The organism is Coleofasciculaceae cyanobacterium (genome assembly GCA_036703275.1).
GTDB lineage: Bacteria > Cyanobacteriota > Cyanobacteriia > Cyanobacteriales > Xenococcaceae > Waterburya.
Genome location: DATNPK010000076.1, coordinates 57,672 through 115,342 on the forward strand (window position 1 = coordinate 57,672; position 57,671 = coordinate 115,342).

The 57,671-nt window shown below is 40.4% G+C and carries 54 protein-coding genes, 1 pseudogene and 1 CRISPR repeat array (2 of these 56 cut by a window edge); of the genes and pseudogenes, 23 read left to right on the plus strand and 32 right to left on the minus strand.

Annotated elements, in window-relative coordinates; genetic code table 11:
* From pyrC to V6C71_13870, 3 genes are all read left to right on the plus strand, one after another.
* Positions 1-429 carry the final stretch of a dihydroorotase gene (gene pyrC / locus V6C71_13860; protein HEY9769559.1) on the plus strand. Its footprint begins 618 nt before the window's first position, so only the last 429 of its 1,047 coding nucleotides appear in the window; its start codon lies off the left edge, out of view; the stop codon is at positions 427-429.
* Positions 430-654: 225 nt separating this feature from the next.
* On the plus strand, positions 655-804 hold the full coding sequence (locus V6C71_13865) for a hypothetical protein (GenBank protein HEY9769560.1): 150 nt from the start codon (positions 655-657) through the stop codon (positions 802-804).
* A gap of 86 nt (positions 805-890) precedes the next feature.
* Positions 891-1,097 (plus strand): hypothetical protein, encoded by a 207-nt coding sequence (locus V6C71_13870; GenBank protein HEY9769561.1) that lies wholly within the window; start codon positions 891-893, stop codon positions 1,095-1,097.
* Between the two features lie 195 nt (positions 1,098-1,292).
* Here the strand turns inward: V6C71_13870 and V6C71_13875 are convergent, their stop codons facing one another.
* The gene (locus V6C71_13875) at positions 1,293-1,472 is read right to left on the minus strand and encodes a hypothetical protein (GenBank protein ID HEY9769562.1); all 180 of its coding nucleotides are present in this window, start codon (positions 1,470-1,472) and stop codon (positions 1,293-1,295) included.
* A 279-nt stretch (positions 1,473-1,751) separates the two neighbouring features.
* On the opposite strand from V6C71_13875, the gene V6C71_13880 reads away from it, so the two are divergent.
* The 3 genes from V6C71_13880 to V6C71_13890 all read left to right on the plus strand — a co-directional run bounded on the left by V6C71_13880 (position 1,752) and on the right by V6C71_13890 (position 3,328).
* The gene (locus V6C71_13880; protein ID HEY9769563.1) at positions 1,752-1,976 is read left to right on the plus strand and encodes a type II toxin-antitoxin system prevent-host-death family antitoxin; all 225 of its coding nucleotides are present in this window, start codon (positions 1,752-1,754) and stop codon (positions 1,974-1,976) included.
* Positions 1,961-2,365, plus strand: a complete 405-nt coding sequence (locus V6C71_13885) for a type II toxin-antitoxin system VapC family toxin (protein HEY9769564.1) — start codon at positions 1,961-1,963, stop codon at positions 2,363-2,365. The genes V6C71_13880 and V6C71_13885 overlap by 16 nt, the downstream gene beginning before the upstream one ends.
* Before the next feature lie 99 nt (positions 2,366-2,464).
* Positions 2,465-3,328, plus strand: a complete 864-nt coding sequence (locus tag V6C71_13890; protein HEY9769565.1) for a M28 family peptidase — start codon at positions 2,465-2,467, stop codon at positions 3,326-3,328.
* A 53-nt stretch (positions 3,329-3,381) separates the two neighbouring features.
* Here V6C71_13890 and glgA read toward each other — a convergent pair whose 3' ends face one another.
* The 4 genes from glgA to V6C71_13910 form a co-directional block, all read right to left on the minus strand.
* Complete coding sequence (gene glgA, locus V6C71_13895; GenBank protein HEY9769566.1) at positions 3,382-4,857, minus strand: glycogen synthase GlgA; 1,476 nt, start codon at positions 4,855-4,857, stop codon at positions 3,382-3,384.
* Between the two features lie 258 nt (positions 4,858-5,115).
* Positions 5,116-6,153 carry an ATP-binding protein gene (locus V6C71_13900; protein ID HEY9769567.1) on the minus strand — a complete coding sequence of 346 codons (1,038 nt, stop codon included), beginning with the start codon at positions 6,151-6,153 and terminating at the stop codon, positions 5,116-5,118.
* 68 nt (positions 6,154-6,221) lie between these two features.
* A complete protein-coding gene (locus V6C71_13905; protein HEY9769568.1) occupies positions 6,222-7,889 on the minus strand; it encodes a PAS domain-containing protein in 1,668 nt (555 codons plus the stop codon).
* A gap of 799 nt (positions 7,890-8,688) precedes the next feature.
* The gene (locus V6C71_13910) at positions 8,689-9,882 is read right to left on the minus strand and encodes an ABC transporter permease (GenBank protein ID HEY9769569.1); all 1,194 of its coding nucleotides are present in this window, start codon (positions 9,880-9,882) and stop codon (positions 8,689-8,691) included.
* A 182-nt stretch (positions 9,883-10,064) separates the two neighbouring features.
* On the opposite strand from V6C71_13910, the gene V6C71_13915 reads away from it, so the two are divergent.
* Together V6C71_13915 and V6C71_13920 are read left to right on the plus strand one after the other, a co-directional pair.
* Complete coding sequence (locus V6C71_13915; GenBank protein ID HEY9769570.1) at positions 10,065-10,373, plus strand: hypothetical protein; 309 nt, start codon at positions 10,065-10,067, stop codon at positions 10,371-10,373.
* The gene (locus V6C71_13920) at positions 10,355-10,768 is read left to right on the plus strand and encodes a Na/Pi symporter (GenBank protein ID HEY9769571.1); all 414 of its coding nucleotides are present in this window, start codon (positions 10,355-10,357) and stop codon (positions 10,766-10,768) included. Before V6C71_13915 ends, V6C71_13920 begins: the two co-directional genes overlap by 19 nt.
* Before the next feature lie 267 nt (positions 10,769-11,035).
* On the opposite strand, the gene V6C71_13925 is transcribed toward V6C71_13920, so the two are convergent.
* Entirely contained in the window at positions 11,036-12,262 is a 1,227-nt protein-coding gene (locus V6C71_13925; GenBank protein ID HEY9769572.1) for a tetratricopeptide repeat protein, read from the minus strand.
* A 66-nt stretch (positions 12,263-12,328) separates the two neighbouring features.
* Positions 12,329-14,857: a DNA topoisomerase (ATP-hydrolyzing) gene (locus tag V6C71_13930; GenBank protein ID HEY9769573.1), complete on the minus strand. Its 2,529-nt coding sequence runs from the start codon at positions 14,855-14,857 to the stop codon at positions 12,329-12,331.
* Between the two features lie 526 nt (positions 14,858-15,383).
* On the opposite strand from V6C71_13930, the gene V6C71_13935 reads away from it, so the two are divergent.
* Entirely contained in the window at positions 15,384-15,782 is a 399-nt protein-coding gene (locus tag V6C71_13935) for a response regulator (protein HEY9769574.1), read from the plus strand.
* 100 nt (positions 15,783-15,882) lie between these two features.
* Here V6C71_13935 and V6C71_13940 read toward each other — a convergent pair whose 3' ends face one another.
* Positions 15,883-17,049, minus strand: coding sequence for a glycosyltransferase family 1 protein (locus tag V6C71_13940; protein ID HEY9769575.1), 1,167 nt, complete (start codon positions 17,047-17,049; stop codon positions 15,883-15,885).
* A gap of 56 nt (positions 17,050-17,105) precedes the next feature.
* On the opposite strand from V6C71_13940, the gene V6C71_13945 reads away from it, so the two are divergent.
* Together V6C71_13945 and gnd are read left to right on the plus strand one after the other, a co-directional pair.
* Positions 17,106-18,065 carry a DUF362 domain-containing protein gene (locus V6C71_13945; protein ID HEY9769576.1) on the plus strand — a complete coding sequence of 320 codons (960 nt, stop codon included), beginning with the start codon at positions 17,106-17,108 and terminating at the stop codon, positions 18,063-18,065.
* 284 nt (positions 18,066-18,349) lie between these two features.
* The gene (gene gnd / locus V6C71_13950) at positions 18,350-19,804 is read left to right on the plus strand and encodes a decarboxylating NADP(+)-dependent phosphogluconate dehydrogenase (protein HEY9769577.1); all 1,455 of its coding nucleotides are present in this window, start codon (positions 18,350-18,352) and stop codon (positions 19,802-19,804) included.
* A 190-nt stretch (positions 19,805-19,994) separates the two neighbouring features.
* Here the strand turns inward: gnd and V6C71_13955 are convergent.
* Positions 19,995-20,243, minus strand: a pseudogene (locus V6C71_13955) (MSMEG_0570 family nitrogen starvation response protein).
* Positions 20,244-20,430: 187 nt separating this feature from the next.
* On the opposite strand from V6C71_13955, the gene V6C71_13960 reads away from it, so the two are divergent.
* Positions 20,431-21,780: a glutamate-cysteine ligase family protein gene (locus tag V6C71_13960; GenBank protein HEY9769578.1), complete on the plus strand. Its 1,350-nt coding sequence runs from the start codon at positions 20,431-20,433 to the stop codon at positions 21,778-21,780.
* A gap of 128 nt (positions 21,781-21,908) precedes the next feature.
* On the opposite strand, the gene V6C71_13965 is transcribed toward V6C71_13960, so the two are convergent.
* From V6C71_13965 to V6C71_13975, 3 genes are all read right to left on the minus strand, one after another.
* The gene (locus V6C71_13965) at positions 21,909-22,250 is read right to left on the minus strand and encodes a glycosyltransferase (GenBank protein HEY9769579.1); all 342 of its coding nucleotides are present in this window, start codon (positions 22,248-22,250) and stop codon (positions 21,909-21,911) included.
* Between the two features lie 117 nt (positions 22,251-22,367).
* On the minus strand, positions 22,368-22,619 hold the full coding sequence (locus V6C71_13970) for a Uma2 family endonuclease (protein ID HEY9769580.1): 252 nt from the start codon (positions 22,617-22,619) through the stop codon (positions 22,368-22,370).
* Positions 22,620-22,728: 109 nt separating this feature from the next.
* On the minus strand, positions 22,729-22,887 hold the full coding sequence (locus V6C71_13975) for a hypothetical protein (protein ID HEY9769581.1): 159 nt from the start codon (positions 22,885-22,887) through the stop codon (positions 22,729-22,731).
* A gap of 740 nt (positions 22,888-23,627) precedes the next feature.
* Between V6C71_13975 and cas3 the strand changes: the two genes are divergently transcribed.
* From cas3 to cas2, 7 genes are all read left to right on the plus strand, one after another.
* Complete coding sequence (gene cas3, locus V6C71_13980; protein ID HEY9769582.1) at positions 23,628-25,841, plus strand: CRISPR-associated helicase Cas3'; 2,214 nt, start codon at positions 23,628-23,630, stop codon at positions 25,839-25,841.
* 169 nt (positions 25,842-26,010) lie between these two features.
* Positions 26,011-26,691, plus strand: a complete 681-nt coding sequence (gene cas5c, locus V6C71_13985) for a type I-C CRISPR-associated protein Cas5c (GenBank protein HEY9769583.1) — start codon at positions 26,011-26,013, stop codon at positions 26,689-26,691.
* On the plus strand, positions 26,688-28,412 hold the full coding sequence (gene cas8c, locus V6C71_13990) for a type I-C CRISPR-associated protein Cas8c/Csd1 (protein ID HEY9769584.1): 1,725 nt from the start codon (positions 26,688-26,690) through the stop codon (positions 28,410-28,412). The genes cas5c and cas8c overlap by 4 nt, the downstream gene beginning before the upstream one ends.
* A 70-nt stretch (positions 28,413-28,482) precedes the next feature.
* The gene (gene cas7c, locus V6C71_13995; protein HEY9769585.1) at positions 28,483-29,622 is read left to right on the plus strand and encodes a type I-C CRISPR-associated protein Cas7/Csd2; all 1,140 of its coding nucleotides are present in this window, start codon (positions 28,483-28,485) and stop codon (positions 29,620-29,622) included.
* 25 nt (positions 29,623-29,647) lie between these two features.
* The gene (gene cas4 / locus V6C71_14000) at positions 29,648-30,274 is read left to right on the plus strand and encodes a CRISPR-associated protein Cas4 (GenBank protein HEY9769586.1); all 627 of its coding nucleotides are present in this window, start codon (positions 29,648-29,650) and stop codon (positions 30,272-30,274) included.
* A gap of 221 nt (positions 30,275-30,495) precedes the next feature.
* Positions 30,496-31,530 (plus strand): type I-C CRISPR-associated endonuclease Cas1c, encoded by a 1,035-nt coding sequence (gene cas1c, locus V6C71_14005; protein HEY9769587.1) that lies wholly within the window; start codon positions 30,496-30,498, stop codon positions 31,528-31,530.
* Positions 31,531-31,534: 4 nt separating this feature from the next.
* Positions 31,535-31,825, plus strand: coding sequence for a CRISPR-associated endonuclease Cas2 (gene cas2 / locus V6C71_14010; protein ID HEY9769588.1), 291 nt, complete (start codon positions 31,535-31,537; stop codon positions 31,823-31,825).
* A gap of 177 nt (positions 31,826-32,002) precedes the next feature.
* Positions 32,003-33,344: direct repeats of the CRISPR family, unit length 37 nt; unit sequence GTTGCGGTCGTCCTTCGGGGCGATCGAGGATTGAAAC.
* A 769-nt stretch (positions 33,345-34,113) separates the two neighbouring features.
* Here cas2 and V6C71_14015 read toward each other — a convergent pair.
* The gene (locus V6C71_14015; protein ID HEY9769589.1) at positions 34,114-34,482 is read right to left on the minus strand and encodes a hypothetical protein; all 369 of its coding nucleotides are present in this window, start codon (positions 34,480-34,482) and stop codon (positions 34,114-34,116) included.
* 20 nt (positions 34,483-34,502) lie between these two features.
* Positions 34,503-36,293, minus strand: a complete 1,791-nt coding sequence (locus V6C71_14020; GenBank protein ID HEY9769590.1) for a S8 family peptidase — start codon at positions 36,291-36,293, stop codon at positions 34,503-34,505.
* Between the two features lie 499 nt (positions 36,294-36,792).
* Between V6C71_14020 and V6C71_14025 the strand changes: the two genes are divergently transcribed.
* Positions 36,793-37,137 carry a hypothetical protein gene (locus V6C71_14025; GenBank protein HEY9769591.1) on the plus strand — a complete coding sequence of 115 codons (345 nt, stop codon included), beginning with the start codon at positions 36,793-36,795 and terminating at the stop codon, positions 37,135-37,137.
* 125 nt (positions 37,138-37,262) lie between these two features.
* Complete coding sequence (locus V6C71_14030; GenBank protein ID HEY9769592.1) at positions 37,263-37,574, plus strand: hypothetical protein; 312 nt, start codon at positions 37,263-37,265, stop codon at positions 37,572-37,574.
* A 174-nt stretch (positions 37,575-37,748) separates the two neighbouring features.
* Here the strand turns inward: V6C71_14030 and V6C71_14035 are convergent, their stop codons facing one another.
* The 6 genes from V6C71_14035 to V6C71_14060 form a co-directional block, all read right to left on the minus strand.
* Positions 37,749-37,982, minus strand: coding sequence for an isochorismatase family protein (locus tag V6C71_14035; GenBank protein ID HEY9769593.1), 234 nt, complete (start codon positions 37,980-37,982; stop codon positions 37,749-37,751).
* A gap of 611 nt (positions 37,983-38,593) precedes the next feature.
* Entirely contained in the window at positions 38,594-38,965 is a 372-nt protein-coding gene (locus V6C71_14040; GenBank protein ID HEY9769594.1) for an ATP-binding cassette domain-containing protein, read from the minus strand.
* A 167-nt stretch (positions 38,966-39,132) separates the two neighbouring features.
* Complete coding sequence (locus tag V6C71_14045; protein ID HEY9769595.1) at positions 39,133-39,765, minus strand: nucleotidyltransferase family protein; 633 nt, start codon at positions 39,763-39,765, stop codon at positions 39,133-39,135.
* A 92-nt stretch (positions 39,766-39,857) separates the two neighbouring features.
* The gene (locus tag V6C71_14050; protein HEY9769596.1) at positions 39,858-40,946 is read right to left on the minus strand and encodes an XdhC/CoxI family protein; all 1,089 of its coding nucleotides are present in this window, start codon (positions 40,944-40,946) and stop codon (positions 39,858-39,860) included.
* 2 nt (positions 40,947-40,948) lie between these two features.
* Positions 40,949-43,687 carry a molybdopterin cofactor-binding domain-containing protein gene (locus V6C71_14055; protein HEY9769597.1) on the minus strand — a complete coding sequence of 913 codons (2,739 nt, stop codon included), beginning with the start codon at positions 43,685-43,687 and terminating at the stop codon, positions 40,949-40,951.
* 49 nt (positions 43,688-43,736) lie between these two features.
* Positions 43,737-44,579 carry an FAD binding domain-containing protein gene (locus V6C71_14060; GenBank protein ID HEY9769598.1) on the minus strand — a complete coding sequence of 281 codons (843 nt, stop codon included), beginning with the start codon at positions 44,577-44,579 and terminating at the stop codon, positions 43,737-43,739.
* A gap of 420 nt (positions 44,580-44,999) precedes the next feature.
* Between V6C71_14060 and V6C71_14065 the strand changes: the two genes are divergently transcribed.
* Positions 45,000-46,025: an adenosine deaminase gene (locus V6C71_14065; protein HEY9769599.1), complete on the plus strand. Its 1,026-nt coding sequence runs from the start codon at positions 45,000-45,002 to the stop codon at positions 46,023-46,025.
* 53 nt (positions 46,026-46,078) lie between these two features.
* On the opposite strand, the gene rplT is transcribed toward V6C71_14065, so the two are convergent.
* The 7 genes from rplT to V6C71_14100 all read right to left on the minus strand — a co-directional run bounded on the left by rplT (position 46,079) and on the right by V6C71_14100 (position 51,307).
* Entirely contained in the window at positions 46,079-46,432 is a 354-nt protein-coding gene (gene rplT / locus V6C71_14070; protein HEY9769600.1) for a 50S ribosomal protein L20, read from the minus strand.
* Between the two features lie 79 nt (positions 46,433-46,511).
* Positions 46,512-46,715 (minus strand): 50S ribosomal protein L35, encoded by a 204-nt coding sequence (gene rpmI / locus V6C71_14075; protein HEY9769601.1) that lies wholly within the window; start codon positions 46,713-46,715, stop codon positions 46,512-46,514.
* 97 nt (positions 46,716-46,812) lie between these two features.
* The gene (locus V6C71_14080; protein ID HEY9769602.1) at positions 46,813-47,637 is read right to left on the minus strand and encodes an SWIM zinc finger family protein; all 825 of its coding nucleotides are present in this window, start codon (positions 47,635-47,637) and stop codon (positions 46,813-46,815) included.
* 132 nt (positions 47,638-47,769) lie between these two features.
* The gene (locus tag V6C71_14085) at positions 47,770-48,564 is read right to left on the minus strand and encodes a M15 family metallopeptidase (protein HEY9769603.1); all 795 of its coding nucleotides are present in this window, start codon (positions 48,562-48,564) and stop codon (positions 47,770-47,772) included.
* Between the two features lie 30 nt (positions 48,565-48,594).
* On the minus strand, positions 48,595-49,995 hold the full coding sequence (locus V6C71_14090) for an NAD-dependent malic enzyme (GenBank protein ID HEY9769604.1): 1,401 nt from the start codon (positions 49,993-49,995) through the stop codon (positions 48,595-48,597).
* A gap of 97 nt (positions 49,996-50,092) precedes the next feature.
* Complete coding sequence (gene trmB / locus V6C71_14095) at positions 50,093-50,746, minus strand: tRNA (guanosine(46)-N7)-methyltransferase TrmB (GenBank protein HEY9769605.1); 654 nt, start codon at positions 50,744-50,746, stop codon at positions 50,093-50,095.
* Positions 50,747-50,770: 24 nt separating this feature from the next.
* Positions 50,771-51,307 (minus strand): DUF4330 domain-containing protein, encoded by a 537-nt coding sequence (locus V6C71_14100; GenBank protein HEY9769606.1) that lies wholly within the window; start codon positions 51,305-51,307, stop codon positions 50,771-50,773.
* Positions 51,308-51,607: 300 nt separating this feature from the next.
* Between V6C71_14100 and V6C71_14105 the strand changes: the two genes are divergently transcribed.
* Positions 51,608-52,033: a TerB family tellurite resistance protein gene (locus V6C71_14105; protein HEY9769607.1), complete on the plus strand. Its 426-nt coding sequence runs from the start codon at positions 51,608-51,610 to the stop codon at positions 52,031-52,033.
* A gap of 62 nt (positions 52,034-52,095) precedes the next feature.
* Here V6C71_14105 and V6C71_14110 read toward each other — a convergent pair whose 3' ends face one another.
* The 5 genes from V6C71_14110 to infB all read right to left on the minus strand — a co-directional run.
* The gene (locus tag V6C71_14110; GenBank protein ID HEY9769608.1) at positions 52,096-52,980 is read right to left on the minus strand and encodes a sugar ABC transporter permease; all 885 of its coding nucleotides are present in this window, start codon (positions 52,978-52,980) and stop codon (positions 52,096-52,098) included.
* Between the two features lie 122 nt (positions 52,981-53,102).
* Positions 53,103-54,158: a DNA cytosine methyltransferase gene (locus V6C71_14115; protein HEY9769609.1), complete on the minus strand. Its 1,056-nt coding sequence runs from the start codon at positions 54,156-54,158 to the stop codon at positions 53,103-53,105.
* Positions 54,159-54,304: 146 nt separating this feature from the next.
* Complete coding sequence (locus V6C71_14120; GenBank protein HEY9769610.1) at positions 54,305-54,499, minus strand: hypothetical protein; 195 nt, start codon at positions 54,497-54,499, stop codon at positions 54,305-54,307.
* Between the two features lie 94 nt (positions 54,500-54,593).
* The gene (locus V6C71_14125; protein HEY9769611.1) at positions 54,594-55,211 is read right to left on the minus strand and encodes a low-complexity tail membrane protein; all 618 of its coding nucleotides are present in this window, start codon (positions 55,209-55,211) and stop codon (positions 54,594-54,596) included.
* Positions 55,212-55,293: 82 nt separating this feature from the next.
* A protein-coding gene (infB, locus tag V6C71_14130; protein ID HEY9769612.1) for a translation initiation factor IF-2 crosses the window boundary here: on the minus strand, positions 55,294-57,671 show its 3' portion. 580 nt of this gene lie beyond the right edge of the window; 2,378 of the gene's 2,958 nt are visible here — the last part of the coding sequence; the start codon falls outside the window, past its right edge; it ends in the stop codon at positions 55,294-55,296.

The window sequence follows — 57,671 nt, forward strand, 5'->3', positions numbered from 1 at the left end:
ATTATAACTTTAGATGACCTGGCGGGGGGATTGCTTAGACCACACTTATTTTGTAAACCGATCGCTAAACGTCCTGAAGACAGAGAAGCTTTGCTTAATGCAGCCATTAATGCTCATCCTAAATTGATGTTTGGCAGCGATTCTGCACCCCATCCTCTTGATAAAAAAGAGGCTTGTGGCTGTGCTGCGGGTATTTTTACTGCTCCTATTGCTCTCCAGGCTTTAGTCGAGTTGTTCGATAAGCATCAGGCGATCGCCAATTTACAGGCTTTTGTTTCTGATAATGCTCAACGAATCTATCAAATCAGACCACCCCAGAAAGCTATAACCCTAGAGCCTATACCCTATCAAGTACCTGCTATGTATGGCGAAGTCGTGCCGATGTTTGCCAATCAAGAGCTTCCTTGGTCGATTACTCAAGTTAATTGAGTTTAATTTAGATGCGATCGCTTTTTTAACTATGGATACTATAGATATAGTAATCCCAGCATTTGCTATTCGATCGGTTGCTCCTACTCCATATCTGCAATATTTGAATAATTTTGATGTGTATATTGCATTGTTGGTTAACAATTCTCAATTTTAGGTGATTTTTGTTACAAATGATTAGAAATTCCAGTGCCATCCTAGAATAAACTTACAACAATCATACAGATGAAAAACTGGGCATCATTAATACTTCCAGCAGTTTTAGGACTTGTAGCTGGGATTGGTCACGGAATTACTTCTCATCATCAAGATCTTCCCTTTTCTTTGTCCGAACAAGTTGTGGAATCGGTTCAAGTTAATTCTTCTTTTAACTAAATAAGTTTTGTGAAAAGTAGCCGTTGTTACAATTATTTTTGAAATAATGTAAGAATAAATTTCAGAGTAATTGAGGTTATTGCAATATGCGGTTACAAACATCTAACGAAAATGTATCTAATTTAGATAAAGCAATCGGGGTTTCTCTAGCTGCTTTTTCCATGTTTGTGGTTGGTTATACTGCTACTCGCGCTTATCTCAGTCAGCCTCAAAGCCAAAATGTTGCGCCTACTAATTCAAATTTGGTCATACCTCATCAAGCCCAAATGTGGAGCGCTTTTGGGGAGCGATAAACATCTTAGTTTATGGAAAAATTATTATCAATATTACCTCTTAAAAAGAAAGGCGATCGCTTTTGTAAGTTGCGATCGCCTTGGGAAAATAATTTTAAATTGATATTTATTGGTTATTTTTTATAATTAAATTGAGCTAAATATTTTTATTTTAAATAGGTAAATAATTGTTTAACAATATTAAAAATAAAAGTCTTAAAGTTCGTAACAAAACAAACCCATCCAAGGAAGCTCAAAACACCACTCACCAGAATTAATATTAGATTCGCTGTTCTTTGTGCTGCTCAAAGTTTCTTTATTATTTGCTTGAGCAGGGATGGCATTAAGAGTAAAAATACTAACCGCTAATAAGACAGAAGATAATTGTTTTTTCATGATTTAAAATTGCTTGTGATTTAAAATTTTATTGAAGTTTGTTTTACTTATAAAGCCAGTATAGAGATGGTCTCAAAGAGAATCAGTGATTATAATCACCCAAAAAAGACCGATAATATCACGCGACAACATTAATGATTAAAGGCGCAATTAATTATTAATTATCTGGTTCAGAACACAAACAAAAACAAGCATTATTAAACTGAGGCTACGGCTTGGCTAAATTAGCTGCAAATTACGTTAGCATATGACTATGCTCATGACTATGGCTATATAATTATGAATATTTCCAAAAGCAAGCTTAAAAGCAAACTACTAGAAATTTTGAGACTAGTTGAGTCAGACAACCAGGAAATTATTGTCACAGATCGAGGTAGACCTGTCGCCAAAATTTCCAAGTTTAGCGAAGTACCACCCACGGAAGAATTATTTAAAGATATGAGAGGTAGGGTTAAGTATTTTGAGGATTTAACTACAACAACGAAAGAATGGGGGAAAATTTGACTGTTGTGCTTGATACCTGCGCTTTACTATGGTGGAGTCTCGACCCAGATGAGTTATCTTCAGCAGCCTTGAAAGCTTTGTCCAAAATGGAGCAGTCAAAAGACGGTATAACTTCCACAATGGCTATTTGGGAGATTGCAATTAAGGTAAAAAATCAAAAGCTAGATTTAGGTATTCCCTTGAGTAAATATATCAATCGGGTTCAACAGTCAGATGTAGTAAAAATTGTTGCAGTTGAAACAGATCTTTTAGTTGAAAGCGTGAATTTAAAATGGTCGCATCGAGATCCAGTAGATAGAATAATGGTCGCTTTAGCTAGCTTTCATGATGCCTCAATCATTACTAGAGATAAAAAGATTAAAGACTTTTATTCAAATGTTATTTGGTGAATTAAGTATAATCGAATTAACATTTATCGCCTTGATTTAGTTGCTCCGACCTCTGATTCAATAGAAATTAAAGCATCAGATTTGAGAAATTGAGCGAACATGAATAATCAACAGGCAACTACTGAGTTAAAACAACGGCTTCACGATCATTTAACTCAAATTGCGCGAGAGCGAGATCCTTATCTTGCGTCTGGGGGACATTTTTTGGTGCGGGAATATATCCGCGAGTCTCTATCGCAATGGGGACAGGTAGAAAACCATGAGTTTGAATTTAACGGTAAAACTCATCAAAACTTAATTCTTAATCTTGATTCTGACTCCAGATCGGATTTACCGCCGATCCTAGTTGGCGCACATTATGATGCCGTACCGGGAACTCCTGGGGCAGACGACAATGCTTCGGGGGTAGCTGTTTTGCTGGAATTAGCAGCAGTTTTTGCTAGTACTCCTCTAAAATATCCTGTCCGCTTGGTTGCTTTCGATCTTGAAGAATATGGCCTGCTGGGGAGTACTGCCTATGCTCAACAACTCCAACAAGATAAACAGAAATTAAGGTTAATGCTGTCTTTGGAGATGCTGGGCTATTGTGATGATGCCAAAGGTTCTCAAACTTATCCTCAGATTATTAAGCCATTCTATAGCGCGAACGCTAACTTTATTGCTTTAGTCGGTAACTTAGCCTCAATTCCTGATTTAATTCATCTTAGTCGGCAGATGAAACGAAACGGCACGCCGATTCAAGTCTTGCCCGATCCTAGCGGTGGCAAGTTAATTTCAATTACAGGGTTTAGCGATCATTTTCCTTTTTGGCAAAAAAAATACCGCGCAATTATGGTAACTGACACGGCAATGCTGCGAAATCCTCATTATCATAAGGCTAGCGATACGATTAAAACTCTAGACTTAGACTTCTTGACCAACACTTGCCAAAGTTTGTTTGCAGCCTTAAGACTATTAAAATAGTCGCCATAGTCGGCATTGCATCTTTAGAGAACAATGTAGTACCTAACAACTAACTACTGAAACCGAATACGCTCATAAATATTGAGATATTGCGACCCCGCACTCTTCCAAGAATAGTCATATTCCATGCCTTGCTGGATTAATTGCTCATATTCTTTGGGATATTCATAATATAGCCCGATCGCTCTTTCCATGACCGATTCTAAGGCATGATGATCCATTTGATAGAAAACATAGCCATTACGCTTTTCTGGGGCGTGATGTTGATCGTAGTCGCGGTCAAAGACAGTACTGAGTAAACCGCCTACTCCTCTAACTATTGGTATAGTGCCGTATTTTAGACTAATTAACTGAGTTAAGCCACAAGGTTCAAAGTTACTGGGGACAACCATCATGTCTGCCCCTGTATAGATAAGGTGGGCTAATTCTTCATTAAAGCCAATTTCTAGATGTACGTCGGGATTATCGTTAAGAAAATATTTTTCGTGCAGGAATTTGTTATTAACCTCAGGAGAAGTTCCCGAACCCAACAACACAAACTGGGCATTGCGCTCAAGAGCATAATAAATAGCATGATGTACCAGATGTACGCCCTTTTGATCATCTAAACGACCGATGTAGGCAATTATCGGTTTGTCGCAATTGTGCAGCAGCAGTCTTTCACGCAGAGCCTGTTTATTCTTGGCTTTGCCTTCAGGCTTGTCTAAGCTGTACTGGAAAGGAATAAGTTCATCTAGCTTTGGATTCCATAGCTTGTAATCTACACCGTTGAGAATACCGCTAAATTTATCCTGATGAATTGCTAGGGTATGACCCAAACCATAACCTACATCGGTAAAACGAGCTTCCCAGGCATGGTGGGGAGAAACAGTATTGATATAGTTGGAATAAACAATTCCGCCTTTCATGAGGTTAAGGGCAAAAGGGTTAAAGTTATCCTGTAAACGAGAATAATCAAAGTAATATTCTGGTCGGTTTAAACCTGTCGCCTTTAAAATTTCGTTGCCGCAATTGCCTTGATGTCTGAAGTTGTGAATAGTGTAGCAAACTCTTTGACGTTCCATTCCGTAGTACCGGTACATCTCGTACAGCATTACGGGGATTAAGCCCGTTTGCCAATCATGGCAATGAATAATATCAGGACGTTTGTTGCTCTTAAGCAAGAATTCCATGGCGGCTTTACTAAAGAAAGCAAACCGCATCGGATCGTCGCTACCACCATAAACGTAACCTCGATTAAAAAATGCGTCTTGGCTTTTTGGTTGGATAAAAAAACAAAGCCTACCATGTACCCAACCACAAAAAACATCACATTTGATTTCCCCACCATACCAAGGCACACCAAGATCGAGATAGGCATCGTGCAAGCCCCAAATATGGTCATATCTCATGCAGTCATACATGGGCAGAATTAGCTCGACACAGTGTTCGCGATTTTCTAATTCTCTGCTCAATCCGTAGACAACATCCCCTAAACCGCCAGCTTTAATTACAGGAGCGCATTCAGAGGCAATCTGCACGATGTACATAGACTAAAACCCTCTCTTAATAAAACTTTATATTTATCTATATTTATTAAAGATTTTAGACCACAAATTCGATTTACGCGGATTAAATAAGTGAAAAAGATAAAAATGTTATTTAAATTTACGGTTAACAGATCTAGAAAATTCTCACGCTCTATATCTTAAGGTTTATGGAATCGGGTCTAAAAAGCAAATTTAAGTAAATTCCTCAGCTTAATTCATGTAAAACATCAGCGTGTTTTAAAGCTAAAAGCTAAAAGCTTAAAGTGAAAAATAGATCGTTGCCCCGCGATCGCATTCACCCTCAGCCCAAACTTTACCACCATGACGATAGATGATGCGCTGTACGGTAGCTAGTCCGATGCCTGTACCTGGAAACTCGGATTGGCTGTGAAGTCGTTGAAAAGCAGTAAATAATTTATCAGCATATTCGATGTCAAATCCTGCGCCATTATCCCGCAAAAAATAGGTTAATTGGCGTTTATTTTTGGTCAAAAGACCAAACTCAATTTTTGCCTGCGATCGCTTGGAAGTATATTTCCAGGCATTATTTAGTAAATTACTCAAGACAATCCTTAATAGCTGGGGATCTCCCTTGGTTTGCAGATTGGGAGTGACGGTTACCTCTACTTGGCGTTTGGGGTTATCAACCCGTAATTCTTCAACAATATCTAAGGCGATCGCACTTAAATTAACGTTAACCGAATTCATCTGGCTACGAGTTACCCGCGATAACTGCAATAGAGCATCAATTAAATCACTCATGCGCTTGCTGTTTGCCTGGATTCTTTGTAAATAGTGCCTCCCGCGATCGTCTAAATTGGGCTGATAGTTTTCCCATAGCACTTGGCTAAAACCGTTGATCACCCTCAAAGGTGCTTGCAAATCGTGGGATACAGAATAAGAAAAAGATTCCAATTCTCTATTAGCCGCTTCTAACTGTAGGGTACGCTGAGAAAGAGCCTCCTGAGTAGCAGCTAAGTCAGGGATATCGCTATAGGTGTGGAGTATCGCATAAATTTTCCCTCGACGATCGTACAGAGGCGTAATTACCGTATCAAAATAATGAATTCCATCAGGTAGAGTGACCTCTTCTTGGATGTGCAGCACTTGTTTATAGGTAATTGCCTGTTGAATATGCCAAGCAATTTGTTTGGCATATTCTGCTGAAAAACATTCGGCGATCATCTTACCAGTAGCTTCAGAATTTGATAAACAAAGGCTTTGAGCTAATTTAGAATTTATTAAAGAAATATTTTTAGTCTTAACGTCCACTACGAAAAGGTAGTATGGAAGCAAATTAATTACAGTTTCTAGCTTTTCGAGAGATTGCGCTGTGTTTTGCTGAACAAAGAACTTGTCTGCACTTACTGACTCGATCTGATAATTTTTTTTTCTTCTAGTCTTGGTGCGGTAATATCGGTAACTACACCAGTAAGGCGAATTGGTTGCCCTTCAGCGTTATAGTGCAGTTTGCCTTTAGTACGAATCTGGGAAATTTCTTGGTTAGATTTGACAATGCAATATCTTAAATCCAAATCTTGATTAGCTTGAATCGCTCTAGCTGCTTCTAAATCTACGGATTCTTTTTCGTTAAAGTGAATTGTTTGCAAAAAGCTAGCGTAACTGCCATCGAAGTCGCTTAATCCTAAAATAGTACGACCTCGATGACAAATATCGATTTGATTAGTAGCTAGATTCCAACTCCAGTTGCCAGTCTTGGTTGCTTCTAAGACTAACCTCAGTTTGGCTTCTACCTCGGCTAATTTAGTTTCGTAGTGAACAACATCGGTAATATCTTTGGCAATAGAAATAGTTAATTCTGACTCACACTGGTCAAAACTTAATGCTGCTGAATATAATTCCCAAAAAAGCCGTTCGCCACTCCTAGTGGAAATAGTGACTTCGCTACGAATCGTATCAGCAGGTTTATTATCGGCTTTGGTTTTGGATCTGCTGGGAGCGAGATCGATTGAATCGATTAAGGAATTGACAATCTGTTGCAGCGAGGCGGTGGTTTCTATCGCCGTTTGATGTGCTGGAGCAACATATTTTTTCCATAACTTCTCAGAAGTTTCTGCTCGAAGCCTGACAATTTCGCGCTGTTTAACCTGAGCTTTCTGATTCCACTGGCTGATAGTAGATATTTCTGACGCGTCGTAACCTGTTGCTTCCAACCAATTGCGATTGAGATAAATAATTTGCCCTGAGCGGGTGTGAATCATGACTGGGAAGGGCGCGTTTGCTAAACAAGCAGTAAGAGTTTTATGCTGTAGCTGTGGAATAGAAGTCTCAATCGATCGCCGATGATTATTTTTTATTGGGGAAAATAAACTATTCTCTTGCGCTTTGGCTAAGGGAGGAATAGTTTCTGATTGAATTACCGATTTTACCTTGGCTGTAAAAAACTGGGCAAGTTGAATCTCTTCCAATAATAGTGGTCCAAGATGCAGTTGAGAGCGGCGATCCTGTTGATGGGAAATATCTGGATTGCTTAGCAGCCAATGATGACATAGCTTTATATAGCCTAATAAGACGACTAAATAATGATAATAAATCCCTAATAACTTTTTTAATTCGGCAGATAAACTAGTCGTTCGTTTTGGCTTCAAAAAAATTAGGCTAGAGCATCGCAATAAACTTGCTTCAAGTTGAAGATTATTTTGCCAGTCTTTTCCCGGATGCCATTGAAGATCCAGTATTTGAAGATCTGCTGCCACCTGTACTTCCGTCTGTGAATACTCAATCTTCTCAAGCTCTAATATTTCTGCTGCGGATATTCCTAGCGATCGCAGAGTGCAGCTATGACAGATGGTAAAATAGCTAATTCCAAAATAGCGTGAGAGGACTACAAAGAGTTTTTCTTTAAATCGAGCGGGCAAAGGATTATTAATATAGGCAAATAAGGTTTGCTGGGCTAAGCTGCGGTAAATTAGCGATGAGTTAATTGCGGGAATTAAAAAGGCAGGAAAATAGCCTAACTGTTTAATAATTTCTGTTTTTGCCCAACTCGGTTTTGCATGATTCCCGTGCATGGTATATCCGTAAGTGTCTATAGCGGATACACCTTCGGATATATCCGTTCAGGGACACCTTCGGACGATGCGAAGGACGCGCCTCCAGGCGCTAATCCTTTAAGGCGAGTCCGTGCATGATAAGCTTCGAGACCGAAGGGAATCCTTTAGGGCAAATGTGACCGAAGGGCGGAGTGCGGTTTATCCGTGAATCATGCACGGGCTTTAGTATAAGCGCCTGGGGGCGCGTCCCGCACCCAGGCGCCCCACAACGCGCTGAATCGCTTTGTTAGGTAGATAGGTATAAGCAATCAATCCAGCCATCAGATTTACTAAAAAATTCCCCATACTACGCTGGATTGAATGTTCGATTTGAAAGATATTTTTGAGTTGGTCGTTGACAGTCTCGATGTTATCGCTCTTTTACGCCCAAGAATTTGCTCAATCAGTTGAACAAGCTTCTGTTTCATCTTCTTTTGAGATCGAGTGATTAACTGGAGTTGTTGTTCCTCAAGCTGCTCAAAAAGATCTAGACAGATGTAACCACGGTCGCCAAGTAATTTAGCGAAGATACCTAGAAGCAGATCTGGTAATGGTTTTCTCTCATCCACATTTGCACTACGTCAATTTAAAAGCAAGCAACTCACCTCTATCATTAATCATCAGATGAAGCTTAATGGCTTATGCTAAATGTCGATTTGTTTTATATACGTAACTATAACTATAATTAGATTCATACTTGCAACAAATCTTAACAAAGCTCTAAAAGATTAAAAAGATTTAAAATTTATTGCTCAGACTTCTTTCAATAGATTGCGGTCTAGATGCTTCTTAGAGCAACAATCGGGTCTAATTTTGCTGCTGCTTTAGCCGGGAAAACACCAAAAGAAAGACCGATCGCGCCAGAAACTCCTACCGCCAAAATAATCGCTACAGGGGAGATGGTGGGAGCAAGGGGAGAAATAGCCCCAACGATAATAATTCCAGTAACTCCAACCACTGTACCGATCGCGCCACCCGCAGCCGAAAGAATTGTCGCTTCAATTAAAAATTGCCAGAGAATATCCCCAGATTTAGCACCTACCGCTTTACGCAGGCCGATTTCTTTAGTTCTTTCTGTAACCGCCACCAGCATAATATTCATTACGCCGATACCACCGACAAGGAGTGAGATACCAGCGATCGCAGCAAGTAATACCGTCAGGCCACTAGTAACAGTGCTAACAATCTGTAGTACATCTTTTTGAGTACGAACACTAAAGTCATCTTCACCAGTAATTTTGTGACGCAGACGCAGGAGATTTTCAATTTGTAAGCTGGCTGCACGAATACTATTTTCATCCTTAGCAGCAATAGAGATAAAGCCGATTCCTGTACCGTAGGGAGAAGTCTCCCCCACAATTTGATTCGCCATCGTAGTTAGAGGTACATATACGGTTCGATCTTGATTTGTACCTAGAAATGCTCCCTTAGCTTCTAGTACTCCAATGATCTCTAAGTTGGTATTTTTGACTCTAATTTTCTTGCCCAAAGGATTTTGTCGCGGAAAAAACTTCTCGGCTATTTCTGCACCCAACACTGTAACTTTTTGATTGCGTTGCACATCAACATCGCTAAAAAACCTGCCTTGTGCCACCTCAAAACTCCTCACTGTTAAATATTCAGGAGTTGTGCCAACCACCTGTTCATTAGCATTGCTGTTGCGATAGGTAATCAGTTGATTAGCCGTAAGTTCGGGGGCAACTTCTTTAACGCTGGGTACTTGTTCGGCGATCGCGATCGCATCTGACCAAACTAAAGTTTGCGGACGGTTGAAGGTGGTGCGACGTTCTTCTTCTGAACCTGGAACTACAAAAATTACGTTAGGCCCTAAAGATTCAAACTGTTCTGAGGCTAAGTTTTTTGCCCCTTGTCCTACCCCTACCATCGTAATTACCGAAGCATTGCCGATAATAATGCCCAGCATTGTCAGACTGCTGCGCATTTTGTTGGCAACCAAGGTAGAAGTCGCCATTTTAAAACTTTCGATTAGATTCATTTGGTTAGTGTAAATTTAGTTTTCTTCGTTCAGATTTATTGGTTTTTAGCTATTAGCTATTAGCCTGAGATATTTATTTTTAATGTTAATAAATACAATGGTTCGGACAATTTTGAGAAACTGTGAAAAAAGCCATTCATTGTTTTAAGGTAAAAGTGTTGAAAGTAACCCACGCAATGGATAGCGTTAAAATAATTATACAAACCTTATTAGATTCGGTGGGCAATTTAGCACACCCTCAAAAGAAATTTCTTGTAACCCTGTTTTCGAGTCTGCTGATGAGTTGCGAACGAGCAAATTTTACTAATTTGAGTCGTTATGGTCAACTTAATGAACGAACTTATCGTCGACAGTATCAACGCTCATTTAATTTTATCAAGCTCAATCAAAAACTAATCGAGCAAGCAATTGAACCAGGCTCGGAGGTAATTCTAGCAGTAGATTGTTCTTGGCTAGTTCTGGTTTAATCGCGCTGCCTGCGGGAATTGTTATTATGCTGGGTGCGGAAGTTGGCACTTGCGCAGATACTCTACTCTCTACGATTGGTAGAGGCAGTGCAGCTTTGCGAAGAGTTTTTCACCTTTTATTTAACTTAGAAAGTGCCATTCTGGACATTATTCTCGCCCCTCAGTTAGTCAAACTGGCTCAACTTATTTCTGGTCGGGCAGGAGTTGGACGACAAGTCGCCAATGCTCAAATGTTGTTTAATATTTTGGGTGTTGTACTTGTAATTGGTTTCTTACCTGCGATCGCTTATCTTCTAGCACGTCTTGTTCGCGACAATCAAGCTGACTTTGAACGGCAACAGCGAAAACAGAAGCAAGAAGAAGCGGAAAAGTTCGCCTTCAAACAGATGTGTTGAAAAAATATGTTCACAGATCGCGACTTTCCATTGCTAGACCCTGTCCAATCATGAAGGGCTGTTACCTGGGGAAACCCCAGAGAACGCTAATTCAATCATTCAAGTAGGAGATGTTCCCTTACCGAGTATTACTTTACGAGCAGCTAGCGCACGCTTTGACAGAGGCGAAACAGGAACTAAGTTTGCTAGTAAAGGAGCTGTGGTTGATTTGGGAAAAGAAGCTCTTTAGTCGGTCTTCATTAAAGCTCTCCAGATTAAGAGAAGGAATTAAAACCGTCCGAGCTGCTGATTAAAATATGCGACTTTATAATTTAAAGTTTGCGCCAACTTCAAACCCTGCTGGAAATAATATTTAGCTTGTTCTGGCTGTTCTAATTTTAAATATATTTTGCCTAGAGCATCGTAAGTATCGATCAAACTATAATAGTCATAAGATTGCTGCTGTATGTCAAGTAACTTGGTGTAAGCTGCGATCGCCTCATTAACTCGACCACCGTTTTGATATAGTTCTGCTAATTTAGTTAGAGCATCGTTAGCAGTAGCCAATCTTTGAATTCGAGACGCTATGGCAAATGCTCGATTATAAGCTTCAACTGCTCGCTCTTTTTGGTTTAAAGTTTCATAATCTTGAGCGATCGCTATTTCTAATTCGGCGATCTTTTCTGGTTGTTTACTCAAAGCATAATGCTCAATTAAGCGTTGTTTTGTGGCGATCGCTTGGTCGATTTGAACAGTGCGATCGTAAATATCAACCAAAGTTTTAAGATATAGACCGGCTTTATTTTTAGGCTGCAACTTTGCTTGCTCAGTGTCTGTGAAAGACAATAAGGTCTGATAAATTTTGACCGCATTTTGATAGTCAAACTTAGCTAAATAAAGTTCGCCTAAAACTTCCAAGTTTTCCTGTTCTACAGTTAAATTATAATTATCGATTCTGCGACTAATTTTGGTAATTTTTATTTGAACGTTGATCCCTCGATCTAAATATCGTACCTGCTGGTATGCCGTAGCAAACCGATTGAGTAAATCAAGGGATAAAGGGGTTTTAGCTGTTATTTCCGCTTCAAGTTGAATTAAACGCTCGGCAATGTTACGTACATCTGGGCCTCGGTTTTCTTGCCAAGCGATCGCCCCAACCTCTCCTAAAGCCTGTATTTCTGTAGCAGCATTAATAGCGCGAGTCAGTTTTAACTGACGATACCATAGCTCAAAGGCTCGATCTTGGTTTCCTTGCTTTAATTGTGCTTTGGCTGTCTGGTTTAGTTCCGCGATCGTTTTTTCAATTCGATATTTTTCAAACGAAGATAGTTCCCGTTGACCATAAGCAGAGGGAATTACCAGCTCGCTTGGGTCTATTTTTGTCTTTAGAGGATTGGCTAATTGTGACTGAGCTAAGATTTTCTTTTGAACAGAAAAAACCTGGAATACCCCCAAAAATAAAGCGATAAACACAATCTTCCAACTAGGAGATGGAGCAGCATTGCAATGAGTCACGGCTGATTTCTGACTTTTAACTTCTTGATGCAGTCTATTACGGCATATGATGACCGCATACCGCTTCTAACTGCACACAAACGGATACACTCCAGTAATAATCTCATTCGTCTTAAGTTTACCAATTCTCTCACCTTGGCTATTTTTCTCGGTTTGTTTCAGACTGTTGACTGGTAAGACTAACCTGCGATCGATGCTAGTAGTTAAAATAATATTTTCTTCAGTAGTAGAAATAATTCCCGCTAGCATATCTTCCTTAGTCGTAAATTGAATTGCCTGAGTTCCAATATCCCCTCGATTACCTAACCTCAAGGAGTTAACGGGAATACGTTTACCAAATCCCAACCGAGAAATTACGGCGAGAGAATCATCAGAACTGACGTTACAGCAACCGACCAAACTTTCTTTCAATCTCAAACGCATGACTCGATTACCCTGAGCATTTCGTCCCATCAGCGGAATTTGAGTATCGTTGACTGGCAAACGTAAGATACGTCCTCCCGTAGTAGCGATCGCCATCTCGCGATTTTCTTGGGTAAAACAGAAGTACTTGAGGACATCTTGCTCTTTAAGCTTGACTAAAACTAATCCGCGATTACCCAAAGCGTCTAGTTCGGTGGCATCTAAACGTTTAATGATGCCTTTTTCAGTCAGCATTACTAAGTCCAAATCCTGATGATTTTCGCTCAGGAAGAAATGCGCCATCGTAGCGTTAGCGTCTCTTTGTGCTGCTGCTGATAAAAGTTCTACTGCGCGCAGCTCGGTACTCTCCAGACTAGAGGGGACTTCTTCAATGGGAATTGGATAGGCTTTGCCACTATCGGTAACCACAATTAGCTGGTTGCGATCGCCAATAACTGCTTGATGCAGGATAAAATCTTCTCCTGCTTGAGGAACAGAATTATTGGCTTCAGTATCTTTGGCAGAATTTTCCCAATAAATACAGCCAGAGCTAGTAACTTTCAATTTTGCCTGGGACGAACGTTCAAAAGTTAGACTAGAAGATACGGTTAAAGCAGGATCTTTTTTCGGAGACTTTTCCTGCTCAAGGGATTTTTGGGCGGTTGGTGCTGGCTTATCTTCGCTTACTTTTACATTAATAATGCGAGTCCGACGTTCATCACCAAACTTGCGCTTGAGAGAACGTAGTTCTTTTTTAAGCGACTTCATTAATTCTTGGCGATCGCCTAACACCTTATTTAGCTCGGCGATCCGCTCCTGTAGATCCGTCGACTCAGTTTCTAGCTTCTGCTTTTCTAAGCCTGTCAGACGACGCATCGGCATTGCCAAGATAGAATCTCCCTGAGTTGGAGAAAAGTCTAACTCATCTTGAAGACGTAACTTAGCCGTAGTTCCGTCAGGTGCATGACGTAGAATCTCGATCACCGCATCAATTTGATTTAGAGCCAGTAATAGACCTTCAACCAAATGCAGCCTTTGATTTGCCTGTTCTAGTTCGTGGCTATATTGTCTTCTTAAGGTATCTTCACGGAATTTAAGAAATTCTTCTAATATGTTGCGTAAAGGTAGCTGAAGTGGCTTATTATCTACCAATGCCAGCATAATTGTTCCAAAATTACTCTGTAAGGCAGTCTGGCGGTAGAGTTGGTGCAGAACTTTTTGAGCAGTAGCCTCTTTTCTTAATTCAATTACGACTCGCATCCCACTGCGATCGCTCTCATCTCTGATATCAGAAATTCCCTCGATTCTTCCCTGATTGACTAACTCAGCAGTCTTTTCGATCCAGCCAGCTTTATTAACCTGATAGGGTAGCTCGGTAATTACGATCGCTTTCTTTTCTCTACGCCGTTTCTTCCCTGTAGCTATTTTCTCAATTTGGGCAATACCCCGCATTTTGATAATGCCTCTGCCAGTACGGTAGGCATCCTGAATCCCTGTAACTTCAACAATTTCACCTCCTGTAGGAAAATCAGGACCAGGGACTAATTGCCAGAGTTTTTCGTCGGTTATGGTCGGGCGATCGATCAAAGCAATTAAACCATCTACCACCTCACCTAAATTATGAGGCGGAATATTAGTCGCCATCCCTACAGCAATTCCCGAGCAGCCATTGAGCAGTAAAATTGGTAGCTGAACGGGTAAAACAATCGGCTCAGTTTGAGAGTTATCGAAGTTATTACTAAAGTTAACCGTCGCTTCCCCAATTTCTGTCAGCATGGCCTCAAAAGCAACGGGAGCAAGTCGGGTTTCGGTGTAGCGCATTGCTGCGGGGGGGTCATTATCTACCGAACCAAAGTTACCGTGACCATCTAAAAGAGGATAGCGAGTTGAAAAACTCTGCACTAGACGCACCAAAGCATCATAAACTGACTGATCGCCATGAGGATGATATTTACCTAGAACATCTCCGACGACGCGAGCGCATTTACGGTAAGGGCGATCGGGAGTCAAGCCTAATTCATACATAGCATAGAGAATACGCCGATGTACGGGTTTTAATCCGTCTCTTACGTCAGGTAATGCCCTGCCGACTATAACGCTCATTGCATATTCAAGATATGACCTCTCCATTTCTTGGTGAAGAGGAGTAGGAATGATTTGACCATTTCCTAACAAATTAAGCTGCTGTGCCATTCAAAAAATCTCCAAGAGTTTGTAGGGGAAATATGCCAAAAATACAGTTAAGCCTAGGAAAACAAAATAAGCAGGAGCTAAAAATATAGCTTAATCTTTGAGGATAGAAAAAACAGACAGTTCTGTCCAGCAGGACAAAGACACGCAACGCATTGCGCTGCCAGTCGAATATGCGACGGGCGACACAAAATTTTAACAAGATTTTAAACTGAATTCAGAATCCGCGCCCTCATGGGGCATACGAGTGTTGAAGACAAGCTCCGACCATAGCTTCTTACACAATCTAATTAGAAAGGACTTGTCCGCATCTAAGCTTTGGGCAAGTAGGGCTGATGGCAAGGCGGAGTAATCTCTGACCGTTGGTAAGAATATTATTCAACAGCCTTGGCGAGATAATCTAGAACTTTGCGATCTTAATCTTTTAAGCCACAATAAAATAAAGTTATCTTAGCCCAAGTAATTTTTTGTCCTCGTTATTTCTAGCATCAAGTTTTTAAAATCTCATCAAACTTTGTGAGTAGCATCTATGACAACGGTTTTGATTGTAGAAGATGACCCCATTAATTTGCGGGTTTTTTCTAAAATACTAGTAAAAAGAGGCGGTTTGCAAGTCAAAGGTACAGAAATTGTCGAAGAAGTCCTGCAATATGCTCAATCTGGCGAAATAGATGCAATTTTAATGGATGTTGCTCTTGCCAATAGTATTTATCAGGGTAAACCAGTAGATGGGATAAAAATAACCCAGATGCTGAAGGCAGATCCTAAGACCGCAGATTTACCCATAATTTTAGTGACCGCTCACGCTATGGAAGGCGATCGCGAAAACTTTCTTCAGCAAAGTGGCGCAGATGGTTACATCTCTAAACCAGTAGTTGACCATGGGGAATTTATTCAACAGATTGTTTCTTTAATCGATAAAGCATAATTCTCTAATTTGCCCATCTATTATCGTTTTACTTTTGACACAATTTACCATTATCTTAGTACATTAGTTCGTTTTATCTCAAAATATAATTTTAGAGCAACTAACTTTTATCCCTCAATTCTTTTGAGAGGCAGTTGCGAAATATTTGCCTGACATTATCTGCTGTGCGATTCCAACTAAAAAGCTGCGATCGCTCTATTCCTCGATCTCGTAGTTTATTCCTCAATTCAACATTGCTTAAAACCTGATACATCCCCTGGGCAATATCTTCCACACTGTAAGGATCGACATAAAACACACTTTCTCCCCCTACTTCAGGAATAGACGTAGTATTTGAGGCGATTACAGGACAACCACAGGCCATTGCTTCTAATACTGGTAGTCCAAACCCTTCATAAAGCGAAGCAAAGACCAAAGATTGAGCCGACGAATATAAGCCTGGTAGATCGGCGTTGGGTACATAGTCCAAAAAGATAATTCGCTCCTTAGCAGCTAGCTGTGCGGTTTGGCGTTCAATTTCAGGATAAAAAAAGTCGTCTTTTTTACCAGTAATGACAAATTGGTAATCTTTGAGTGGTAAACGGTCAAAGGCTGCTAAACAGCGACTAAGATTTTTATAAAATCGCATATCTCCTACATAAAGCAAATATTTATCCAGGCTATATTTTTGCAGTATGTCTGAATCTGGTTGAGGAAAAAACAAATCGCGATCAAACCCTAAATAAACTACATCGATTGATTCAGGATTAAGCCTATAGTTTCTAACTATGTCTTGCTTGGTATATTCGGAAATACAAATAATATGTTGAGACTGCTTGAGAATAAAGGGCAAAACATAGAGATAATAATATTTCCACTTAGGGCTTAATTCAGGATATTTGAGGGGAATTAAATCGTAAACACAGACTATTTGGGGTACGTTGGGAAACAAAATTCCTTCGGTAACGGGAGAAAAGAAGAGATCGACATTCTGTTTTTTGAGCTGTCGGTTGAGAGCAGTTTGATACCAAATAAGCCGCTTAATGTGTCCAGAAAAACCGCGATCGGGTGAGATATCGGGAGCTACAGAGACAACTTTGGCAGAATACTTATTTTGCCAGAAATCCGCATTGGAATAAAGCGTAAAATCGAACTGGCGATCGTCTTGATGCTGGTTGAGCGAGTATTTCATTAATTCGGAAATTAAATTCTCATTGACTACTCCCAAACCACTGGCTTGTTGTTGAATATAAGTTCCGTTAATAGCGATTTTATCGAGTTTAGACATTGCAATTAATTTTTTTTTGGTACTTTGGAGACAGATATTAAAAATAAACTAAAAAAATGTATACAGTTAGTCTGATTAAAGCCGAGTCTTACGAACTAAGAGAACTGCGATCGCGCCTAGAATATTTACTCGAACCCCTAGGCGGAATGGGATCTATTGTCACACAAGGCGATCGCGTCTTGTTAAAGCCAAATTTATTAACTGGTAGTCGTCCCACCAAAGAATGTATCACCCGTCCTGAGATTGTTTACTGCGTTGCTCAACTGGTACAAGAAGCAGGAGGCAAACCCTTTTTAGGAGATAGTCCCGCTTTTGGTAGCGCCAGAGGAGTCGCTAAAGCTAACGGTTATTTACCTCTATGCGAAGAATTAAACTTACCGATTGTTGAATTTAAAGGTCAGCGTTACGCCACAGAAAATGAGAATTTTCGACATCTAAGGCTATCAAAAGAAGCGATGGATGCCGATGTAGTAATTAATTTACCTAAAGTAAAGTCCCATATGCAGTTAACTATGACTTTAGGAGTTAAAAACTTGTTTGGCTGTGTCCCTGGCAAAATGAAGGCTTGGTGGCACATGGAAGCAGGCAAAGATGCCGCTCGCTTTGGCGAAATGATTGTGTCAACGGCTAAGGCGATCGCCCCTAATTTAACTATTATTGACGGTATTATCGGTCACGAAGGAAATGGCCCTAGCGGTGGTGAACCAAAAAAATTAGGAGTTTTGGGGGCATCTTGCGACGTTTTTGCTTTAGATCGCGCCATGATCGCTCTATTAAACGTCGATCCTTTGACTGTTCCGACTCTGGCTGCGCAGTTTAAACAGGGACACTGTACCGAACTCTCTGAAATTGAGTTTCCCTACTGCAAGCCTGCTGATTTACAGGTATCGGATTGGAAATTGCCTGAAGCTTTGATGCCAATTGATTTTGGTCTTCCCCGCGTGTTGCGATCGACCTTTAAAAACTTTTATATTCGCTTGATTAAAGAGCCGATGAAAACCTATGAGAAAAATTAGCGACTATACTGATTCGTATGATCAAAGGCGAAGCGCGATCGCTCAAATCCAGCAAAAGTTTTTGAAAAACTTTTTCAAGTCATTGCTGCTCAATAGTTTTTTAATCATTAATTGTGTCATCCAACACAGTTTTACAGCTGATTCTCGCTTTTAACATTATTTATCTGGTAAAAAATCAAAGAGTTAATTAAGGAACCAATCGACACCGATAAAACTGCGCTAGCCTTTTTTTAGATCGTTATGTTTCCAATTAAATAAGCAAGAATTAGGGCAAGTTAAATACAATGGCAAAAAGAACTTTTGGTGTAATCGGTTTAGCAGTAATGGGTGAAAATCTCGCCCTCAACGTAGAAAGTCGCGGTTTTCCGATCGCCGTCTACAATCGTACCGCTGCCAAAACCCTGTTATTCATGGACAAAAGAGCAAAAGGCAAAGATATTAAAGCTGCCTATTCCTTAGAGGACTTCGTGCAAACTTTAGAACGTCCCCGCAATATTTTAGTGATGGTCAAAGCAGGTAAACCTGTTGATGCCGTAATCGATCAGTTAAAACCACTCTTAGATGAAGGAGATACCATTATTGACGGTGGGAATTCTTTGTATGATGATACCGAAAGACGTACCAAAGATTTAGAATCCACGGGACTAGGTTTTATGGGTATGGGTGTTAGTGGCGGAGAAGAAGGCGCGCTTAAAGGTCCAAGTCTAATGCCAGGAGGCACAAAAGCAGGTTACCAAGATTTAGAACCAATCCTAACCAAAATTGCCGCCCAGGTAGATGATGGTCCTTGTGTCACCTATATTGGCCCTGGTGGTGCAGGTCACTATGTCAAAATGGTGCATAATGGCATTGAGTATGGGGATATGCAGTTAATTGCTGAAGCCTATGACTTAATGAGAAATACTTTGGATCTGACTGGCGAAGAGTTACAAGAGGTATTCAGCAATTGGAATCATACCGATGAGCTAAATTCTTTTTTAATTGAAATTACTGCCGATATTTTTAGTAATACAGACCCCGAAACCCATAAGCCTTTAGTAGATTCAATTTTAGATGCTGCTGGGCAAAAGGGAACAGGACGTTGGACGGTAGTAAGTTCTTTAGAGTTAGGTGTACCGATACCTACTATTTATGCAGCGGTTAATGCTCGCGTCATGTCGGCATATAAAGAAGAACGGGTAGTAGCTTCCGAACAAATTTCAGCTCCTATCTTTAAATATGAAGGAGATAAGCAAGAATTTATTGATAAAGTTCGAGATGCTCTTTATTGCTCCAAAATGTGTTCCTATGCTCAAGGAATGGCACTTTTAAGCAAGGCATCAGCTGAATTTAACTTTAATCTTGACCTGGCAGAAATAGCGCGCATTTGGAAAGGTGGCTGTATTATTCAGGCTGCTTTTCTCGACAAAATCAAACAAGCATTCAAGGAAAATCCCAGTTTATCAAACCTGTTACTTGCACCTGAATTTAAACAATCAATTGTAGATCGTCAAGCTGCATGGCGTGAAGTTTTGGCAACTGCTAAGCAGTTGGGTATTGCTGTTCCAGCATTTAGTTCTTCATTGGACTATTTTGATAGTTATCGTCGGGCTACTCTACCTCAAAACTTGACTCAGGCTCAAAGAGATTACTTTGGCGCACATACCTATGAAAGAGTCGATCGCCCCAGAGGTGAATTTTCTCACACCGAATGGACTAAAGTTGCCAAAGAATCTTTGCAAACAGGTACAACGGACTAATTGTGGTTTGAATAGTCAAATTTAAAGTTAGATTTTTAGGATATGGCAAGAGTCATGTCCTATATTTTTGTCGCTAATTTGTCGGTAATTATACTAAATCTTGTCTAGATAAAACACTTTAAGGTTAGGTAAGTCAGAAGAGTTATAGCTACTTTAAGTCAAGAGTACTTTATCAATCGCGGATTTAGTATTAGAGATCGCTAAAATCGATAACTCGCACTTTAGGTTCGGATAGCTGTTGATATTCAGCTGTTTTTGATTCTATTTGTGGCAATTGTCCCAAGGCTCTACTACAGGCAAAACCATAGGCTGCCTTAAGGCGATCGCTGGCAATATTTAAAGCCGTACGGGATTTTTCGACAAAGCTAGCCAACTCGTATTCTTCCCTTGGAGTAAAGTATTGTTTTACTACCAAAGAAGGGGAGTAACAATTTTGTCGTGTGCCATCTGGCTATTCTATTTTAAAGTTATTTTCAGGCATAATTTTTACGGGATGAAAGATAAGTTTTGAAAAAATGAAGTGAATAAAAGTCGTCGCTTAAAATACTGCCACCTTATTCAGCTTATTCAGTAAAATTGAAGCAATTGCTACAAATTTAGATAAGCTGAATAATTATGCTGATAATATGAAGCTTAACAACTCTCGCCTTGGACTCGAACAAGAATTTTTTATTGTAGATCTCGAAGGGTTTCTATCCCATCGCGCAGACGAATTTTTATCAGGCTGTCGGAATATAGCTAAAGCACGCGATCGCTCTGCTGATTGTTTTGCCCCTGAGTTTGTCAAAAGCATTGTGGAAATTAATACTGTTCCAGTTAATAATTTTGCTGAACTAACTGCCGAATATCTTGACTTACTCAAGATTTTATTAGAAGTTGCCCAAAGCCTAGATTTACGAATATATCCTTTATCTACTTATCCTCTTTATACTACTCCTATAATACGGAATAAGCCCAACTATCATTTGCAGGTACGTACTGTGGGGGAAGGAAGTTTTGATAACGCAGCCAAATGTACGGGTACGCATATTCATTTAGATTTACCTGACGACGTAGTAGATCGTCGAGTCGGTATTGCTTATAATTCTTCTTTTGAAGCTAGAGAGAGAGTTTTAAATATTTACAATTTGGCAACTGCTTTCGATGCAGCAATAATTACTTTATCTCGCGCCTGTCCTTTTTATGATGGCACAGTGGCTGGGAAGGCGATGCGGACAATCCACTATCGTGGAAGCAAACAATTTGCCTGGCAAGGAGTTTATACCGATCTTCAATCTGTAGGTGGCTTGATGCCTTATGCTGAAACTGTAGAAGATTTAACTCAACAGTTATTCAATCGTTACCATAGCTGGCTGCAAGCAATGGATCTGGCAGGAGTAGACAGACAAATGTTTTTAGACTCTGGTGGTGAATTATTAACTGCGGGGTGGAATCCGATCAGACTTAATTCTATCGGTACAGTAGAACTTAGAGGTTCAGACAGCAACTATCCCAGCGTAATATTGGCACTTGTCGCCTTAATTTCTGAAGCTGCTAATCGAGTACGACGCGAAGATATCAGGGTTAGACCGAAACCAGGGGCTAAAACCTTTGAACTGCAAGGACAAAATTTAACAGTACCCGAATTTGACTATTTAAACAATGAGCTACTATATGCTGCGGTAACGGAAGGAATAAATCATGCAGCGGTTAAAAATTATCTTGATTCAATTTTAGAATTTAGTTGCCAAAACCAAGGTGAAGCCAGCGAATATTTAGCTCAATTCAAAACAACATTAGGACAATACACTACTACCGAAGCCAAGTTATTAGACAAGTTTCCTACTACTACAGGAACAATATCTCAAGAGGATGGTTTAGCTTTAGTTCGTTACTGCTGCGATCGCCTGGAAGAAGAGGTAAGCGATCTTAGTTCTCAGCAGCTAGATAAACAGGCTTTAATTACCGATCTAGACGATTGTAAAGTTGTTATGTAGCCTTTGATAAAGGTCAAGGTGTATTTGAGCAGGTTTTTGCCAAATATATTCAGCAGGAATAGCTGCGCTGTTATTAACTAATTTTTGGCTGAGGTTTTTATTTAGGATATCGAGCATGGCAAAGGCGATTACATCAATGAAATGAGGATCGAAAGTAAAGCTGTTTCATGGTCGAGAAATTCGGTAAATGGCGCAATATTAGCAGTAACCATAGGTAGTCCCGAAGCGATCGCTTCTAATAATACTAGTCTCCAACCTTCTTTGACCGATGGAAAAACCAAGGCATCGCCGCAACGATACAAAACAGGCAGATCTCGATCGGATATTACTCCAGGTAAGATTAAAGACTTGCCAATTTCAATTTCATTATGCTGGACTAAATTAAAAAATTCCTGCCGATATGGCTTGTAGTCAAACAGAGTATCACCACCAACAATAATTAACTGTGCTTGAGGATAAGTTTTTAGCACCTAATTAAAAGCTTGTAGTAATTTGAGAGAATTCTTGCGGAGTTCAATTCCGCCGATGGATAAATAAGGTATACGATCCATATTTGGTCGAACTTAGACAAAGCAAATTGAACACTCTCAGGTAATTGACGACGTTTGCTTTTGTTCCAAGATAATTTTAGATTCGGTAGCAGAACGAAGTTCGATTATAAAGTCAGGAACGACAGGAATAAAGCCTGTAATATTGATTCCTTCCAAGCGAGACTTTTCAATCCAAGAGACATCGGGAGACATCTTGCCGCCACCAATGGGGATAAAGTCATAGCCAGTGGAAGAGTCAAATACTTCACCTAATTTTGTTTGTTTATTCCAAGCAATAACTTGAAAAATTAATTCTGAGTTTTTTTTCCACTTTCACCGCCGCGCGATGCAATAGCATCGCCAGTCGTCGAAGACGACAATCTGAACGTACGTTCTGCAAAGACATAACAATCAATTCTTAATCTTTAGTAAGTTCGAGTCGTAAATCGGGGTTATTCAGGCAGAGAGAATCAAACTCCGAAGCAGTGACATGAAGCACTGTGTTACTAACATTGAGCAACAAAAGTTCAGCTTGAGTATCGGTAGAAATATTCTTGGCAATCATTTTCTTAGACAAGTTCCACTAACCTCTTTAGTTTAATATTTTATTTTCTGAGTGCGATCGCAATGATTGGTAATATTCCACAAAGAGCGATGCCTTCAGCTAACTTCGCGACCTAAGGAGGACGCGATATGCCCTAAAGGACTAACTTCGTGTCGCGGAGCGGTATGCTAAAGCACTAGCTTCGCGTCGTCCTTTAGGACGTAAGGAGGACGCGATATGCGGAGCGGTATCCTTTAGGACGTAAGGAGCTAATCCTTTAGGGCTAATCCTTTAGGGCTAATGCTTTAGGATACGAAGTTAAGGCGCGTTTTATGTAAGAAGCTTCCTACACAAAAGCCGCCGTTAGTCCTTTAGGGCACTCGCGCTGTTGAGCTTTTCAAGAGGAGTCCTGTTATTGAGCTTTAAATATATTTCAATTTGTTGTCAGAGCAAGGCTAATTTCTGAAAAAAGAGGGGCTAAAATATATAGCAATTTTTGTCCTAGACGACGCGCAGCTAGTCTATTACGGATACCGCTCCGCGACGCGAAGCTAGTCCTTTAGGGCATATAAACGTATAATGCGTGAGGGGTTAATGCTGAATATTGAAGCAGAGCCAGGAATGAGGCTGAAAAAAACTAGAGCGATGAAAACAGAGAAACAAATGCTTCAATCAAGTGTTATTAACCGCCAACGCAGAGGGAACGCAAGAAGAGGAAAGTTTTAATTTGTTTTGACGGTTTATTTATACGTGCAGTATTCTGTGTTGAAGTTATGCCTTTTTGCGCCCATACTCCTCCTAAAGATAGTAAAAATTGGCATTCTCTCAAATGTCACTTATCGAAAGTAGCTAAAATAGCCGAGATTTTTGGTGATAAATTTAATGCAGGAAAGTTAGCTTATCATGCTGGACTATGGCATGATCTGGGTAAGTATAATTCAGAGTTTCAGAAATATTTAGAACAGTGTCATCAAGCTTCAGAAACTAATAATTCCGAACCTAAAATTCGTATTCCTCATGCTATTTATGGTGCAAAACTCGCTGCGGAAAAATTTCAACCGATTGCACCATTAATCTATGGGCATCATGGTGGTTTACCAGAAATGCAGTATATGCGCGATCGCCTAGCTGAAATTAAAATTGAAACATACCAGCAGATTCTAGCTAATGCGAGATCGCAATCATTAAATTTAGATATCTCACCAGAAATAAATCAGCAATTGATGAGTCTGGTAGAAGATCCTCTTGGTTATGAATTATTGTTGAGAATTTTATTTTCTTGTTTAGTCGATGCCGACTATCTTGATACAGAGAGTCATTTCGATCCAGAAAATACAGCCATCAGAGAAACAAACAAAAATCGAGAAGATCTAAAAATTTCTTGCTTGTGGCAAACATTAAAGAAATCCCAAGAGGAATTATTAGCTAGTACTGTAAATACGAAAGTCAATCAAGTGCGATCACAAGTCTATCAAGCTTGTCTCGATGCTGGACAATTAGAACCAGGAATATTCCGTCTAGCCGTACCTACAGGTGGAGGTAAAACCCGCAGTGGACTATCATTTGCTCTAGCCCATGCAAAAAAATATAATCTTGAACGCGTAATTGTAACCGTACCTTACACCAGTATTATCGAGCAAACAGTAGAAGTATATCGCAATATTTTTGGGCAAGATGCAGTTTTAGAACATCATAGTGCAGTACAACCCGAAAAAAGTAATGAATCAGATGCACGACCTCGCCAAGCTATAGCAAGACTGGCAACTCAAAACTGGGATGCACCTTTAATTGTGACTACTACAGTTCAGTTATTGGAAAGCTTATTTGCCAATCGTACTAGTCGATGCCGTAAGTTACATAACATCGTTAATAGCATTATTATTCTCGATGAAGTCCAGACTCTACCCGTCTTCTTACTCGAGCCAATTTTAAGTGTCTTGAAAGAATTGTGCGATCGCTATCGTGTCAGTATTGTTTTGTGTACGGCAACTCAACCAGCATTTGAAGGCAATAGTCCATATTTAAAAGGATTTCCATCTGGAAGCGTCAGAGATATTATTCCGGATGAATTAGCTAAACAGCATTTTTCAACTTTAAGTCGTGTTAATTATCAAATTCCTGAGATAGCTTGGAGTTGGCAAGATTTAGTACAAGACTTAGAAAAGCGTGAAGCATCGCAAGCACTAATTGTTTTGAATACTCGCAAAAATGCTTTAGATGTTTTAGATGCGATCAAGTCTACAGAAGAAGATAGTCTATATCACCTGTCTACTTTACTATGCGGTCAACATCGAAGAGAAGTTTTACAACCTGTACGAGAACGCTTGAAAAATAATCAGCCTTGTATTCTAGTTTCTACTCAGGTAGTTGAAGCGGGAGTAGATTTAGATTTCCCCTTAGTTTATCGTGCGATCGCGCCGTTAGATCGAATTGTACAAGCAGCAGGAAGATGTAATCGGGAAGGGAAATTAGAGAAGGGAAATGTTATTGTGTTTCAGCCAGAAGAAGGCAAAGTTCCCCCAGGAGAATATCGTAAAGCAGTAGATGAAACTATACGATTACTGAAACGAGAGAATTTAAATTGGGACGATCCGAGTATTTTTGCTGAATATTTTCAAAGTCTTTATCAAGGTTTAGAAACTGATTCTAAGGAAATTCAGAAATATCGCACATCTTTTGATTATCCAGAAGTAGCAGCCAAATTTAAGTTAATTCCAGACGATACCAATCCCGTTGCGATCGCTTATGACGATCTCGCTAATGAAATTATTCAACGTATCAAAAAACGAGGATTGAAATCTGGAGATTTAAAAGCACTACAGCCTTATTTAGTAAATCTTCGCAGCAGAGAGTTTAAACAAACAGAAGAATTAAGAGAACAAATTGCTGCGGGTATTTGGGTGTGGAATGGAAACTATGACTTTATAAGGGGAATCGCGATTGGTGACCAAGCAATCGCTTACGATCCAGCCGATTTAATCTTTTAGATTTTTATTGGTCTCAAAATCAGTCTTAACTTGGGCTTTTTTTGACAAGATTATGGAAGAAAAAGATTTGGAATGGGAACTATAACTTTAAAGGGAATTCCAATCGGCGACAAAGCTATTGTCTACGATCCAGCCGATTGAATTTTCTGAACAAAGGAGTAAATAAATAATGACAACAAATCCACCTTTAGCAGTTAAAGTCTGGAGTGATTTTGCTTGCTTTACGCGTCCAGAATTCTGTGCTGAAAGGGTTAGCTATGAAGTAATAACGCCAAGTGCTGCCCGTGGTGTTTTAGAGGCAATTTTTTGGAAACCTGAATTTGCTTGGAAAATACGAGAAATACAAGTACTTAAGCCAATTCATCACTTTTCTATCTTTCGTAATGAAATAAATAATTGGCAAAGCGATCGCTCGGCTAAAGATGCAGAATACCGCTATTTCGCCGATGACGATCGCGCCCAACGGCATACTTTAGGATTGAGGGATATAGCTTACATCATCAAAGCAGATATCCAGCTTAAACCTCATGCTAATGCCAATCCTGCCAAATATCGCGACCAATTTCGTCGTCGAGTCAAGAAAGGGCAATGCCATCATCAACCCTATTTAGGAACTCGTGAATTTAGTGCCTTTTTTGGTGTACCAGAGTCGGAAGATAAACCGATCGATTGCAGTGATGAATTGGGTTTAATGCTTTTAGATGTAGATTTTATAACCGATACAGTAGGGTCAACTATAGAGTATTTTACTCATGATGAAATGGGTGGAAAAGTTACCAAAGGAAAAGCACAGCCGAAGTTTTTTCGGGCGCGTTTGGAAAATGGCGTTTTACGAGTACCCGAATCATGATTCTTACTAGATTATACGAATATGCCGAGAATCGCATGAGTTTACCACCTGCGATGTACGGCGAAACTAAGGTAGCATGGCACATTATTTTATCTTCTGATGGTGTATTTGAAGGATTTGTTTGCTTGAAATCCAAAGAAGCTAAACGAGGAACACCAATGACAGCACCACATATCGGTCGTTCATCTGGTGTAAAACCCAAATTACTCGCAGATACAGGAGAATATGTTCTCGGTATTGCCAAAGAAACATCGAAACCAGAAAGAGTTAAAGAGTGTCACGAACAATTCAAAACTCTTGTTCAACAATGCGCCGACGAAACACAAGAATCTACAGTAACAGCGATCGCACTTTTTCTTAATTCACCAGAACTAGATAAAGCCAAATCTCAACTACCAAAAGATTTCGATCCTAGTGAAATAGTAACTTTTCGAGTTGATAGCGTGATTCCAGCAGACGCTAAATATAAATTCCATCGCGTTGAAGAATTTTGGGCAAAATATACTTCTGGAGAAACTACTGAAAGTACAGATAACAGTAATCCAGTAATGACTTGTCTGATTACAGGTAAAGTTACTTCTGTAGAAAAACGATTGCCTTTTCTAATTAAAGGCATATTCGGCGGACAACCATCAGGTACAGCGTTGGTTTCTGCTAATTCTTCTTCATTTATGTCTTATGGATTGCAAAACTCTCTGACTTCACCAATTTCCAGAGATGCTGCTGAGAAATTTGCTAAAGCGTTGAATTGTCTAATTTCCAATAAACAAGATCGATCGTGTATTTATATAGGTTCGACTGTCTATGTATTTTGGACGAGGAAAGAAACAGAATCTAATTTTATTCAATTTCTAGATAAACCCGCTCCACAAGCGGTTGCCAACCTATTACAATCTCCATTGACTGCCAAACAAGCATCAAGCTTGGATGAAAACAAATTTTACGGATTGTCTTTAACTGCTAATAATGCCCGTGCAGTTGTCAGGGATTGGTTAGAAACCACCGTTTCTAATGTCGAAGATAATCTCAAACTCTGGTTTCAAAAACAAAGAATAGTTGATGCCTATGGCGGAGAACATCGGCCTCTCGGTGCTTACACTCTAGCAGCCAGTGTATATCGAGATGCAGCTAAAGAAATGCAGCCAAAAATACCAACTGCTTTAATTCGGAGTGCTTTGCATGGCGATCTCTTGCCTTATGACTTACTCAATAAGCTGGTGCGACGCAATCGGGTAGAGATGGAAATTACTTACCCTCGCGCCATTTTAACTAAATTAATTTTCTCTAGCGACGTAAAAACCCAAACCATGATGACCGATATGGAACAGTTAAATCTCAATCCCAATCTAGAAGGTGGCGATCGCGCTGCTTACTATTGTGGACGCTTATTAGCCGTTTTAGAAGCGATTCAAAGAAAAGCCATTGGTTCAGTTAATACTTCTCTAACCGATCGCTATTATGGCGCAGCATCTAGTACACCCGCCAATGCCTTTCCTTCTTTAATGCGTGGTGCGCGATCGCATTTAGCCAAGCTACGAAAACAAACACCTGGTACTTGTAACGCTCTAGAAGAAAGATTAGAAGAGATTACTGTCAATCTGTCCACCTTTCCTAAAACTCTTAATTTGCAACAACAAGGCTTGTTTGCTTTGGGTTACTACCATCAAAGGGGAAGCGCTCGGGCTGCTGCAAAAGCTAGTCAGAACAGTCAACTCACCTAAGTAAGGGCAAACGGCGGTTTGCCCTTACAGAAAATATGTTTCCTACAAATATAAACTTAAGGAATTAATTATGACTCATCATCTTAACCCTAACTACCGTCACGATTTTGTTTTATTGTTTGATGTTATTGATGGTAATCCTAATGGCGATCCAGATGGCGGAAATATGCCCCGCACCGATGCCGAAACTTCTCATGGATTAGTTACAGATGTCTGTTTAAAGCGTAAAATCCGTAATTACATTGCTACTTATGCCGAATATGAAGCCACAGAAGCAGAAAAGGAACGATTAAAGATTTTTATCGAACATCATGGCGTACTTAACGATCAAATTCGTCGCGCCTATGTTGCAGAAGGTATTCCTATCGGTAAATCTGCCAAAGAGGTTGTTAAAGAAGATAAAATCATTCCAGCTTTACGGGAACTCAAAGTCTTTCTACCAACCGCGTTTAGTTTCGTTGATAATGATGAAGAATCTGGTGAAGTAGATGCCACTTTAGAATATAGTGGCGAATTATCTGAAGATGAATTGAAAGATTTTTATGCCCTAGATACAGTTACAGAAGTATTTAACCAAAATAAAGCACTGAGTAAATTTGTCAAAGATTTAGTCAAAAAAGCGAAAAAACCAGATAAAAATCGTGCTAATGCTGAAAAAGCACAGAAATGGATGTGCGCTAACTTCTATGATATTCGGATGTTTGGCGCAGTTCTTAGTACAGGTTTAAATGCAGGGCAAGTAAGAGGGGCAATGCAACTTACCTTCGGGCGATCGCTCGATCCAGTTCAACCTCAAGATCTTGCTATTACTAGAGTTGCGGTAACTGATGCCAAAGATCGTGAAAAATTACAAACCATCGGGCGTAAAACTTTAATTCCTTATGGCTTATATCAATCCCATGGTTTTTATTCTCCTTGTTTTGCTGCCAAAACAGGCGTTACCGAAGCAGATTTAGCCTTATTTTGGGAATCTTTAATAAAAATGTGGGATATGGATCGCTCTGCCAGTCGAGGCATGATGGCACCACAAGGATTGTGTGTATTTAGTCATGAATCTAAACTAGGGAACGCACCAGCACATAAGCTATTTGAACGAGTACAAGTAAATCTACAATCAGAGGGAACAGTTCCGCGTCAATTTAGTGATTACCAAGTCACAGTAAATGAAGCAGAGTTGCCAGCAGGAGTGCATCTGACAAAATTAATTTAGCTGTTAGCTTAAACTAAAAAGATTTATGTTTACTAATGATGAATATGTAATGCTGAGTGCATTGCAACATTTTGCTTTTTGCCCCAGGCAGTGCGCCCTGATTCATATCGAACAAGGTTGGACAGAAAATATCTATACTCTCCGAGGTTTGCGGGTACACGAAACAGTAAACAAACCAGGGGATGAACTCATTGAAGAGGGAATTAGAGTTGAACGATCACTACCTTTATCTTGTCATAAACTCGGACTTAAAGGAATTGCCGATGTAATCGAGTTTCTACCTGACGGTACACCTTATCCAGTCGAGTATAAATCTGGTTCGCGTAAAGTTCGCCCTGCTGATAATATCCAGCTTTGCGCCCAAGCATTGTGTTTGGAAGAAATGCTTGATCGCCCTGTCTTAAAAGGGGCAATTTTTCATCACCAATCCCGCCGCCGACGAGAAGTATTGCTAAATGATCAGTTGCGATCGCTAACAATCCAAACAATTCAACAAACGCGATCGCTCTTGGCTACAGCCAAATTACCGCCCCCAGTCAGAGATAAACGTTGTGATGATTGCTCTTTGATTGAAACCTGTATGCCTGATGCAGTAAATTACTTCACCGAATCAGCGCACAAGAATAATCCTTTTAGATTAGATCCTCCCTAGCGATCCTAGGGCTGTTTCCTGTTCGCGTAGAACAGATAGAGAGATAGGGGATTAGGGAAATATAAGGGTAAATATCCTGAATTAATTCAAAATTTATCAAATATATAGTTTTGGTTGTTCAACGATTTTCCCTACTTCCCCATCCCCCTAAGCTCCAAAATCGTTAACCTATGGAACTTTGGAACAGCCCTACCCTACCTTACTAAAGGGGAAATTGAATTATGAAACAAATTCTTAATACGCTCTACGTCCAAACTCAAGGTTCTTATTTACGTTTAGATCATGAAACCCTCAAACTAGAAATAGAAAAACAACTCAAATTTCAAATTCCCTTACATCATCTTGGTGGTATCGTCGCTTTTGGTAATGTATTGCTGAGTCCATTTTTGATTCACAAGTGTGCTGAAGATGGCAGAAGTTTGATTTGGTTAACTGAATATGGACGATTTAAAGCGCGACTGACAGGTTCGACTACAGGAAATGTTTTGCTGAGAAGATGCCAACATCAAGGAATCGATTCTGCCGAACAAACTTTAGCGATCGCCCGATACATAGTAGCAGGAAAGTTACAAAATGCACGCTCGGTAGTCATGCGGGCAGCAAGAGAAGCAAAAAACTCGAAAGATAAAGAAATTCTGCTAAAAACTGTTCAAATTCAGGCCGATTCAATTATAAATACAGAAACAGTTTCAGATTTAGACAAACTTAGGGGAATTGAAGGTTATGCAGCTAAAGCTTATTTTGGCAGTTTTACCTCAATGATTCGTCAAAATAGAGAAGCATTCGCCCTGACAGAAAGAAGCAAAAATCCACCTCGCGATCCAATTAATGCTTTATTATCTTTTGTTTACACATTACTTACTAATGAATGTGTTTCCGCCTGCGAAAGCGTTGGACTCGATCCGCAAATGGGCTTTTTGCACGCCCTACGCCCAGGTAAACCATCTCTAGCACTAGATTTAATGGAAGAATTGCGATCGCCTCTGGCAGATCGTCTGGTTTTAACCTTAATCAATCGGGGACAAATTAAACCAGACGATTTCACTGAACGTCCGGGGGGTACAATTTATCTTTCTGAAGACGCTAGAAAAGCAATTCTCACAGAATATCAAAAACGAAAACAAGAAGAAGTAACTCATTCGTTTATTGGTTCTAAAATTCCTCTGGGTTTAGTTTCTCATGTACAGGCGCGGTTGCTGGCAAGGCATTTACGAGGAGATGTACCGAGTTATCAACCTTTTATTTTGCGAGGTTAATTTTATGGATATTCTAGTAACTTATGATGTGAATACGGAAACCACGGAAGGACGCAAACGCTTGCGTCAAGTGGCTACTGTTTGTAAAAATTACGGTCAGCGCGTTCAATATTCTGTGTTTGAATGTCGTGTAAATGAGATGCAGTATGAGATTTTTCAAGCTCAATTGATCAAAATTATTGATAAGCAGACGGATAGTATTCGGTTTTATCGTTTGTTTTCCCCGCGAGAAAAGTATGTAGAATCTTTTGGCGTTGATAAGTATACTGATTTTGACAAGCCTTTGATTCTGTGATTTTCTCGCGAACCTATAGCGGAGGATATTTTCCGCTATAGGTTCGCAATCGCTTTCTGAATAATGGTTTGGGTGTAGTTTTAACTTTTTGGATTTGACTTCTATGGGTATCTAGATCGGGGGTTCGCGCAATAGTAACGGCAAAGGCTTATCTAGATTGGGGTTAGAATAAACACTGTTGCGGTCGTCCTTCGGGGCGATCGAGGATTGAAACATCATAATTATGATCGATAATTTGTGTTGCTGTCAGTTGCGGTCGTCCTTCGGGGCGATCGAGGATTGAAACATGCCAACTATTTGAAATGCACCGATCGAAAAGGTTGCGGTCGTCCTTCGGGGCGATCGAGGATTGAAACGTTAGATAATTTAATCCAACTATATTCGTCAGTTAAGTTGCGGTCGTCCTTCGGGGCGATCGAGGATTGAAACTAAAATTTCTTTAACATCTGAAAATACACTCATTTGGTTGCGGTCGTCCTTCGGGGCGATCGAGGATTGAAACTAATCCAAAATCATGTGGATCATACCGTTCATAAGTTGCGGTCGTCCTTCGGGGCGATCGAGGATTGAAACTAGGTTTACAAGAATATTTAGATTGAGAGTATAGGTTGCGGTCGTCCTTCGGGGCGATCGAGGATTGAAACAGTTATAGAAATACAAGGCAATATTGAATTTTGAGTTGCGGTCGTCCTTCGGGGCGATCGAGGATTGAAACATATTGACAAAATTAAACTGACTTAAAGTAAAGATTTTAGTTGCGGTCGTCCTTCGGGGCGATCGAGGATTGAAACACTTTCAAAGGTGTAGCAAAGCATAGAATTGCTCAAGTTGCGGTCGTCCTTCGGGGCGATCGAGGATTGAAACACTTTCAAAGGTGTAGCAAAGCATAGAATTGCTCAAGTTGCGGTCGTCCTTCGGGGCGATCGAGGATTGAAACAAAAATTACCGCATTTGAAGGAGTTTGAATGGATAAGTTGCGGTCGTCCTTCGGGGCGATCGAGGATTGAAACTAAATTACCTTTTTCGTCTCTACTATCAAAAACTTTATGTTGCGGTCGTCCTTCGGGGCGATCGAGGATTGAAACTAATATTGGCTGTGCCATACTATCAATATTATCTTGAGTAGTTGCGGTCGTCCTTCGGGGCGATCGAGGATTGAAACTTAAATGGAGAAACTTGGGCATTTGCAGCTAATGGTTGCGGTCGTCCTTCGGGGCGATCGAGGATTGAAACTTTTGCTCCTTGGTAGACTGAGAAGAGCTTTGGTTGCGGTCGTCCTTCAGGGCGATCGAGGATTGAAACAGGCTCTCCTGGTCGTCGGGGTAAATAATGTTCAGTTGCGGTCGTCCTTCGGGGCGATCGAGGATTGAAACAGGCAGATAGTTTAAAGAGAAGATCTACAGTGGCGCAGGTTGCGGTCGTCCTTCGGGGCGATCGAGGATTGAAACTTAAATGGAGAAACTTGGGCATTTGCAGCTAATGGTTGCGGTCGTCCTTCAGGGCGATCGCCAATCAAGCAGCAACAGAAGACGAACAATTCAGTTTCACTTTCTCCGAAAATACCTTTAATAATGTAAACGATAAGGGTGAAGTCATCGGTTATAAAGACTGGCTATTTCAAACATAAATACAGTTTTTCTCTGCATGTTTGCCTCTGGAGACTAACCAATCGAAATAGAAAGTTTTATAAGGTTTATTCATTAAATCGCGTTCGCCATGAATTTCCTCGTTACCAATATGAATATAAGTAACTCCAGTATCTAAAATCTCGTCTTCATCTGGTGCCTAACTATGTCCTGCATCAACTCCTCCTGGGTCTTCGGTTCTAAGAGTCATCCAAGCAGTAATTAACGCGAGTTCGGGATAAGAAAAAGAGCAGATAGTAAGCTAGAACTGTCTAAAAGTCGTTTCATCGCCTAAGTTTGTAGTAAATAAGTTCTTCTACTCTGGCTCAATTAATTAAATCTGGGTGCGATTTAATATCGATAGGATGTACCATATCCTTTAATTCGCTTCATCACAGTTACCAAATATTAATCAGAACTTACGCACAAGTTTTTGGTTGTGGTTGGGTAAAGGTTAAAGGTCTACGCAAGTAGTTAATTAATCCTTTTCCCATTTCCCTTTTCCCATGCCAAACCTTTGATTTTTGTTGACTGAGTAAGTCCTAATGGTTATCTGTCATCTGTCATAGTCTATTGGGTTAGGATTTGGTGCGCTCCGAAGGCTACACGAAGTGTAATCGCGTAGCGTACCCGAAGGGTAAGTTGATTTTATTAACCAGCCTTTTAGTACGATCTCAACTTATAAACTGGTTCAATCGCTACAACAGCAGGATCTTGCTCTAGTTGTGCTAATACCTCATAGGGGATATTGGCGGTAAAGATTAATGGACTGATTCTGGTACGAACTTCGACACTAGAAGGCACGTATCCTTCCTGAGAAACCTTAACTGTTGCCACAAAAGGCTCTTCTTGATTCAGCCCTCTTTGAGCTTCTCCACTTAACCTCAGCTTTGAATGTTGAGGAGTGACGTACTCAACCCTGTACTTTGAACTGTTATCTTGTTTGTCTGAAGACATGGTGTATTTAGATAGAGGTACAACTAATATCAATATTGAACCTAACAAAATTATAACTTTGTACCATGCATTCATGAGCTAACTCCTACTACAGATCACCCGCGTACTTGCTGTACCGATGCGCTTGCATCCACTCGTCCATTACCGTAGCGGTCATCCCACGCCATACTAGGTGGATTTGAGCGCGCATTCTTAGCTAAAATGTCACGAATTTGTTCAACCGTAAGCTCTTTATTTAGACTACGGGCTTCGGCCAGCACAAGGGCTACAACTCCAGTGACGGCAGGAGCAGCCATACTGGTTCCTGACATACGGGTAATCCCTACCCGTGTTGATGAATTAGCAGCCCAGACATTATGTCCAGGTGCGCTGATTTCTGGTTTTTGTCTTCCATCTCTGGTCGGTCCAGCACTAGAGAACCAAGATAGGGGTTGTCCAGCCGTGTGAGCATCGTACGAACCCACGACTATGTTGTGCTGTCCGCAGGAAATTGAGCCGAGAGTATGAGAATTATCATGGGGAGGAGCAAAACTAGACTGTCCAGGATCGTCTCGTTCGATCCAGGCATGAAATTGACCGTTATTGATCGCAACACCATGCAGACGAAGCTTAAGCTCTGTCGGTAGACTCGAAGACATAGCCCTAGTATTCATGAAAATCCCAATGGTATTGTCGCCATTGTTAGGATCTCCTTGGCGATGGGCAGCGAAAAAGAGTAGCTCGTTTGCCTCGTTGAAAATCTCCGCCGAAGCACCTAAGTCTACTGTGCCAATACTTTGCTCATCTTGATCGATCAACTCTAGCTGTAGCTGGTCATCTTTGCTGTACCAGATTTCAAGTTCGTTATGAGTAAAATCAAATTGACCGATTTGCCAGATAAGATCGACGAAGCTTCCTTCCGTAACCTGACCACTGGCATGAATTCCGTCATTGTAAGAGTTACTAGCTGCAATAACTACAGCGCGGTTAGGTTGGGCAGTGACAACCGCATCAATTCCCTGTTCGACCAGGTTGGTGCCGTCATGAGGACCACCATTAGTTCCCAGACTAATATTAATTACACAAGGTTGGTTTCCAGCTTGCTCAAAAATAAATTGGATTGCCTCTAGGAGTTGTACCGAACCTCCAAAATTAGAGTCAATCACCTCAGTCCCTTCCCAAGCTATGTCACTGGCACTGATTTGGACAAAAATTATATCTGCATTGGGAGCAACACCTGGGACACGGCTACCGTTGCCATTACCACAAGCAATATCCATCACATGAGTTCCATGACTTGCCCTGCCAGGATCGTAGCCCAAGCTAAGATAGGGTTCTGATGAGCGTAGTGCAGCATTAATGTCAGTTTGAGTGTAAACTTTACCGTATCCAAAAGGACTGGAGCCTTCAGATAAGGCGGTCTGATCCCAAAGTGCTAGAATGCGAGTACTGCCATCAGGATTACGAAAGTTATTATGGAGAAAATCACATCCGTAATCAATGATACCAACAACAACACCTTTTCCCTGTTGTCCTTGAGCAGAAGGAGGTAGCAAATCTACCCGCGCTTTGATTTCTTCAATTGTGGACTTTAGTGTTGGTTTGAGGAGTTGAGTTGCTTTTAGACTTTGGACGTAGGGAAGTTGTCGTAGTATTTGCACTCGGTCGAGCGGTATTCTGGCGGTCACAATATTAGCATCATCAGGTGTAGTTCCAAGATTAGCTCCTGGAAAAACTTCGCTTCGATTTAGCCAGCTTGTTAGATTGGAAACCTTAGCAATAACCGCAATTTCTCCTTTTGCTGTTGAGGATGTGACAGGAGGCACTATTCCTCTAGCTCTGCGAGCCAAATCCACTTGTATTCTTGGATCAATTTCAGTAAAAACTTCTTGCAATTGTATCCGCATATTGCTACCTCATTCTTTGACTTTTCTATGGGGTCAGAATTACTTCCCTAAAATTTTTTCTTATGCACCTCTTCTAAGATATTTTTTGATGCAGTGGTAGTTTTTTACAACGGCGCGTCTGAATTATTTAGACAAAATAATTCTGTATATTTACCCTATGTAATTGGTTATGTTATCTAAAATTATTCCGTATATTTTTCTGTATTAATCCGTTGCACAGCATTTCTTAATCTTTAATTGAATGGTTAATTAAACGGTTTAGGCTGAACCACCTTTATCTCCACTGTTCCCACCGCATATTGATCTTAAGAAATGCGATCGCACTCCTCGGTAAGAATCCGGGGGCAATGTTACTAGATACGGTGATTCATCAGAAACAGGCGTCGCTGATACTTCGGGACAATCGGCTACAGTATGGGACATATTAGGAAGACCTGCTAGTAAGTCGGCATCGGAATACGAACGAAGAACTGTTTAAAGAAATGCTCAAACAACTGCCATGACCAAAAGACAGCGAAAATACCTAGATGACTCTCTAGCTAGTGAATTTGTATTTGGTGACAACAAACCAGAGGCAGAAGCAGCAACACCAGAAGAAGTAACTACCGTCGAGTCAGAAACAACACCTATTGCACCTATGTCAGACAAGCCAGTTGAGAACAAAAGTAAAGAATTAAGCCTGATGGAAAAGTTACAGGTAGAAGCCAAAAAAGGAACTAAGCGTTTTACTATTGACTTGAGAAAGTCAGTATACCGTAAGTTATCGATTTTGTCTGCCAGGACTGGTAGAAGTAAGGCGGATATTATCCGTATGGTTTTGGATGATGTAAGGTGCGGATGTTGAGGAGTAAGGGGCATTACATAATTGTCCTATCATTCAAACCAGTCAAATAAAGTTAAAGACTTGCAACCAATCAAAAAAATCTCTCTTTAGGATCGTGTTTATTTTTCTTTTAACTGTGAAACTAAATGATAAATACAATCATAGAGAGTATGGAAAAGACGTTATTCGATAAATTCTTCCGTGACAGCAATGGTAATATTGTTATTGCTCAACCACCAAACTTACCTATTATTGTCTGGGGTGTAGCTAGCTTGCTGAAACTATTTTTTACAAGTGGCTTAACCAATGTGGGCTTAGACCTAATAGCTTTTGGCTCTTTGTTTACTTGGGCGTGGCTTGAATTATTTCAAGGCGTTAATTATTTTCGCAGGATGCTAGGTTTCGTTGTGTTAGTTGGATTTGTTGGGTTAAGAATTTTCGGTAATAACACAATTTAAACTTTAATTGCTGCTGCTCCCCAAGTTGCCTTACTATCAGGAAAATTGCCTGTGAAAACCAAAGCGATCGCCAATATTTCCACCGGCGATCGCTCTAGTTTGTAATCATTTCTTCCTCAAAACTTTTAATATTTCTCTAACAGATACTTTCTCGGTGTTGGGTAGTGTACTAACTTATGTACAGTTTTGTAATTTGACATAATCTTCATTGAAAGACAAAGCTTTTAAAAGATTTTCACTCGTCGTAGTCCAACCCACAATTCCTCCTTGAGCGCGAATCATCTCTAAGGTAGATTTTTTAAATTCAGGAAAATAGCTGGCGGTGGCATCTTCAACTAACAAACATTCATAACCGCGATCATTAGCTTCGCCCATGGTTGTCTGTACGCAAACCTCAGTAGTAATCATATGGTTGGGCTGGAATTAAGACCATTGCTTAATTTATTACTTATTACTTCATTGCGATCGAGATTGATCTCATTTCCCTGCTTAAAACTAATATCCCGCCATGCGTTGACCAATAGTATTGATATCTGCAAGTGCGATCGCATAGCTTGAGAAGTTCGTCTAAGTCTTCACAAAAATGGCGGCGTGGAAGCGCCCCTTCTTTATAATCCGGGGAGGAAACGTCGCCACGCCGCCGCTAATTGTGAATAAAGTTTATTGCCAGCTCGCTATTAACTAAAGTGCCATCCTTGGCCAAATCCCACGCACTTTAGTCGTGGGATGAGCTTAAGAGTTGCCTGATAGATTGCACCGTTTACTAAAATTTCTCCACAGATAGCCGAACGCTGACCTAATAGTATTTCTACCAGTTCTTTTTGCCCATTCCTTGATATTCCTGCAATCCCAACAATTTCACCGCTATTTACTGTTAGATTTACGCCTTTAACTGCTGGAAGTCTATCATCTCGATCAGCGAAACATTTTTCATTTCTAAAACAGTTTTACTAACAGAAATTACTGTTTTTTCGATCTGTTGCAACTCGCCCTTTTCACCCATCATCATTTCGGCTAAGTCAGCAATATTTTAAATCTTTGACTAAGCCATTTCCGGCTAACTTGCCTTTACGCAATACGCTGACTTCATCGCAGAAAGCCATTACTTCTAAAATTAAAATGCGACACTTATGAGCATCACGGGTACTATTAATTTGACACGATCGCCGGTCAATAACTACTTCACCCTCAGTAGGCTGATAAAAACCCATAATGCACTTGACCAAAGTGCATTTACCTGCTCCGTTTTCTCCTAATAAAGCCCGAACAGTTCCTGGCTTGATTTTCATGGTTACGCGATCGAGAGCCACAAAACTACCAAACCTCTTGGACATATTAACCGTCTCTAATGCTGGAAGCATCTTGGTATGGTTCTGGTTGCTTGCAGTCATAGCCCTCATAAATCACCTCGATCAATGGCTGTAATCTGATGGGTTTTAGATTGACAGAATTAAGCTGAAAATTATGTATTTAAGATTACAAGACTACTTTTTAGGATTTATCTTAAAGAAACAATACACAAAATAATTTGAGAATATTGTTTAAGCTCAATTAAGATTTATTGGCTATTATTTTTAATTAATATTGTTTTCTGCAATTCCAATTGGTATTTACTTTGGTTATTAAGATCGCTCAACACTTGTGAAGTTGCAAATTCAATTTTTTCAATATCAGAATAAAACTGGCTAATAATTTTGCGTAACCCTAAAGTTGCCTCGCGAATATTTTGCAGAGCTGGTAATAGTTGCTTAGAAAACAATAACGGATGCCCTAATTTGCCTTGATAAAAAGGTGCTGTAATTAAAGCTGATTTTTGATAATAAGCCTGTAATAAAGTTTGATAAATATCAGCCGACCGAGGCTGATCGACAGCCGAAATAATAATAGTAGAAAAATCCCCTGGAAGAACTTGTAATCCAGTTAAAATTGAGCTGGTTTTACCGCGATCGCACCGATGATTAATCACAACCCAACTACCATCGGGACAATCAGATTGCCGATGAGCATTATGAGAACCCAAGACAATAATTGGCGTAATCCCAGCTAGTAAAAATTGTTCTGCTTGGTAGCGTAGTAAAGTTTGATGATTGTGCCAGAGTAAAGTAGTTTTGCAAGTTCCCATACGAGTAGATAAACCTGCTGCCAAGATTAAAGCAAAGTTTCGCTTATCAGGACTAGTAGACGTAGGCATAAATAAATCCACCATTAGTAAATCTTAGAAGCCGCGCAATTAAGTATTCTGACTTCCGCGTAGCGATACTAGCCTCTGTTGACGAGACGCGATTACCCTTTGGGTACACTTCGTCGGGCATACAGCAATTCTCCTACATGAACTGTAGACCTTGTTTTTGAGTGTTGCATTCGTTCGCAAAGAGGCAAACCCGTACCGCCACGACGTACTTTAATTAATTCACCACAGATACTAACGGCAATTTCTTCAGGAGTTAGCGCACCAATATCTAACCCTATAGGTGCATAAAAATTTGGCAATCTTTCTAGCGATATTCCTTGCTGCTGTAGCGCTTGATGAATCATGCGGATACGCTTCTGACTGCCGATCGCACCGATATACTGATAAGCCAAAGAACGTTGTAAAATAGCCTGTAATGCTTCAAGATCTTGTTGGTAGCCTCGGGTTACTAGAGCTATATAGAGTCGGGCATGATTGGCTAGAGTAGCTAAAGTTTCAGTAATAGATTGAGATAAAAGTACTGCTTGAGGAAATCTTTGGGGAGTCACAAATTCAGGGCGATCGTCCTGTACGGCGATTTGAAACCCAGCCAAATTAGCAATTTGTGCCAAAGCTACAGCTACATGACCACCACCGATAATTAATAAAATAGGTGGCGGTTGGATTGTTTCGACAAAAGAGGTTGAGGTGTACGGAAGTTTTGGGCAACGCCCATACGGAAGTAGAGAATTTTTAATTTCCTTAGACAAATCTCGATCGCTAATTAAATAAGGTTGAGTATTATTAGTCAAAGGCGTAATTAATTCAGCAGATTGACCAGTTTTAAATAATTCCAGAATTTTGGTTACTAGGGCGATCGCCTTTTCCCCCGACCATTTTTCCAACCATACCTGTACTTTTCCCCCACAGACTCCTTGAATATCTTGACCAGGCGTACCAGTAAGATCGATTTCAACTAGCTGTTTTGCTTCTGTCTCTAGGATCGATAATGCCCGTTTAATTACCTTACTTTCGCCCGCACCACCGCCGATAGTACCAATAATGCTGCTATCAGCACAAACAGCCATCTTTGCCCCGACTTCTCTGGGCGCAGAACCAATAACCTTAACAATAGTCGCTAATACTACTGATTCTAATTCTAATCGGTGTTTTAACTGTCGATAAAAAGTGCGCTCGTTCATTATCAATGATCCATTGTCAATTGTTCATTACTCATTGCTTGCCAGACTCGTTCGGGAATCATCGGTAATTGACGTAACCTAACTCCTGTAGCCTGTGCCACGGCATTAGCGATCGCTGGGGCAGCACAGTTAGTCCCAATTTCACCAATACCTTTAGCCCCAAAAGGGCCATAAGGATCGGCCTGTTCGATTAAAAATACTTCCGTTGGCGGAACATCCGTAGCAGCAGGAATACGATAGGTGCGTAAGCTGGGGTTGAGTATCTTACCTTGTCCATCAAAGCGTAGTTCTTCAGCCAGGGCGTATCCCAAGCCCATAACCAAACCTCCGATAGCCTGTCCGTGACAAATGCGAGGATTAATTGCCTTACCAATATCGATCGCCTCGGCGCAGCGCAATACTGTTATCCTTCCTGTTTCGGTGTCTACCTCCACTTCTACGCCTAAAAAGGCAAAGGTTAAAGAAGAGCGATCGCTGGTATGTTCTAATTCTACTTCTAATAATTCTCCTCTTGCTGCTGTTTGGGCTAATTTCTCCAGAGTTATTTTGGCAGATGGACTAAATATTTTATTTTCGTCTAACTCCAATTGGGCCAAATCAGCTTCAATAATTTCGGCTGCGGTTTTAAGAAGGTGCGATCGCAATTTTTGGGCAGCTAAATTTACCGCTTGTCCAGAAATAAAGGCAGTAGCCGAGGCATAAGAACCCGCATCAAAGGGCGTATGATGAGTATCTGCGCTAATTAGCTTAATTTTTTCTACCGTTGTTCCTAATACCTGGGCTGCTATTTGTCGCAAAGATGTATCCGAACCAGTACCGACATCTACCGAACCCGTTCGCAGTTCGTATAGTCCATCTGGCATTAAAGATAGTTTGACGCTGGCTAAATGAATTTTGGCTAAACCACTAGCTTGCATAGTCGCCGCAAAACCAACGCCGCGCTTTAGATGTCCTGACTCTGGCTGTTTGACTGGATCGTAATCTAACGCCTGGGTAACTTTTTCAATACATTCATCAAGGGCGTAGCTGCCAATAATATGAAAATGTTCTTCTCGACCAATTAGAATTTCATCTTTGGCGGTAATTAGATTATGCTGACGCAGCTTGATCGGATCAATATTTAATTTACTAGCAATTTCATCGAGTTGAGATTCCATCGCAAACGTGCCTTGAGTCGCCCCGTAGCCCCGAAACGCACCTGCGGGCATAGTATTGGTATAAGCCACCGTTCCTTTATAAGACTGATTGGCACAGCGATATAAGCCGAGAGGAAAACAACCAGTCAAGAAAACTACTGTTTCTGCATGATTCCCATAAGCCCCCGTGTTAGAAATCGCCTCCATCTCTTGTGCCACCAGCGTACCATCGTTTTTTACACCCGTTTTCAGTCGGATATTCATTGCGTGACGGCTATTAGTAGCGGTAAATTCTTCTTCTCTAGTAAATCGCCACTGAACAGGCTTGCCCGTTTTTAAGGTTGCTAATACACATAAGTCTTCGGTCAATATTTCCTGCTTGTTCCCAAAACCACCGCCTAACTGAGGTTTATAAACCCGAATCTTTTCTTTGGGTAAGTCAAACAGTTCCGATAGCAATCTTTGGCAGTGAAATGGTACTTGGGTACTAGAACGAACAACTACAGTACCGTTTTCATTTTGCCAGCTAATACTAGCGTGGGGTTCTAAATGGACGTGCTGTACGGCGGGTAAAATATAGGTATTTTCAATAATTAAATCGGCTTGGGCAAATCCTGCTGTCAAATCGCCTTTATCTAAAACTACTTGACCAGCAATATTATGAACTGCATCTTGTATTTGACTTGATTCTGGTTCGTCATGAATTACCACTTCTCCCTCGATCGCTTTTAGGGGATTAATTACATGAGGCAAAATTTCATAATCAACCTTAATTAATTCGCAAGCCCTAGCGGCGATCGCTTCTGTATCAGCTACTACTGCTGCCACGCGATCGCCGATAAACCGTACTTTGTTATCTAATAAGTAATGGTCTAAAGGATCGGGTACTGGTGCGCCATGTCCTGCGGTACTATAAGCTCGTCGGGTAACATCTTTATGGGTGAAAACTGCCTCAACCCCTGCCAATGCTTGGGCTTTTGACGTATCTATCTCGCGAATATGGGCATGAGGATGGGGCGATCGCAATACTTTAAGATGTAATAAGCCAGTCGGCGACCAGTCTGTGGTATATACTGGTTTGCCCGTAACTAAATCAGGACCATCTTGTTTGGGAACGTCTTTTCCTACCTGCCCTTCTTGGGCAGTTATGGGTTTGAGTAAATTATCATTACCGCATTCGAGAACGCTATCAATAATCGCCTGATAACCAGTACAGCGACAAAGATTACCTTCTAATTCTGCCCTCAACTCCGCTTCCGATTCATACTCCAGCTTACTTGCCGTCATAATCATCCCTGGAGTACAGTAACCACACTGAAAACCTTGCTTAACTAAAAAAGCTTGCTGCATCGGAGATAGCCTGCCATTTTCTAAACCCTCAATAGTAGTTATCTGATGACTATCTGCCCGCATCGCGGGATAGATACAGCTATGAATAGGTCGATCATCTAGCCACACCGTACAGCTACCGCAGTCTCCTGACTCACAAACGCGATGCACTCCTGCGTATCCTAAGCTGCGGAGTAAAGTTAATAAACTTGTTCCTGGGTTACAGTTGGTGCTATAGGCTTGGTTGTTTACCTGAAAATTTAATAAATCTGGCATGGTTTTTGATAATTTTATGTCGGGGCAATGAGAGAATTGGCCCGACGATTTAATATCGGCGTTTTCCATTTATCCCTGTGGTTAGTTCAGTAATTCCTCGCTGCATCAACACCTGAGTGACCTGACGACGATATGTTGCACCACTTCGTTCATCATCGATGTAGATGTGTAAGGGCATTTTGTGAATCGCCCCGACGATTTGTTCGGGGGTTGGTACGCTATCAAATTCAATTAAACACGGCGATTTTACACTACCGCCAATGCCGAACCTGACTTGCTGGGTTTGGGGATGATAAGCTGTTACCACGATCGCGATCGCATATCCTGCCGTACAGACCGCCATCCGTTTAAAGCTAGTCTGCCACTGCGATAGATTCGAGATGGGAATTTTAATTCTGCGTAATACTTCCCCTGGCTGCAAAACTGTCTGTTGTGGTGCGGTTTGAAAATTAACTGCATCTACAAAATAAGGTTCGTGGTTGTTAGGTCGCCAAATTTCATAGCTGGCATTCAAGACAATCATCGCCGGGATAAAAGTACTGGCACTTAATGCCAAACAAATGTTCCCTCCCACCGTAGCAGTATGGGATAACTTAAAAGAAGCTAGTTCTCTCACTGCATCTTTTAGGGCTTTTGTTGCCGACCAGGGTATGGGAAAAGAGAAGTCTAGCAAATCGTTTTGAATGCAGGTTGCCCCGATCAATAAGCCTTGGGGGGTAACTTCTATTTCTGACCAGTTAAACTGCTGCATATCCACCAGGGTTTTGACCTGGGGTTGGACTTCGTTAAAAATCCAGGTACCGCCAGCCAGCCAATTCCAGTCAGGTTGCCAATCTGATACTTCTGTTAATGATTTCGGTCGCAGATAGGTTTCAACGCTATACAAATCCATGGCAAGCGACTTTTATTTTGTATGATTATCTATCTTGCTGCGAAACTAATGTGCATACTGTATGCAATGTGTCAGAACTGAAATTTTATTAAAGTTAATTTGAATTAAATAATCAATAATCTATCTCTTCTACTCAAAGCTGTCTAAAAGGATATCTATTTTAGCAGCAGTATCTCAGCTCAGATTTGTTCTCCTCGCTTGATAAATGGGCGAAATTGGCACGTAATCAGAATAAATACTAGGTTTCACAACCCCGCGCCGATGCAAGGCGTTTCTCTTCAGTTTTTGAGGACAAAGGAATGCTGAAATCATAGTAGCAAGTAGTAACTAACTACTAAATCCGTATAGAAATAAATAAACTATGAAAGTAACCCGTAAAAATAAAAGTTAGTATAAATATACTAACTGCTAAAAGCAACCATGAAAGAATTCATCCGAGACTTACCTAAAGCAGAACTACATCTACATATTGAAGGTACACTTGAGCCAGAAATGATGTTTGAATTGGCTCAACGTAACAATATAGATATACCCTATAAATCGGTGTCAGAAGTAAAAGAAGCCTATAATTTTGAGGATCTACAATCTTTTCTTAACATCTATTATCAGGGGTCGGAAGTATTACAGCAAGAACAAGACTTTTACGATTTAACCTGGGCATATCTGGAAAAAGCTGCCAGTCAAAATGTGCGACATACGGAAATATTTTTCGATCCGCAATCTCATACAGATCGAGGTATTGCCTTTGAAACCATCTATCAAGGAATTTATCGAGCCTTACAGGCTGGTAAAGATCGACTTGGCATCTCCAGTCAGTTGATTCTCTCTTTTCTGCGCCATCTTAGTGCCGAACAGGCATTTGCCACCTTAGAACAGGCACTACCTTATAAAGATAATATTCTCGCAGTTGGTTTAGATTCTGCCGAACAAGGTAATCCTCCTGCTAAATTTAAAGCAGTTTTTGATCGCGCTCAAGCAGAAGGGTTTTTAACCGTTGCTCATGCAGGAGAAGAAGGGCCACCCGAATATATCTGGGAAGCGATCGATTTACTAAATGTATCGCGGATCGATCATGGTGTTCGCTCGATGGAAGACTTGAAATTAGTCGATTATTTGGCAAATAAGCAAATTCCTTTAACCGTCTGTCCCCTCTCTAATGTTGAGCTTAAAGTGTTTGACTCGATGGCAAAACATAATCTAAAAAAACTTTTAGATTTGGGGATCTGCGTCACGGTAAATTCTGATGATCCTTCCTATTTTGGCGGTTATATTGCTGAGAATTATCAAGCAGCACAGTCAGCTTTGAATTTAACTAAACAAGAGCTTTATCAGTTGGCCAAAAATTCTTTTCAAGCTTCTTTCTTGACACCAGAATCTAAGCATAAGCTAATTGCTGAGTTGGATGATTATTATCAGAGATCTTCAACCCAAATAGCTAAAAGCTAATAACTAAAAGCTAAAAGCTAATAGCTTTTGGATAACTAAAATCTATTTCCAATTTAGTCTGCCGATTTAGCTACTTCGGCTACTTTTTCAAAGGCTTGAGGATCTACCATAGCTAGCTGGGCTAACATTTTACGATTTAAACCTACTTCAGCTTTTTTTAGTTGGTGAGTTAACTTGCTGTAGCTTAAACCGTTCATTCTGGCTGCTGCATTGATGCGAGTAATCCAGAGACGGCGAAAATCACGTTTGCGCTTACGGCGATCGCGATAGGCATTACGCAATGCCTTCATTACCTGCTGATTAGCAGTACGAAATAGTTTGGAATGAGAACCACGGAAGCCTTTAGCCAGCTTCAGGATTTTTTTACGACGTTTGCGGGCAACATTACCCCGTTTGACTCTACTCATAGTTAAATATTTATGGATCTTGTTTTATGGAAGTTACAACTAAATTTAAGACTAAGTTTTAGTTGAAATAAAGTCTTGTTTAGCTGTAGGGCATCATGATGCGTACTGCTTTTTCGTCAGTCTCGTGTACTACAGCCATGTTAGATAATCGACGACGAGTACGCTCTTTGCTTTTACGTTCTAGTAGGTGATTCTTAAACGCCTTGCGACGCATGATTTTTTTGCCACTGCCAGTAATGCGAAAACGCTTGGCAGCAGACTTTTTAGTTTTGAGCTTAGGCATGAACTACAGATAATTAGACACAATTTACAATTATACTCTGGGTCTAATGTCAATTACAAATCAATTTGATATTTAGCAAAAATTATTGAAAAAAAGCTTAAAGCTTATTCAATGCCGACATAAGAGCCTGTTGTCCTGTAGTTTGATATATCTGAGTTAGATATTGCTGAACTGCTGCGGCATCAGCAGGAGGTAGAGGCATTGCTCCTAAAAGATCTAAAATTGTTTTCTGCTCCATTGGTGGCACGATCGCAACTAAGCTAGATTCCAAAGATTCGTTATATTGCCAAAAGCCCTTAGTTTTGACTCCCGCGTCATTGGCTGTAGCTGTAGCCGAATTGATGGTTGTAACTATTGTTGGTTGGGTAGTTGTTTTAGTAGCCTTGGCTTTTTGACTACGAATTTGGCGTAAACGTTCAATAATTTGATTTTTAGTCCGCCCTCTTAACTGAAAAATAATAAAAGGATCTTCACTAAAGCGATCGCCTAATTGATAGTAAACCGCTGCAATATGCTTACAAGGATTAGCTTTATCGGGGCAGCTACACCGAGAGCGTACTTCGTTGAGGGTAAAAGGAAATAAGCTCAAACCGCTGGCGGTAAATACAGCCTCGATAGTTTCGGGCATTTCCCCTGCTAGGAGTTGCGCCGAGAAAACCGCCTTCTCCGACATTTTGGTAATGACAAAATCCCAGTCTTCGTTACTAAAAGAGTCTAAGGACAAAGATACTCGATAGGGTTCAGCATCACTTCCTTGCACTACTGCTTTAGCTCTAGAATCAGTAAACTCCATGTTGAGAACATTGCCTTCTCTAGCATAGCTTCGCCCTCTTTCCAAACGCTTTTTAAATCGATAGGAGTTGAGCAAATCTAACCATCGCTCTACCCACCATTCCTGCTTTTCTACTTCAAAGTTAATCATTTTTTTTAGCTGTTAGCTATTAGCTATTAGCCGTTAGCTTTTTTTAGTAAACAAATAATCCAGTAGAATAATCATAATTAAAGCAACTATCAACTGGCTGATTTCCTGTTATCAATACCCAAAGAGCGATCGCTATTGTCTCACCTTATAAAAAGTTTCTAAACTATCGCGATCGCCTACAAATCTCCAGTGCCAGGGTTCATAACTGACTCCCTGTTTATTACCGAGAGGAAAAGATAGCTCAAAACTATATTTTAAGGCATTTTGCTCTAACCAACGAAAGGCAGCAGTTTCAGCAAATTCCGTCTCCAGATTAGTTGCAGGAGCATTACCATCTCCAAGATCGACCGCATAGCCTGTATGATGTTCGCTATAGCCAGGAGGCGCGCTAACTTCGGCGCGTTTAGTAGCATCCTGTACTTTTTGTTCTTTTACTCCAAAAAATAGTTGTTCTTGAGTCTTGGCATCACGGAAGGCAGAAATAGGAACTAAGATTACTCCATCAGCTTTAGCAGCAGCCTGCATTTGCAGAAATTTTTTGGCAGCAGCAGAGCGCATTGTCAAGCTACCATCAGCCGTGATTGTCTTTAATTGCGATCTGGGAGCAACATTATAGGGTAAATGACCTAAGAGATCTCCTTTGCCAGGCTGTTTTTCTGGTTTTGTTTCAGCCTGAGGAGAAGTAACGGCAGTTTTTTGTGGTTGTTCTAGTTTGACTTCAGGCTGGGAAGATCTCAATTCAAGAGAATGGTCAATTGTTTGTCGAGCCGACTTATTGGAAAATGAAAATAACCATACCGATACTAATCCCACTATGCCAAGACACAATATTATGCCTAATATTAGGGGTATAGACAGGGTGAATCCTGATTTTTTCGGTTGCTCTACATTCTCTCTTATCGCCTCTGGAATTTCAATTTCGTCCATAGTATTTGTCAACAACTAAATGTTTTCTCGCTAGTTATTGGTTTTTTGGGCAACATTGTCTTGTTGGGCAGCTAGATATACTGCCTGAGCTACTGCTGTTGCCACCCGGGGATCGAACACTGAAGGAATAATATGCTCTCGGTCAAGATCGGTATCATCAATTAAAGTAGCGATCGCTTTGGCAGCTTCCAGGTACATATTTGTGGTAATCGCCGAAGCTCTACAGTTTAATGCACCACGGAAAACTCCAGGAAAGGCTAACACATTATTGATTTGGTTAGGATAATCGCTTCGACCTGTTGCCATCACTGCTACGTTATCATAAACAAGTTCGGGCTGAATTTCGGGAATTGGATTTGCCATCGCAAATACAATTGGTTGTTCTGCCATTGTATGTACCATTTCGGGAGTGACAACTCCTGGCGCACTAACCCCTAAAAAGATATCAGCATTTTTCATGGCATCAGCCAAGTTACCGCTCTCGGCTACAGCAAACTTTTGCTTTTGCTCGTTTAGATCTTCACGCTGATGGTCGATAATTCCTTTGGAGTCACAAATTACAATCTTGTTAGCTCCTGCTTTACGCAGGAGTAAGGCGATCGCAATGCCAGCAGCCCCCGCCCCATTAATCACAATCTTCACCTCAGCTATTTCCTTACCGACTAATTTAAGCGCATTATACAAAGCTGCCAAGACGACAATGGCTGTTCCATGCTGATCGTCATGAAAAACTGGAATATCAAGCTCTTGTCTTAATCTGTGTTCGATCTCAAAACAGCGCGGTGCAGCAATATCTTCTAAATTTATCCCGCCAAACACGGGAGAAAATTCTTTAACTGCTTTAATTATTTCTTCCGTATCTTGAGTATCGAGAGCGATGGGAAAAGCATCGATTCCCGCGAATTCTTTAAATAATAAAGCCTTGCCTTCCATAACTGGCAAAGATGCTGCCGCACCTAAGTTGCCTAACCCCAAAACTGCGCTACCATCAGTCACCACAGCCACAGTATTACCTTTAATGGTTAAATCATAAACCCGTTCTGGCTGTTCGGCGATCGCTCGACAGATCCTACCAACTCCTGGAGTATATGCCATAGCCAAATCTGACTGAGAATTTAGCGGTAATTTACTCTCAACGCTAATTTTCCCGCCCTGATGAATGGCAAAGGTGCGATCGCTATAGCTGATTATCTTAACCCGAGGTAAGCTTTTGATCGCCTCAATGATTTGATCTCCCTGTTCGGTGCTAGAAGCATCAATCATTAATTCTCGCTGAGTATATTTAAGATTACGCTGTAACAGTACAATATCGCCTAAACTACCACCAAATTGAGCAATGATACTCATTACTGAAGCTAATGCACCAGGGCGATTGGGAATTTCTAACTCGATCTTTAAGCTAAAGCTGGCACTAGGGTTTAAATCTACCATTATTTATGTGTGTTGCAGAATTGATTATTGTAAACCGTTTTGTCGCTTGAAGACTGGTAAATATAGCTACTATTGATCGACAAACGATTAATGTTTTTCAATCCTTAAATTCTTCTGTTGCTGATTTGTCATATAAAACTCGATACACAGGTAGATGTTGATTTAATACATATAATTCTCTTTCTGTCGGCACTGGCAAAGGGTTAGCATCAAGCCAAGTCGTAGTGTGCTGCTGAATTAATAAAGGATTGGCAGCAAAGCGATCGCGCATTTCTACCGCCACTGCCTCTATGTCTGACTGTATGAATACTTGCCCTCCTTCGAGCAAGTGAGAGACCAAAATTGTCACTAACTCTGGCTGTATTACTCGGCGTTTGTGGTGTTTTTTCTTAAACCAGGGATCGGGAAACTGAACTGAGATTGTCTTTAAACTATTTTCTGGCAAAGATTCTAGCAATATCTTGGCTGAACTATTCATGTTGCCAAATAAATAGTGTAGATTGGTTAAACCTAATTCATCTCGAGTTTGATTAGCAGAATTAACTAACTGCTGGCGAATTTCGATACCCAGAAAATTAACCTCTGGGTTAAGCTGCGCCATATCCAATAAGAATTTACCCCGCGCCGAGCCAATATCCAAATGCCAAGGGCGCTCGTTTCGGGCATAAACTTCCTGCCAATTTGGTATCAAGATCGGCTGCTGAAACTTACGAGTCAAAGGATTAACGTGCTGGCGAATACGAATAGGCATAGAGATTGATGCGATCGCTATAAATTAAGATTCTTTAGTATCTATGGCAACCACTGTACCGCTAAAGTCGTAGATATTACCCTGTAACTGAATTGATGAACCTATTTTAATTTTTTTACTACCGTCTAATACATAACCAGTATCAGTTACTTCGGCTCTACTAGCTAAAGTAACTACAATATCTCTGATCATTTCTATTTCTGGACGCGGATCTCGAAGAGCTTTTACCGTGCCGTCTGGCTGCGGGACAACAGTTGTTCTCGGCAAAACCTTGCTAGAAACTATTTCGACTTTTCCTGCTGGTTGATTACGAATCACAACATCTGCTTGTTCTTCTGTAAATTCTTGGGCTAAAGCATCATAATTAGCCACGCTTAATCCTCTAACTAATACTTTGACTTCAATCGGTTTTTCTTTGGTTTGAGCGACAAGGCTATTAGTTAGAGGCGTACCTGGGAAAAAGAAAACACCGACAACAACCAATAAAATTACACAGGCAGCAGCCAAGTCAAGAATGCTCAACTTACCAAATAGTCTTCCTTTAGAATCAATAATCTTCATAATTAATTGTCGGAAATCTCGATATTCTACATAATTTCGTTTATATTATGTCACTAGTTAGTTGTAATCAGTCATTTGTCCCAAGTCACCAGTTGAATAGCCAGTTTTTTAATTGGCTAAATACAAAGAAAAAAATATTTTCTTGAAATTGTTTTGACTTTAGCAAAGAAAACTAGATCGGTTAGCTTTGAAGATTAGTTTTTTTTTAAGATCTAAAGATAATTAGGAATAAACAGTTTAAGGCAGTATTGCTTGTCACAAATTTTAATAAAAATTTATCAAAAGAAAAAATAGCTAATCATGAGTCAAATAACCGAAAATAACAATCAAGACTTATTTGAAATTTTAGTAGCAGTCGCCTGGATTGATGGAGAAATTCAGCCAGAAGAAAGAGAGTTTTTAGAAAAAATTGCAGCCGAACAAAATCTAAAATCGTCAACAGAAGTGAAAGAATTATTGACTAACTATCAAGCTACATCTTCCGAACAATGTTATAAACTGCTCGAAAAACATTTGGGTTCAAATCCTAATCCAGAAGACTATACAAATTTGTTGTCGGCTGTCAGCCACCTAATTTATAGCGATAACGACATTGCTACAGAAGAAGCTTCTTTGTTGACTCAGATTCAAAATCTCGATCCTCAGAATCGGAAAAAGCATTCTGTGTTTGATAAAGTAATTGGAAAAATTCAAAAACTCTATCAGGCAGGACTAAAAAATCAGTAAAAAATAGCCAGTAAGAAGTAATAATTAGACGATTTTTCTTGCTTCTCTGCACCAAATTTCTGCTATTCTTCGTTCCAGATACGTAAATAAAAATAAACAAACACCGCAGCAATCATCAATAAAATGACTGCTGCTGCTGCTGCATAACCAAATTCAAAGCGAGAAAAAGCCTGTTCATAAATATAATAAACCAACAGATTAGTTGAGTTTAACGGACCTCCTCCAGTAATAATATATACCTGTTCAAAACTTCGCAGAGTAAAAATAGCGGTGGTTAAAACAGCAAAAACTAGAGTAGGCTTTAGGCCTGGAATGGTTATATACAAAAACTTTGCCCAATCATTTGCCCCATCTAATTCAGCAGCTTCGTAATGAGACTGAGGAATAATTTGTAACCCCGCAATAAATACCACTAGATTAAAGCCCAACTGCTTCCAGCTACTTAATAAAATTAGGACTGGCATCGCCCACACAGTGCTACTTAGCCAAGAAATCGGTTCTATGCCCCATGTAATCAATAAATCATTAACTAGTCCATCGGTTTGAAATAACCAGCGAAAAGCCAATCCTACAGCAACCAAAGATGTAATTGAGGGAATGAAATAGGCTGCCCGCAAAACTCCTCGCCAAGCAAGGGAACGATTGAGTAAAACAGCTAATCCTAGAGGAATAAGTATAGTTGGAATAACCGTGGCAATAGTAAAATAAGCGGTGTTGCCAATTACTTGCCAAAAGTCCGCATCGGTAAACAACCTGAGATAATTGCGCCAGCCGATCCATTGGATTCCCGCAACGGTAAAGCTACCAGTAGTAAAGCTGAGATACAGTAAATAGGCGATAGGATAAAACAAAAAAATTCCTAACAAGATCGACGCTGGAGTAAGAAATATCCCCGCAGCTACAGAATCGCGATCGAGCCAAGAAGAGATCGGGTTTATTTTAGTCATACCTGCTTATGTTTGATATCCAATTAATCTAGCAGTAATTGTTTTAACTGGATTATCAAAAGATTTAATTTTGACTTGCTGATATCGCTTGAAGGATGTTAATGATGAAATATTTGAGCTAATTAACCCAGGTAATATTCAAATTTAGATTTAAATTGTCTGGGCTGGTATATCTGCTGTCTACTAGCTGCTTGAGGCGACAATAATTGCTCTTTAATTGCGCTAGCTAAAGCTCTACTCAAATTGACAGGAACAGCATTGCCAATCATTTTATAACCTGCATTAAGATTTTGATAGCAATAAATAAAATCATCAGGAAACGTCTGAATTCGAGCGCATTCTCTAATTGATAAACGACGATAAAAGCCAGGGGAATTAGAATCGAAAATAAATTTATCCCGCCCGACATTAATCATTTTGTTAGCTTGGGGATGGATTGGCGCATGGCGACTGCTAGCTTGAATAGTAAAAGATGGTTCGTGCCAAGACCGTACCCGATTACGAGACATATACATACTCGAAAAACCACCAGTCGCATATTCATGATTGGCAATTAGACAAGCTTGATTAGGTTTATTTTTTTCTTTGGCTGCTAAGGTTGATTCTTTTAAGTCCCAAATTGCATCTTGAAGAGTTAGTGCTTCTCGTTGCTTAATCGCCTCGAAATCAAATACTTGCCCGAGATCTTGGCGCAAACCAACAAATATGACTCGCTTTCTGTTTTGAGGTACGCCAAAATTGACTGCATCGAGTAATTTAAACCTTACCTGATATCCTGCCTCTTCCAAGGCTGCAATAATATTTTTAAGAACCTGTTCGTGCTTCATATGTAGCATTCCTGAAACATTTTCGGTTAAGAAGAACAAAGGCTGTTTATCTTGTAAAATGCGAATATATTCGAGAAACAAGCGGCCACGATCGTCTTTAATACCTTTTTGCTTTCCTGCTTCACTCCAGCTTTGGCAAGGTGGCCCTCCGACAATACCAATACATTCGGGAATGTCTGAAGAAGAGATTTTTCTAATGTCTCTTCGATCTAAATGAGTATCGGAGTGATTTAGTTCATATGTTTGCCAAATTTCTCGATCCCATTCGTTGGCCCAAACAGTTTTAAATCCAGCTTGAGCAAAGCCTAAATCTAAACCGCCACATCCGGCAAAAAAGGAGATTATATTCAAACTACTTCGCTGACTAAACAATTACTCCATTGATAATAAAATAAAGCGAGTCTAATCTTGAGCGACATTTAAATTACAATAGGAGCGCATCTGGTGACACGCTCCTACTCAAGTTAAATAATGATTTGCCTTTTATTGTCTGTTTGTTAGTATGCAAGAGTTTCTAAGGTTTCTCTAAGATAGCGTCGTACCTGTTGGTCAAGATCTACGTCGCTACTAATGTTTCTTTCTCGTTGCCAACTCTGGAAACCAGAACTTTTAGCGCTCGCCTGTCTGAGGCTGAACCAAATTGCTCGATCTTGATCTTGACCATTTTGAGAAACGATGGTTGGATTTGTCATATATATTATATTTGATTACTTTATATTTATCAGTCTAGCTTAACTAAAATAACAGTCTGTAGTTGCAATTACACTCTTAAAAAACCAACATAATTTAGCTTACTTCTTGAACTTCAGATGATGATTTCCCAAACCACAGTATTTTGCTTACTTTAAATCCAGGTATGGTAAAATTATGCTCGATTTTTTCCCTGGAATATGGCTCTAGTTGAGCCAACTTTGATTCTTTGGTTAGTAAAACCAATAAAACGCTAATAGGCACTTGAACAAAAAGATTGCTGGCTAAAAAGCCGATAGCGGCGATCGCTAATCCTAAAATACGCCACTGGGGTATAAAGCCAGCTATAGCTATAGCTAAAGGAGACAAACTATACAGTAACCATAACAAGAAAAGCATGATTCCTGCTGTAATTACGCTAATTATTTTTTGTTTAAATGTTTCAAATAAAGCTAATATTTTTCTTTGGTCTTCGGTTAAATATTCAGGTTTAACAGAGAAAATTAAAACGCTAAAAATATCAAACGGGCGACTTAGCTGCATCAATAGTATAGGCAATATGGCGATCGCTGCCAGCAGAGGCAGCTCAATGAAATAAGCAAAACTATTTCCAACAGCTAAACCGATTAAAGTTACTCCTACCAAGGCGGGAAACAGAGCTATTCCCACCAAATGAATCCATAAAAAAGGTTCAGAACGCATTACATTAAACATTTAGCATTGAACAGTGCCAGCAACTTGAATTTTGGCTGACACTGTTCGATGAATTACAGGACACTAATGTTGCTGAATTATTTTATTTGGTTGCCAGGGTGCGACGCTTGAAGACTAATTCATAAGCTTCGATAATATCGCCCTCTTTCCAATCAGAGAATTTAGCAGCACCGATACCACACTCAAAGCCCGTGTTCACCTCTTTAACGTCGTCTTTCATGCGTTTAAGAGAGTTTAAATCGCCTTCGTGAACGATATTATTATTTCGACGAACACGAATCTTGCAGTTGCGGACTATCTTGCCAGATAGAACATAACAACCTGCTACAGCACCGCGACCCACAGGGAAGACAGCACGGACTTCAACCTGACCGAGACTTTCTTCAACTTCTTCTGGATCGAGTAGACCTTCCATTGCCGCTTGAATCTCATCTAAAAGTTTGTAGATGATGTTGTATTGGCGAATGTCTACCCCTTCGCGATCTGCTGCTTGACGAGAACCCGATGCCAAAGTGGTGTTAAATCCAATAATTACCGCACCACTGGCTGCTGCCAAGTCAACATCAGTTTCCGTTACTTCTCCAGGAGATGCTAAGAGAGTACGAATCTGAACCTCGTTTTGTGGCAGTTGTTGCAGAGAACCAACAATAGCCTCTACAGACCCTTGAACGTCTGCTTTGATAATCAGATTCAGCTCTTTTAATTCACCTTCTTGAGCCTGTGCCGAGATGGTGCTTAAACTAATTCGACGAGAAGATAAAGACTGTAGTAATCGAGTATCTCTTTGCTGGATGGAACGCCGATCGGCGATCGCTCTAGCTTCTTTTTCATCTTTATAGACATCGAACTCGTCTCCTGCTTCAGGAACGTCGTTAAGTCCAAGAATCTCAACTGCAAAAGATGGAGTCGCAGCTTCTACCTTTGCTCCAGTATCATCTACCATAGCTCGTACCCTACCCAAGACAGAACCAGCTACGATGCTATCTCCAACTCTTAATGTACCGTTTTGAACCAGCAAGGTAGCTACAGGACCACGATTGCGATCGAGGTTAGCTTCAATTACCGTTCCTTTTGCGGCGCGGTCTGGGTTAGCAGAAAGTTCTTCAACCTCAGCTACCAAAAGAATCATTTCTAATAGTTCATCAAGATTATCGCCTTTGAGCGCACTCACTTCAACCATAGTAGTATCACCACCCCAGTCTTCAGCTACAAGACCTTGTTCGGTTAGTTCTTGCTTAATGCGATCGGGGTTAGCCCCTGGCTTATCTACTTTATTAATCGCGACAATTAACGGTACTTCCGCTGCTTTTGCATGACTAATAGCTTCTCTAGTTTGAGGCTGTACCCCATCATCAGCAGCTACTACCAAAATAGCGATATCTGTTACTTTCGTTCCTCTAGCACGCATGGCAGTAAAAGCCTCGTGGCCAGGAGTATCAAGAAAGACAATTTGCTGCTGTTTACCATTGTGTTCGACATCTACATGATAAGCACCTATATGTTGAGTAATACCTCCAGCTTCTCCTGAAGCTACAGTACTTTTACGAATTGAATCGAGCAAGGTAGTTTTTCCGTGATCCACATGACCCATAATCGTCACTACAGGAGGACGATATTGGAGATTTTCTAGATCATCAGCATCCAACATTTCAGTATCTTTAGTTGCTGCTGACTTTTCTTCAGGAGTTTCCACAATTACCCCAAGCTCTTCTGCTACCGAACGGGCTGTTGCCAAATCTAGGGTTTGGGTAATGTTTACGGGAATACCTTTAAAGAAAAGATTTCTGATGATATCAGTTTCAGGAGTATTTAGCCTGTCTGCCAAATCTCTAACCGTAAGATTATCTGACAAAGTAATTGATTCAGCCAGGGTAGGTACAGCTTTTCCTTTAGGTTGACGCTCCGTTTTTTGAGTTTTCTCTGTTTTAAAGGATGGCTTACGAGGCTTTTTGTTAGCACTAGCTGCTGGTTGCTGTTGTTGCAAAGATTTTGGCTTGGTTGGACGGGCAGTAGATAAGCTAAATGCTTTATTTACCTCAACCGCGTTAGAATCGGCATCATCAAAATCCTCATCGTCCAGTAAGGGTTTGGGCCCACGACGTTTTTTAGCTGCTTTTCCTTTGGCAGACTTAGCTTGCTTTCCTTCGTCCTCTTCTTCGTTTTCCCACTCTTTTACTTTACGAGGAGGCGCAGGGCGTTTAAGTCGAGTAACTTTTTTGACCTCGAGATCATCAGTTGTAATATCTTCGCCGTCTAGATTTTCGGTACCGCTTTCCTCTATCTCTTCTGGCGGGGCGACTTTAGCAACCGCTTGAGCTTTTTGAGGTCTTTGATTGAGTTTAGGAAGAGGAGCGATAACCACTTTTTTCTTCTTCTCTGTCTCTGTCTCCATCTCTTCTGTTATGCTCTGCGGTTGCTCTACAGAGCGTATTTTAGGCTTGCTTGGAGGCTGAATTGAAG

What these genes read in the sequence shown, in the direction of transcription:
- V6C71_13865 (HEY9769560.1), top strand. Translation starts at nt 655, where the DNA reads ATGAAAAACTGGGCATCATTAATACTTCCAGCAGTTTTAGGACTTGTA.
- V6C71_13870 (HEY9769561.1), top strand. Translation starts at nt 891, where the DNA reads ATGCGGTTACAAACATCTAACGAAAATGTATCTAATTTAGATAAAGCA.
- V6C71_13875 (HEY9769562.1), bottom strand. Translation starts at nt 1,472, where the DNA reads ATGAAAAAACAATTATCTTCTGTCTTATTAGCGGTTAGTATTTTTACT.
- V6C71_13880 (HEY9769563.1), top strand. Translation starts at nt 1,752, where the DNA reads ATGAATATTTCCAAAAGCAAGCTTAAAAGCAAACTACTAGAAATTTTG.
- V6C71_13885 (HEY9769564.1), top strand. Translation starts at nt 1,961, where the DNA reads ATGGGGGAAAATTTGACTGTTGTGCTTGATACCTGCGCTTTACTATGG.
- V6C71_13890 (HEY9769565.1), top strand. Translation starts at nt 2,465, where the DNA reads ATGAATAATCAACAGGCAACTACTGAGTTAAAACAACGGCTTCACGAT.
- glgA (HEY9769566.1), bottom strand. Translation starts at nt 4,857, where the DNA reads ATGTACATCGTGCAGATTGCCTCTGAATGCGCTCCTGTAATTAAAGCT.
- V6C71_13905 (HEY9769568.1), bottom strand. Translation starts at nt 7,889, where the DNA reads ATGCACGGGAATCATGCAAAACCGAGTTGGGCAAAAACAGAAATTATT.
- V6C71_13910 (HEY9769569.1), bottom strand. Translation starts at nt 9,882, where the DNA reads ATGGCGACTTCTACCTTGGTTGCCAACAAAATGCGCAGCAGTCTGACA.
- V6C71_13930 (HEY9769573.1), bottom strand. Translation starts at nt 14,857, where the DNA reads ATGGCACAGCAGCTTAATTTGTTAGGAAATGGTCAAATCATTCCTACT.
- V6C71_13935 (HEY9769574.1), top strand. Translation starts at nt 15,384, where the DNA reads ATGACAACGGTTTTGATTGTAGAAGATGACCCCATTAATTTGCGGGTT.
- V6C71_13940 (HEY9769575.1), bottom strand. Translation starts at nt 17,049, where the DNA reads ATGTCTAAACTCGATAAAATCGCTATTAACGGAACTTATATTCAACAA.
- V6C71_13945 (HEY9769576.1), top strand. Translation starts at nt 17,106, where the DNA reads ATGTATACAGTTAGTCTGATTAAAGCCGAGTCTTACGAACTAAGAGAA.
- gnd (HEY9769577.1), top strand. Translation starts at nt 18,350, where the DNA reads ATGGCAAAAAGAACTTTTGGTGTAATCGGTTTAGCAGTAATGGGTGAA.
- V6C71_13960 (HEY9769578.1), top strand. Translation starts at nt 20,431, where the DNA reads ATGAAGCTTAACAACTCTCGCCTTGGACTCGAACAAGAATTTTTTATT.
- cas3 (HEY9769582.1), top strand. Translation starts at nt 23,628, where the DNA reads ATGCCTTTTTGCGCCCATACTCCTCCTAAAGATAGTAAAAATTGGCAT.
- cas5c (HEY9769583.1), top strand. Translation starts at nt 26,011, where the DNA reads ATGACAACAAATCCACCTTTAGCAGTTAAAGTCTGGAGTGATTTTGCT.
- cas8c (HEY9769584.1), top strand. Translation starts at nt 26,688, where the DNA reads ATGATTCTTACTAGATTATACGAATATGCCGAGAATCGCATGAGTTTA.
- cas7c (HEY9769585.1), top strand. Translation starts at nt 28,483, where the DNA reads ATGACTCATCATCTTAACCCTAACTACCGTCACGATTTTGTTTTATTG.
- cas4 (HEY9769586.1), top strand. Translation starts at nt 29,648, where the DNA reads ATGTTTACTAATGATGAATATGTAATGCTGAGTGCATTGCAACATTTT.
- cas1c (HEY9769587.1), top strand. Translation starts at nt 30,496, where the DNA reads ATGAAACAAATTCTTAATACGCTCTACGTCCAAACTCAAGGTTCTTAT.
- cas2 (HEY9769588.1), top strand. Translation starts at nt 31,535, where the DNA reads ATGGATATTCTAGTAACTTATGATGTGAATACGGAAACCACGGAAGGA.
- V6C71_14015 (HEY9769589.1), bottom strand. Translation starts at nt 34,482, where the DNA reads ATGAATGCATGGTACAAAGTTATAATTTTGTTAGGTTCAATATTGATA.
- V6C71_14020 (HEY9769590.1), bottom strand. Translation starts at nt 36,293, where the DNA reads ATGCGGATACAATTGCAAGAAGTTTTTACTGAAATTGATCCAAGAATA.
- V6C71_14025 (HEY9769591.1), top strand. Translation starts at nt 36,793, where the DNA reads ATGACCAAAAGACAGCGAAAATACCTAGATGACTCTCTAGCTAGTGAA.
- V6C71_14030 (HEY9769592.1), top strand. Translation starts at nt 37,263, where the DNA reads ATGATAAATACAATCATAGAGAGTATGGAAAAGACGTTATTCGATAAA.
- V6C71_14035 (HEY9769593.1), bottom strand. Translation starts at nt 37,982, where the DNA reads ATGATTACTACTGAGGTTTGCGTACAGACAACCATGGGCGAAGCTAAT.
- V6C71_14040 (HEY9769594.1), bottom strand. Translation starts at nt 38,965, where the DNA reads ATGACTGCAAGCAACCAGAACCATACCAAGATGCTTCCAGCATTAGAG.
- V6C71_14045 (HEY9769595.1), bottom strand. Translation starts at nt 39,765, where the DNA reads ATGCCTACGTCTACTAGTCCTGATAAGCGAAACTTTGCTTTAATCTTG.
- V6C71_14050 (HEY9769596.1), bottom strand. Translation starts at nt 40,946, where the DNA reads ATGAACGAGCGCACTTTTTATCGACAGTTAAAACACCGATTAGAATTA.
- V6C71_14055 (HEY9769597.1), bottom strand. Translation starts at nt 43,687, where the DNA reads ATGCCAGATTTATTAAATTTTCAGGTAAACAACCAAGCCTATAGCACC.
- V6C71_14060 (HEY9769598.1), bottom strand. Translation starts at nt 44,579, where the DNA reads ATGGATTTGTATAGCGTTGAAACCTATCTGCGACCGAAATCATTAACA.
- V6C71_14065 (HEY9769599.1), top strand. Translation starts at nt 45,000, where the DNA reads ATGAAAGAATTCATCCGAGACTTACCTAAAGCAGAACTACATCTACAT.
- rplT (HEY9769600.1), bottom strand. Translation starts at nt 46,432, where the DNA reads ATGAGTAGAGTCAAACGGGGTAATGTTGCCCGCAAACGTCGTAAAAAA.
- rpmI (HEY9769601.1), bottom strand. Translation starts at nt 46,715, where the DNA reads ATGCCTAAGCTCAAAACTAAAAAGTCTGCTGCCAAGCGTTTTCGCATT.
- V6C71_14080 (HEY9769602.1), bottom strand. Translation starts at nt 47,637, where the DNA reads ATGATTAACTTTGAAGTAGAAAAGCAGGAATGGTGGGTAGAGCGATGG.
- V6C71_14085 (HEY9769603.1), bottom strand. Translation starts at nt 48,564, where the DNA reads ATGGACGAAATTGAAATTCCAGAGGCGATAAGAGAGAATGTAGAGCAA.
- V6C71_14090 (HEY9769604.1), bottom strand. Translation starts at nt 49,995, where the DNA reads ATGGTAGATTTAAACCCTAGTGCCAGCTTTAGCTTAAAGATCGAGTTA.
- trmB (HEY9769605.1), bottom strand. Translation starts at nt 50,746, where the DNA reads ATGCCTATTCGTATTCGCCAGCACGTTAATCCTTTGACTCGTAAGTTT.
- V6C71_14100 (HEY9769606.1), bottom strand. Translation starts at nt 51,307, where the DNA reads ATGAAGATTATTGATTCTAAAGGAAGACTATTTGGTAAGTTGAGCATT.
- V6C71_14105 (HEY9769607.1), top strand. Translation starts at nt 51,608, where the DNA reads ATGAGTCAAATAACCGAAAATAACAATCAAGACTTATTTGAAATTTTA.
- V6C71_14110 (HEY9769608.1), bottom strand. Translation starts at nt 52,980, where the DNA reads ATGACTAAAATAAACCCGATCTCTTCTTGGCTCGATCGCGATTCTGTA.
- V6C71_14120 (HEY9769610.1), bottom strand. Translation starts at nt 54,499, where the DNA reads ATGACAAATCCAACCATCGTTTCTCAAAATGGTCAAGATCAAGATCGA.
- V6C71_14125 (HEY9769611.1), bottom strand. Translation starts at nt 55,211, where the DNA reads ATGTTTAATGTAATGCGTTCTGAACCTTTTTTATGGATTCATTTGGTG.